General features: G+C 68.6%; 49 protein-coding genes, 4 tRNA genes and 1 pseudogene (1 of these 54 only partly in view). 30 read left to right on the top strand and 24 right to left on the bottom strand.

Annotation, left to right across the window (positions count from 1 at the left end; all coding sequences use genetic code 11):
- Positions 1-150: 150 nt before the first annotated feature.
- On the bottom strand, positions 151-861 hold the full coding sequence (locus M2317_RS11305; protein ID WP_406250163.1) for a DUF4191 family protein: 711 nt from the start codon (positions 859-861) through the stop codon (positions 151-153).
- Positions 862-1,020: 159 nt separating this feature from the next.
- On the opposite strand from M2317_RS11305, the gene M2317_RS11310 reads away from it, so the two are divergent.
- Entirely contained in the window at positions 1,021-2,379 is a 1,359-nt protein-coding gene (locus M2317_RS11310) for a hypothetical protein (protein ID WP_429460224.1), read from the top strand.
- Between the two features lie 3 nt (positions 2,380-2,382).
- Here M2317_RS11310 and sucB read toward each other — a convergent pair whose 3' ends face one another.
- The 3 genes from sucB to M2317_RS11325 all read right to left on the bottom strand — a co-directional run bounded on the left by sucB (position 2,383) and on the right by M2317_RS11325 (position 7,062).
- Positions 2,383-4,140, bottom strand: coding sequence for a 2-oxoglutarate dehydrogenase, E2 component, dihydrolipoamide succinyltransferase (gene sucB, locus M2317_RS11315; protein WP_429460226.1), 1,758 nt, complete (start codon positions 4,138-4,140; stop codon positions 2,383-2,385).
- A 64-nt stretch (positions 4,141-4,204) separates the two neighbouring features.
- Positions 4,205-5,578 carry a dihydrolipoyl dehydrogenase gene (lpdA, locus tag M2317_RS11320; protein ID WP_429460228.1) on the bottom strand — a complete coding sequence of 458 codons (1,374 nt, stop codon included), beginning with the start codon at positions 5,576-5,578 and terminating at the stop codon, positions 4,205-4,207.
- Positions 5,575-7,062, bottom strand: a complete 1,488-nt coding sequence (locus M2317_RS11325) for a leucyl aminopeptidase (RefSeq protein WP_429460229.1) — start codon at positions 7,060-7,062, stop codon at positions 5,575-5,577. The genes lpdA and M2317_RS11325 overlap by 4 nt, the downstream gene beginning before the upstream one ends.
- A gap of 107 nt (positions 7,063-7,169) precedes the next feature.
- On the opposite strand from M2317_RS11325, the gene M2317_RS11330 reads away from it, so the two are divergent.
- The 6 genes and pseudogenes from M2317_RS11330 to M2317_RS11355 all read left to right on the top strand — a co-directional run bounded on the left by M2317_RS11330 (position 7,170) and on the right by M2317_RS11355 (position 13,331).
- A complete protein-coding gene (locus M2317_RS11330) occupies positions 7,170-8,114 on the top strand; it encodes a proteasome assembly chaperone family protein (RefSeq protein ID WP_429460231.1) in 945 nt (314 codons plus the stop codon).
- A gap of 134 nt (positions 8,115-8,248) precedes the next feature.
- A pseudogene (locus M2317_RS11335) lies at positions 8,249-9,514 on the top strand (RNA polymerase sigma factor); the annotation flags it as partial.
- Positions 9,514-10,827 (top strand): MurT ligase domain-containing protein, encoded by a 1,314-nt coding sequence (locus tag M2317_RS11340; protein ID WP_429460233.1) that lies wholly within the window; start codon positions 9,514-9,516, stop codon positions 10,825-10,827. The pseudogene M2317_RS11335 and the gene M2317_RS11340, both read left to right, overlap by 1 nt.
- Positions 10,824-11,579, top strand: a complete 756-nt coding sequence (locus tag M2317_RS11345; protein ID WP_429460234.1) for a type 1 glutamine amidotransferase — start codon at positions 10,824-10,826, stop codon at positions 11,577-11,579. The genes M2317_RS11340 and M2317_RS11345 overlap by 4 nt, the downstream gene beginning before the upstream one ends.
- Before the next feature lie 13 nt (positions 11,580-11,592).
- On the top strand, positions 11,593-12,297 hold the full coding sequence (locus M2317_RS11350) for an alanine racemase (protein WP_429460236.1): 705 nt from the start codon (positions 11,593-11,595) through the stop codon (positions 12,295-12,297).
- Positions 12,294-13,331: an alanine racemase gene (locus M2317_RS11355; protein WP_429460238.1), complete on the top strand. Its 1,038-nt coding sequence runs from the start codon at positions 12,294-12,296 to the stop codon at positions 13,329-13,331. The genes M2317_RS11350 and M2317_RS11355 overlap by 4 nt, the downstream gene beginning before the upstream one ends.
- Positions 13,332-13,355: 24 nt before the next feature.
- Here M2317_RS11355 and M2317_RS11360 read toward each other — a convergent pair whose 3' ends face one another.
- The gene (locus M2317_RS11360; protein ID WP_264157765.1) at positions 13,356-13,571 is read right to left on the bottom strand and encodes a DUF7455 domain-containing protein; all 216 of its coding nucleotides are present in this window, start codon (positions 13,569-13,571) and stop codon (positions 13,356-13,358) included.
- 181 nt (positions 13,572-13,752) lie between these two features.
- Between M2317_RS11360 and M2317_RS11365 the strand changes: the two genes are divergently transcribed.
- Positions 13,753-15,843, top strand: a complete 2,091-nt coding sequence (locus M2317_RS11365) for a DNA gyrase/topoisomerase IV subunit B (protein ID WP_429460241.1) — start codon at positions 13,753-13,755, stop codon at positions 15,841-15,843.
- A 119-nt stretch (positions 15,844-15,962) separates the two neighbouring features.
- Here M2317_RS11365 and M2317_RS11370 read toward each other — a convergent pair whose 3' ends face one another.
- Positions 15,963-18,407: a DNA gyrase/topoisomerase IV subunit A gene (locus tag M2317_RS11370; RefSeq protein WP_429460242.1), complete on the bottom strand. Its 2,445-nt coding sequence runs from the start codon at positions 18,405-18,407 to the stop codon at positions 15,963-15,965.
- Positions 18,408-18,454: 47 nt separating this feature from the next.
- Here M2317_RS11370 and M2317_RS11375 point away from each other — a divergent pair, with 47 nt between their 5' ends.
- The gene (locus M2317_RS11375) at positions 18,455-19,576 is read left to right on the top strand and encodes an alkaline phosphatase family protein (RefSeq protein ID WP_429460244.1); all 1,122 of its coding nucleotides are present in this window, start codon (positions 18,455-18,457) and stop codon (positions 19,574-19,576) included.
- Between the two features lie 3 nt (positions 19,577-19,579).
- On the opposite strand, the gene sepH is transcribed toward M2317_RS11375, so the two are convergent.
- On the bottom strand, positions 19,580-20,611 hold the full coding sequence (gene sepH, locus M2317_RS11380; RefSeq protein WP_429460246.1) for a septation protein SepH: 1,032 nt from the start codon (positions 20,609-20,611) through the stop codon (positions 19,580-19,582).
- Positions 20,612-20,809: 198 nt separating this feature from the next.
- On the opposite strand from sepH, the gene M2317_RS11385 reads away from it, so the two are divergent.
- On the top strand, positions 20,810-21,103 hold the full coding sequence (locus M2317_RS11385) for a DUF4193 domain-containing protein (protein ID WP_429460727.1): 294 nt from the start codon (positions 20,810-20,812) through the stop codon (positions 21,101-21,103).
- Between the two features lie 68 nt (positions 21,104-21,171).
- Here the strand turns inward: M2317_RS11385 and M2317_RS11390 are convergent, their stop codons facing one another.
- Positions 21,172-21,636 carry a DUF3093 domain-containing protein gene (locus M2317_RS11390; protein WP_429460248.1) on the bottom strand — a complete coding sequence of 155 codons (465 nt, stop codon included), beginning with the start codon at positions 21,634-21,636 and terminating at the stop codon, positions 21,172-21,174.
- 24 nt (positions 21,637-21,660) lie between these two features.
- Here M2317_RS11390 and dut point away from each other — a divergent pair, with 24 nt between their 5' ends.
- The 5 genes from dut (at position 21,661) to dxs (ending at position 28,518) form a co-directional block, all read left to right on the top strand.
- Positions 21,661-22,098: a dUTP diphosphatase gene (dut, locus tag M2317_RS11395; RefSeq protein ID WP_429460729.1), complete on the top strand. Its 438-nt coding sequence runs from the start codon at positions 21,661-21,663 to the stop codon at positions 22,096-22,098.
- A complete protein-coding gene (locus tag M2317_RS11400; protein ID WP_429460250.1) occupies positions 22,095-22,682 on the top strand; it encodes a DUF3710 domain-containing protein in 588 nt (195 codons plus the stop codon). Before dut ends, M2317_RS11400 begins: the two co-directional genes overlap by 4 nt.
- Entirely contained in the window at positions 22,679-23,434 is a 756-nt protein-coding gene (locus M2317_RS11405) for a DUF3159 domain-containing protein (RefSeq protein ID WP_429460252.1), read from the top strand. The genes M2317_RS11400 and M2317_RS11405 overlap by 4 nt, the downstream gene beginning before the upstream one ends.
- A gap of 153 nt (positions 23,435-23,587) precedes the next feature.
- A complete protein-coding gene (locus M2317_RS11410) occupies positions 23,588-26,419 on the top strand; it encodes an aconitate hydratase (RefSeq protein WP_429460254.1) in 2,832 nt (943 codons plus the stop codon).
- Positions 26,420-26,577: 158 nt separating this feature from the next.
- Positions 26,578-28,518, top strand: a complete 1,941-nt coding sequence (dxs, locus tag M2317_RS11415) for a 1-deoxy-D-xylulose-5-phosphate synthase (RefSeq protein WP_429460256.1) — start codon at positions 26,578-26,580, stop codon at positions 28,516-28,518.
- A 13-nt stretch (positions 28,519-28,531) separates the two neighbouring features.
- Here the strand turns inward: dxs and M2317_RS11420 are convergent, their stop codons facing one another.
- The 5 genes from M2317_RS11420 to M2317_RS11440 all read right to left on the bottom strand — a co-directional run bounded on the left by M2317_RS11420 (position 28,532) and on the right by M2317_RS11440 (position 34,580).
- Entirely contained in the window at positions 28,532-29,215 is a 684-nt protein-coding gene (locus tag M2317_RS11420; protein ID WP_429460258.1) for an SPFH domain-containing protein, read from the bottom strand.
- Between the two features lie 157 nt (positions 29,216-29,372).
- A complete protein-coding gene (locus tag M2317_RS11425) occupies positions 29,373-31,520 on the bottom strand; it encodes a 3-hydroxyacyl-CoA dehydrogenase NAD-binding domain-containing protein (protein WP_429460731.1) in 2,148 nt (715 codons plus the stop codon).
- An 8-nt stretch (positions 31,521-31,528) separates the two neighbouring features.
- Positions 31,529-32,737: a thiolase family protein gene (locus M2317_RS11430; protein WP_429460260.1), complete on the bottom strand. Its 1,209-nt coding sequence runs from the start codon at positions 32,735-32,737 to the stop codon at positions 31,529-31,531.
- Positions 32,738-32,809: 72 nt separating this feature from the next.
- Positions 32,810-34,006 (bottom strand): HRDC domain-containing protein, encoded by a 1,197-nt coding sequence (locus M2317_RS11435; protein WP_429460262.1) that lies wholly within the window; start codon positions 34,004-34,006, stop codon positions 32,810-32,812.
- Positions 33,999-34,580 carry a DUF3000 domain-containing protein gene (locus tag M2317_RS11440; RefSeq protein WP_429460264.1) on the bottom strand — a complete coding sequence of 194 codons (582 nt, stop codon included), beginning with the start codon at positions 34,578-34,580 and terminating at the stop codon, positions 33,999-34,001. Before M2317_RS11440 ends, M2317_RS11435 begins: the two co-directional genes overlap by 8 nt.
- Before the next feature lie 25 nt (positions 34,581-34,605).
- Here M2317_RS11440 and M2317_RS11445 point away from each other — a divergent pair, with 25 nt between their 5' ends.
- Positions 34,606-35,775: an alpha/beta hydrolase family protein gene (locus tag M2317_RS11445; protein ID WP_429460266.1), complete on the top strand. Its 1,170-nt coding sequence runs from the start codon at positions 34,606-34,608 to the stop codon at positions 35,773-35,775.
- On the opposite strand, the gene M2317_RS11450 is transcribed toward M2317_RS11445, so the two are convergent.
- Together M2317_RS11450 and M2317_RS11455 are read right to left on the bottom strand one after the other, a co-directional pair.
- Complete coding sequence (locus M2317_RS11450; protein ID WP_429460268.1) at positions 35,759-36,190, bottom strand: SufE family protein; 432 nt, start codon at positions 36,188-36,190, stop codon at positions 35,759-35,761. The genes M2317_RS11445 and M2317_RS11450 overlap by 17 nt on opposite strands.
- A gap of 19 nt (positions 36,191-36,209) precedes the next feature.
- The gene (locus M2317_RS11455) at positions 36,210-37,103 is read right to left on the bottom strand and encodes a sulfurtransferase (RefSeq protein ID WP_429460270.1); all 894 of its coding nucleotides are present in this window, start codon (positions 37,101-37,103) and stop codon (positions 36,210-36,212) included.
- Positions 37,104-37,232: 129 nt separating this feature from the next.
- Here M2317_RS11455 and zapE point away from each other — a divergent pair, with 129 nt between their 5' ends.
- The 3 genes from zapE (at position 37,233) to M2317_RS11470 (ending at position 40,209) form a co-directional block, all read left to right on the top strand.
- Positions 37,233-38,270: a cell division protein ZapE gene (zapE, locus tag M2317_RS11460; RefSeq protein WP_429460272.1), complete on the top strand. Its 1,038-nt coding sequence runs from the start codon at positions 37,233-37,235 to the stop codon at positions 38,268-38,270.
- Between the two features lie 134 nt (positions 38,271-38,404).
- On the top strand, positions 38,405-39,643 hold the full coding sequence (locus tag M2317_RS11465) for an ammonium transporter (RefSeq protein WP_429460274.1): 1,239 nt from the start codon (positions 38,405-38,407) through the stop codon (positions 39,641-39,643).
- Positions 39,644-39,663: 20 nt separating this feature from the next.
- The gene (locus tag M2317_RS11470) at positions 39,664-40,209 is read left to right on the top strand and encodes a type II toxin-antitoxin system PemK/MazF family toxin (RefSeq protein ID WP_429460276.1); all 546 of its coding nucleotides are present in this window, start codon (positions 39,664-39,666) and stop codon (positions 40,207-40,209) included.
- A 9-nt stretch (positions 40,210-40,218) separates the two neighbouring features.
- On the opposite strand, the gene M2317_RS11475 is transcribed toward M2317_RS11470, so the two are convergent.
- Positions 40,219-41,376: a DUF1611 domain-containing protein gene (locus M2317_RS11475; protein WP_429460278.1), complete on the bottom strand. Its 1,158-nt coding sequence runs from the start codon at positions 41,374-41,376 to the stop codon at positions 40,219-40,221.
- Between the two features lie 240 nt (positions 41,377-41,616).
- Between M2317_RS11475 and M2317_RS11480 the strand changes: the two genes are divergently transcribed.
- Genes M2317_RS11480 through M2317_RS11495 form a run of 4 tightly spaced genes read left to right on the top strand, consistent with a single transcriptional unit; the run spans position 41,617 to position 42,957 of the window.
- On the top strand, positions 41,617-42,150 hold the full coding sequence (locus M2317_RS11480; RefSeq protein WP_429460280.1) for an SRPBCC family protein: 534 nt from the start codon (positions 41,617-41,619) through the stop codon (positions 42,148-42,150).
- Positions 42,143-42,349: a multidrug transporter gene (locus tag M2317_RS11485; protein ID WP_429460282.1), complete on the top strand. Its 207-nt coding sequence runs from the start codon at positions 42,143-42,145 to the stop codon at positions 42,347-42,349. The genes M2317_RS11480 and M2317_RS11485 overlap by 8 nt, the downstream gene beginning before the upstream one ends.
- Positions 42,342-42,650: a hypothetical protein gene (locus M2317_RS11490; RefSeq protein WP_429460284.1), complete on the top strand. Its 309-nt coding sequence runs from the start codon at positions 42,342-42,344 to the stop codon at positions 42,648-42,650. Before M2317_RS11485 ends, M2317_RS11490 begins: the two co-directional genes overlap by 8 nt.
- Positions 42,651-42,657: 7 nt before the next feature.
- Positions 42,658-42,957, top strand: coding sequence for a hypothetical protein (locus M2317_RS11495; protein ID WP_429460286.1), 300 nt, complete (start codon positions 42,658-42,660; stop codon positions 42,955-42,957).
- 289 nt (positions 42,958-43,246) lie between these two features.
- On the opposite strand, the gene M2317_RS11500 is transcribed toward M2317_RS11495, so the two are convergent.
- The 4 genes from M2317_RS11500 to M2317_RS11515 form a co-directional block, all read right to left on the bottom strand.
- Positions 43,247-43,732, bottom strand: coding sequence for a DUF1269 domain-containing protein (locus tag M2317_RS11500; protein WP_429460288.1), 486 nt, complete (start codon positions 43,730-43,732; stop codon positions 43,247-43,249).
- 76 nt (positions 43,733-43,808) lie between these two features.
- Positions 43,809-44,405 (bottom strand): DUF4870 domain-containing protein, encoded by a 597-nt coding sequence (locus M2317_RS11505; RefSeq protein WP_429460290.1) that lies wholly within the window; start codon positions 44,403-44,405, stop codon positions 43,809-43,811.
- A gap of 78 nt (positions 44,406-44,483) precedes the next feature.
- Positions 44,484-47,795 (bottom strand): DUF5107 domain-containing protein, encoded by a 3,312-nt coding sequence (locus tag M2317_RS11510; RefSeq protein WP_429460292.1) that lies wholly within the window; start codon positions 47,793-47,795, stop codon positions 44,484-44,486.
- A gap of 68 nt (positions 47,796-47,863) precedes the next feature.
- The gene (locus tag M2317_RS11515; protein WP_429460294.1) at positions 47,864-48,817 is read right to left on the bottom strand and encodes an AraC family transcriptional regulator; all 954 of its coding nucleotides are present in this window, start codon (positions 48,815-48,817) and stop codon (positions 47,864-47,866) included.
- Between the two features lie 64 nt (positions 48,818-48,881).
- Here M2317_RS11515 and M2317_RS11520 point away from each other — a divergent pair, with 64 nt between their 5' ends.
- Positions 48,882-51,707, top strand: coding sequence for a sugar-binding domain-containing protein (locus M2317_RS11520; protein WP_429460296.1), 2,826 nt, complete (start codon positions 48,882-48,884; stop codon positions 51,705-51,707).
- Between the two features lie 42 nt (positions 51,708-51,749).
- On the opposite strand, the gene M2317_RS11525 is transcribed toward M2317_RS11520, so the two are convergent.
- On the bottom strand, positions 51,750-51,887 hold the full coding sequence (locus tag M2317_RS11525) for a hypothetical protein (protein WP_429460298.1): 138 nt from the start codon (positions 51,885-51,887) through the stop codon (positions 51,750-51,752).
- A 210-nt stretch (positions 51,888-52,097) separates the two neighbouring features.
- Positions 52,098-52,170 (bottom strand) — tRNA-Val (locus tag M2317_RS11530).
- Positions 52,171-52,319: 149 nt separating this feature from the next.
- On the opposite strand from M2317_RS11530, the gene M2317_RS11535 reads away from it, so the two are divergent.
- The 6 genes from M2317_RS11535 to M2317_RS11560 all read left to right on the top strand — a co-directional run bounded on the left by M2317_RS11535 (position 52,320) and on the right by M2317_RS11560 (position 55,867).
- Positions 52,320-52,392 (top strand) — tRNA-Gly (locus M2317_RS11535).
- Positions 52,393-52,446: 54 nt separating this feature from the next.
- A tRNA-Cys gene (locus tag M2317_RS11540) sits at positions 52,447-52,517 on the top strand.
- Between the two features lie 27 nt (positions 52,518-52,544).
- Positions 52,545-52,616: transfer RNA gene (locus M2317_RS11545), tRNA-Val, on the top strand.
- Between the two features lie 292 nt (positions 52,617-52,908).
- Entirely contained in the window at positions 52,909-53,178 is a 270-nt protein-coding gene (locus M2317_RS11550) for a hypothetical protein (RefSeq protein ID WP_429460300.1), read from the top strand.
- Positions 53,179-53,291: 113 nt separating this feature from the next.
- Positions 53,292-55,304 carry a threonine--tRNA ligase gene (thrS, locus tag M2317_RS11555; protein ID WP_429460732.1) on the top strand — a complete coding sequence of 671 codons (2,013 nt, stop codon included), beginning with the start codon at positions 53,292-53,294 and terminating at the stop codon, positions 55,302-55,304.
- Complete coding sequence (locus M2317_RS11560) at positions 55,301-55,867, top strand: HIT family protein (protein WP_429460302.1); 567 nt, start codon at positions 55,301-55,303, stop codon at positions 55,865-55,867. The genes thrS and M2317_RS11560 overlap by 4 nt, the downstream gene beginning before the upstream one ends.
- 3 nt (positions 55,868-55,870) lie before the next feature.
- Here M2317_RS11560 and pdxY read toward each other — a convergent pair whose 3' ends face one another.
- Positions 55,871-56,722, bottom strand: a complete 852-nt coding sequence (gene pdxY, locus M2317_RS11565; protein WP_429460304.1) for a pyridoxal kinase PdxY — start codon at positions 56,720-56,722, stop codon at positions 55,871-55,873.
- Positions 56,723-56,741: 19 nt separating this feature from the next.
- Positions 56,742-57,285, bottom strand: partial view of an aminotransferase class I/II-fold pyridoxal phosphate-dependent enzyme gene (locus M2317_RS11570; protein WP_429460306.1) — the end only. The gene runs 773 nt beyond the window's last position; 544 of the gene's 1,317 nt are visible here — the last part of the coding sequence; its start codon lies off the right edge, out of view; the stop codon is at positions 56,742-56,744.

The raw sequence follows: 57,285 nt of genomic DNA on the forward strand, positions 1-57,285 counted from the left end.
CCCCGCCGGCCGACCCGTCGCGGGGGGGGGGGGGGGGGGGGGGGCCCGCCCCCCCCCCCCCCCCCCCCCCCCCCCCGCCCCCCGCCCCCCCCCCCCCCCCCCCCCCCCCCCCCCCCCCCCCCCCCCCCGCTTCTCGTTGATCGAGGCGGCTCAGCGCGGGCGCTGCGCGCGTGCCTTCATCGGGTCGACGCCCTTCGGGATCGGCAACGAGGTGACCGACTGAGACACCGAGTCGATGCGGCGGATCACCGCGGCCATCGTCGTCTTGTCGATCGCCTTGGGAAGCTTCTTGATGGTCTTGGAGAGATCGGCGATCGCGACCTCGTCCTCGCCGTGACCGACGTAGAGGACGGTCACGGGAACACCGTGCGCAACGCGCTGCGCCTTGGTGCGCTCCTCGTTCACCAGACGCGTCAGACGCCCTCGTGCGCCCTCGCCGACGACGACGATGCCGCCGCGGCCGACCGCGCGGTAGACGGCCTCCTGGGTCTTCGGGTTGATGCCGACGGGAGTGTCCGAGGCCTGCCAGTTGCGGCCGAGGCTCGTGCTGAGCACGTGACCGGATGCGCCGGGCATGCCGTCGATCTTCGCGTACATGGCCTTGGTGGACATCCGCGTCATGAGCATGAGGGCCCCGAGGACACCCACCATGAGACCCGTGATGGCCCAGAGCACCAGCGTCCACACCTGGAAGGGCGGGATCAGGTAGCCGACGACGAGGCCGAGCAGGATGCCGGCGACGAGGATCGCGATCTGCGCCCAGGGGAGCCACGAGTACACCTCGCGCGTGAACCGGAAGAGGGACTTGAGCTGGGAGAAGAACCCAGGACGCTTCTCGGGTTCGGGATCACGCTTTGCCATGCCTACAAGACTACCGAGTCGGCACAGGCGCGAGTGACGCGTTCGCGGCGGGCGCACTCCTCCTGCACAACGCGGATGCCGCGGCGCATTCTCCCCAGGCTCGCATGTTCCCTGGCCGGTCCTCGCACGCCGAGGCGCCGACGGGTGTGTGCTCGACGCATGAGGACGAATCAGGAGGACGGCACACTGGTGCCCGGCGTGCACCGCTCGATCAGATCGCTCGCACCCGGTGAAGGACCGTGGCCAGGCACGCTCGTCACAGACGGGGATGAAGTCGGCGTGTGGTGCGATCTCGATCGAGCGGATCTCGGCATCGACTGGCGCTTCGCGGGTGCTGCGCACGTCGCCGCGCCCACGGACATCGCGCGATTCGCGAGCGGCCATGGGGCGATCATGCCGTGGTGCACCGCACGAGTCTCCACGTTCCTCGCCCGGCGAACAGCGGCCGAAGCCCCGCTCGAGCCGGGCGAATTGGGCACGCTCGTGCTGAGCATGCTCCGTGGACTGCGCGAGATCGCCGACCGGGCGGATCCCGACCTCGCCGGTCAGTGGTGGCTGACCGAGGCGGGCCGTCCGCTGTGCGTGCCCGGCGGCAGCGCGACGGCGAGGAGCGCGGTGGTCGACATCATTTCCTCGGCGCAGTCCGCGTGCGCGGACCGCGCCCTGCGTCGCATGCTGCTGGGCATCCAGGAGTCCATTGCCGCCGGTATGCCGACGACGGCGCGCGTGCGCGGGTGGGAGCGCGAGCTGCTGGAGTTCGCCGCTCCTCGTGCGCTTCGCGTCGACGAGCATGCGCCGCAGTCGGCACGCGACGCGTCGATCGCGCAGATCAGAGCAGGAACTCAGGACACGCCTGCGCGTCGACGCGTGCGATCTCGGCAGTCGCCGCTGCCCTCGCTGATCGCCGAGCGACTCGCACGGACGGCCGCGCGGATTCCGCACCGCCTGCCCTCGCGACCGGCCGGTGCCCGCACCGACGGATCGAAGCGGCACGCGCCGCGCCGACGGATTCTGCTGATCGCGGGCGGCTCCGCCGCTGCCGTGCTCTGCGCGGGCGCTCTCTGGCCGGGGGAAGAGCCGACCTCGTCGCAGGCCGCCGAGTCGGCACTCGTGGGCGCCGCGACGCCGACCGTGACACCGCCCGCGACGCCGGCACCGGATGCATCCGTCGCGCCGTCGACGGCCGGACCGGAGGAGACCACAGGAGATGCGCCGTCCGGCGCGGACGATCCGGCGGCGACGACCACCGTCGTGCTGGCGGCGCTCGACGCGTGCGTCTCTGCGGCGGACGAGGAGTGCGCCGGGGCCATCGCCGCGGGCTCGAGCGCACGTGCATCGCAGGTGCTGCGATCGGAGGCCGCCGGTGATCCGGTGCTCGTGGACGACTACGGCGATCTCGCCGTGATCAGGCTGGGATCGGATCCCGCGCACGAGCAGATGCTCGTACTGGTGCGCCAGGACGAGAAATGGCTGGTCCGCGACGTCTATGACGTCGCGGACCAGCCAGGAGATGGGTGACGCTCAGGCGCCGAGGTTCGCCTCGAACCGGGCGGCCTCGAGGCGCGCCTTCATCGCACCGAGGAAGCGCGCGGCATCCGCACCGTCGATGATGCGGTGATCGTACGAGATCGCGAGGAACACGTACGAGCGGACCGCGATCGCGTCGACGCCGTCGACCGTGACCACGCCAGGGCGCTTGAACACCGTGCCGGTGCCGAGGATCGCCGACTGCGGGAGGAACACCAGCGGCGTGTCGAACAGCGCGCCGCGCGAACCCGTGTTCGTCACCGTGAAGGTGCCGCCGGCGAGCTCATCGGGCTTCAGCTTGTTGTCGCGCGTGCGCGCCGCGAGATCCGCGATCTCGTGCGCGAGCTGTGCGAGGTTCTTCGTCGCGGCGTCCCGGACGACCGGCGTGAGCAGTCCGCGCTCGGTGTCCACGGCGATCGAGATGTTCTCCGACGCCGGGTACACGATGCTGTCGCCGTCCACCGTCGCGTTGATGATCGGGAATGCCTGGAGCGCCTCGGCGGCGGCCAGCGTGAAGAACGGCAGGAAGGAGAGCTTGTCGCCCGTCTTCTGCTGGAACGACGCCTTGACGCTGTCGCGGTACTTGGACAGCGCGGTGACATCGACCTCGACGAACGTCGTCAGCTGCGCGGTCTGCTGCATCGACGCGACGGCCCGCTCGGCGACGACCTTGCGCAGACGCGACATCTTCTGCGTCGTGCCTCGCAGGGGCGACACCTCGAGCGGTGCGGCAGCGGGAGCCGGAGCAGCAGCGGGTGCCGCGGCCTTGGCCGATTCGGCGGCGCTGAGGACATCCTCCTTGCGGATGCGTCCGCCGACGCCGCTGCCCTTGACGGTGCTGAGATCGACGCCCTGCTGAGCGGCCAGACGGCGCACCAACGGAGTGACGTACAGGCTGTCCGACTCACCGGCGGGTGCGGCAGCGGGTGCCGGGGTTGCGGCGGGTGCCGGAGCAGCCGCAGCCGCGGGTGCCGGAGCGGCCGGTGCCGGAGCAGCGGGTGCCGGAGCAGCGGCAGCGGGAGCAGCCGGAGCCGGAGCGGCGGGTGCCGCAGCCGGAGCCGCGGGTGCGGGTGCAGCAGCTGGTGCGGGTGCAGCCGCCGCCGGCGCACCGGAGCCGATGCGGGCGAGCACGGCGCCGACGGCGACGGTCTCGTCCTCGGCTGCGAGGATCTCCTGCAGCACACCGGCGACGGGCGAGGGGATCTCGGTGTCGACCTTGTCGGTCGAGATCTCCAGCAGAGCCTCGTCGACCGCGACCTCGTCGCCGACCTGCTTGAGCCAGCGGGTGACGGTGCCCTCGGTGACGCTTTCGCCCAGTTCGGGGAGGACGACATCGGTTCCGTCGCCTCCGGCGGCGGGTGCCTCGGCCGCGGCGGGTGCCTCGGCGGCGGGTGCGGCAGGGGCCTCGGCGGCCGGTGCCGCACCCGCGGCGGGCGCGGGGGCGGCCTCGGCCGGTGCGGCCTCGGGCTCAGCAGGTGCGGCGGCCGGAGCATCCGATGCCGGTGCGGCACCGGAACCATCGCCGATGCGTGCGAGCAGCGCGCCGACCTCGACGGTCTCGTCCTCGGCGACCAGGATCTCCTCGATCACGCCGGAAACCGGCGAGGGGATCTCGGTGTCGACCTTGTCGGTCGAGATCTCGAGCAGGCCTTCGTCGGCCTGGACGGTGTCTCCTACCTGCTTGAGCCAGCGGGTGACCGTACCCTCGGTGACGCTCTCTCCGAGAGCGGGGAGGACCACGGATGTGCTCATGACGGAGTCTCCTTAAGGAAGTATGTGACGCATCAAGCTTAGTGACCTGGGCGCCGGTTCGTGCTCAGAGGGCGTGCAGTGGTTTTCCGGCGAGGGCGAGGAAGGCCTCGCCGAGCGCTTCGCTCTGCGTCGGATGGGCGTGGATGAGAGGGGCGATGTCTTCGGGGTGCGCCTCCCACGCGACGGCCAGCTGGCCCTCGGTGATGAGTTCGCCCACCCGGTCGCCGAGCAGGTGGACGCCGAGGACGGGCCCGTCCTTCCGGCGCACGACCTTGACGAGACCGCTGGTTCCGATGATCTCGCTCTTGCCGTTGCCGGCGAGGTTGTACTCGTAACTGAGGATGTTGTCGGCACCGTGTTCGGCCGCTGCGGCCGCTTCGGTCAGCCCGACCGATGCGACCTCGGGGTTCGAGTAGGTGATCTTGGGGATCTGCGTCTCCGGCACTGGGGCGGGGGAGAGCCCTGCGATGCGCTCGGCGACGGCGATGCCCTGCAGGAAGCCGCGGTGCGCCAGCTGCAGCCCTGGAACGATGTCACCGACGGCCCACAGACCCGGGACACCGGTGCGGAGCTGCTCATCGACGATGACGAAACCACGATCGAGCGTGACGCCGGCCTCTGCGAACCCGAGTCCGTCCGTGACCGGACCGCGTCCGACCGCGACGAGCAGGTAGTCGCCGCTGAAGGTCCGGCCGTCGTCCAATGTCACGGTGACGCCGTCGGCATCCTGCTCGGCCGACTGGAACCGGGTGCCGAGCGAGTACTGGATGCCGCGGCGCCGGAAGGCGCGCTCCAGCCCCTTGCTGAGCGCGATGTCCTCGTTGGGAACGAGATGCTCGAGGCCCTCGATGATCGTCACTTCGGCGCCGAACGAGCGCCACACGCTGGCGAACTCGACTCCGATGACGCCGCCACCGAGGATCAGCACCCGCTCGGGGACGACCTCGAGTGCGAGCGCCTGCTCGCTGGAGAGGATGCGCCCACCGAGCTCGAGACCCGGCAGGCTGCGGCTGTACGAACCGGTGGCCAGCACCACGTCGCCACCGGTGTAGACGTCGTCCCCGACGGCGACCGTGCGATCGGCGTTGAGACGGCCTTCCCCGGCGACCACGGTGATGCCGCGGGCCTTCACGAGGCCTTCGAGCCCCTTGAACTTCTTGGCGACGATGCCCTCACGGTACGCGCGAACGCCCGCGGCATCCACACCCTGCAGCGTCGCGGTGACGCCGACGGATGCCGCATCGCGCACGTGATCGGCCACCTCGGCCGCGTGCAGCAGCGCCTTGGTCGGGATGCACCCGCGGTGCAGGCACGTTCCACCGACCTTGTCCTTCTCGATCAGGGCGACGCTCTTGCCGAGCTCCGCTGCGCGCAGGGCCGCGGCGTATCCGCCGCTGCCACCGCCGAGGACGACGACGTCGAAGGTGTGCGCGTTCATGCGTCGCCCCCCTGCTTCTCGGTGGCGGCGGCCGCCTCGGCGTAGGCGACGAGCGAACGCACCGTCGCGGCGGTCGGCCCCTTGTCCACGAATCCGTACGGCGCGCTGTTGTGCTCGCTGGATCCGGCGATGTCCAGATGCACCCAGGGGATGCGGGCGGCGTCGTCGCCCTCGCCGATGCGGCCGATGAAGCGCTGCAGGAACAGCCCGGCGAACAGCGAACCGCCCGCGCGGTCGCCCATGTTCGCGTTGACCAGATCGGCGATCGGGGACTGCAGCGACTCCTCCATGTAGGTCGGCAGCGGCAGCGCCCAAGCGAGCTCGTCCACGCTGCCCGCGGCATCCAGGTAGTCGGCGACCGCGTCGTCCGATCCCATCACGCCGGTGTGGCGGTGTCCCAACGCGACGAGGATGGCGCCGGTCAGCGTTGCGACGTCGATGATCACGTCCGGATTCTCACGGCTCGCCGCGACGAGACCGTCCGCCAGGACGAGCCGCCCTTCGGCATCCGTGTTGAGGACCTCGACCGTGGTGCCGTCCAGGATCCGGATCACGTCGCCGGGGCGGGTCGCGCGGCCAGAGGGCATGTTGTCGGCGATGCACATCCATGCGGTGACGCGAACCGGGATGCCCAGGGCCGCGATCGCGCGGATCGCGGCGAGGACGGTTGCCGAACCCGCCATGTCGAACTTCATGCCGACCATGCTCGCGGCCGGCTTCAGCGAGAGCCCGCCGGTGTCGAAGGTGATGCCCTTGCCGACGAGGGCGATGTGGCGGCCGGCATCAGCGGGGGAGTAGTCCAGGCGCACCAGACGCGGCGGACGGTCGGAACCCTGCCCGACCCCGAGGATGCCGCCGAAGCCCTGCTCCTCGAGAGCCTTCTCGTCGAGCACCTCGACGGTGATGTCCGTGCCGGCGACGCTCTCCACGGCGCTGCGGGCTAGGTCATCAGGGCTCTGCCACTGCGCGGGCACCGCGACGAGATCCTTGACCAGTGCCAGAGCGTCGCCCAGCGCCTGAGCGCGGGCGATGTCCGCATCCGGCATCGCGTCGGCGTGCACGACGATCGCCTCGGCGCGGCGCTTGCCCGGGTCGGAGCGGTAGCCGTCGAAGCGGTACCCGCCGAAGACGGCTCCCTCCGCCGCGGCCGCCGCGAAGTCCGACAGGCCGTCGACGAGGCCGAGCGCCACGGTCGCGAAGCCCGTGAGCACACGGGCCGCGGTGCCGGCGGCATCCCGGACGGACGACGCCGTCGGGGCTGCGCCGGCGCTCACGACCGCGAGCGGCACGGAGGAGATCTCCGGCAGATGCACGCGGGCGAAGGCGTTCGCCGAGCCTGCGAAACCGACTCCGTCGAGCGCTTCGGCAAGGCCAGGATAGGCGGCGAGGGCGTCGGGAGTGGGTTCGGAGATGACGAGCACTGCGGCGTCTGCAGTGCTCCCGGGAAATGCGTCGGTGGTGTGCGAGAGCACGGGATGCGTCATGGTTCCATCCTAGGGATGCCGCACGCCCCTGGTCCGGGGTCGCGGCGGCCGTGTTCGCTCACAGCGACACCGGCCCGCCACTGCGACCCGGCTCGTAGCATTGACGTATGCCCCTCTCCGGTGACCTCTTCGAACGCGTGGCGAACGCTCCGGCCGTTCCGACCGGTCTGCCCCTCGTCATGCTCCTGACCGGTTTCACGGATGCCGGCAGCGCCGTGTCCGGACTCATCGACCACCTGCGTGAGACGACGGACCCGCAACCGCTCGTGGTGTTCGACAACGACGTGCTGCTGGACTATCGGGCCCGTCGGCCGATCATCGTCTTCGAACAGGACCACCTCACGCAGTTCCGTCCTTCGCGACTGGAGCTCTCGCTCGCGCACGATGCGCTCGGCCAGCCGTTCCTGCTCCTCGCGGGCTATGAGCCGGACTTCGCGTGGAACGCGTTCACCGCCGCGGTGCTCGAACTCGCCACCGAGTTCGAGGTCTCCAGCGTCAGCTGGGTGCACGCGATCGCGATGCCGGTGCCGCACACCCGCCCCATCGGAACGACGGTCAGCGGCAATCGCGCCGAGTTGATCGCCGCGCAGTCGATCTGGCGCCCGCGTACGCAGGTGCCGGCGACCGCCGGCCATCTGCTGGAGTTCCGCTTCGTGGAGCGCGGGGATCGCGTGGCCGGGTTCGTGCTGCTCGTCCCGCACTACTTGGCGGAGACCGAGAACCCGGATGCCGTGATCGCCGCAGCCGATCGGCTGATGAGTGCGACGGGGCTGGTTCTGACGATGGACGCGGTGCACGCCGACCGCGAGGCGTTCGTGAAGAAGGTCGACGATCAGGTGGTCGCCAGCGATGAGCTCAGCCAGATGCTCACGACGCTTGAGCACCGGTACGACGCCTACATGGCGGGCTACGACCCGACCGACACTGATCGGACGGACGCCGGAGGGTTCAGTGAACGCGATCTTCCCAGCGCCGACGAGCTCGCCGCAGAACTGGAGCGGTACCTCGCTTCACGCCCGCCGGGCGAGGACGATCGACACGGTCTGGGCTGAGAGCGCGCCACACCCTCGCACATGTGCGATACTGGTAGTCCGACCCGTTGTCAAGACACAGCCCCAGGCTGCGGACTTGACAAGGGTCTTACTAGTGTCCGAAAAGTTCCGAGCGGGTCGCGCCCGCTCGTGAGAGGCGAAACGTGACTGCTGCCACGACCAAGACATCCCGGACGAAGAAGGCCGCTTCCGACGCTGAGGCCGTCGAGCCCGAAGAAGCGACGACGGCTGCAAAGGCGCCGGCGAAGAAGGCGCCTGCGAAGAAGGCGGAGGCCAAGGCCCCCGTGAAGAGGCGCAAGAAGGCTGACGAGGACGCCGTCGAGGAAGACGACTCCGAGGTCGACGAGTCCGCTGCCGCATCCGACTCCGACGACGAGGAGGACGGCAAGAAGCCGGCCTTCACCGAGCCGCTGCCCACGGGCGCGATCGTCATCTCGTCGAACGACGACGAGGATGTGCCGGTCTACTCCACTCAGATCACCGGTGCGACGGCCGATCCGGTCAAGGACTACCTGAAGCAGATCGGAAAGGTCGCGCTGCTGAACGCGGCCGAAGAGGTCGAGCTCGCGATGCGCATCGAGGCCGGTCTGTTCGCCGAGGAGAAGCTGTCGACCATGACGGCTGCCGAGAAGACCAGCCAGCTCGGACTCGACCTGCAGTGGGTCGCCCGTGACGGCCAGCGGGCGAAGAGCCACCTGCTCGGTGCCAACCTGCGCCTCGTGGTCTCGCTCGCCAAGCGCTACACCGGTCGCGGCATGCAGTTCCTGGACCTCATCCAGGAGGGCAACCTCGGTCTCATCCGTGCGGTCGAGAAGTTCGACTACACCAAGGGCTTCAAGTTCTCGACGTACGCGACCTGGTGGATCCGTCAGGCGATCACGCGCGCCATGGCTGATCAGGCGCGCACCATCCGCATCCCCGTGCATATGGTCGAGGTCATCAACAAGCTCGCCCGCGTGCAGCGCCAGATGCTGCAGGACCTGGGACGCGAGCCCACCCCGGAGGAGCTCTCCAAGGAGCTCGACATGACCCCCGAGAAGGTCATCGAGGTGCAGAAGTACGGCCGCGAGCCCATCTCGCTGCACACTCCTCTCGGCGAGGACGGCGACAGCGAGTTCGGCGACCTGATCGAGGACACCGAGGCGGTCGTTCCGGCCGACGCGGTGGGCTTCACGATGCTGCAGCGTCAGCTCGAGCAGCTGCTCGATTCGCTTTCGGAGCGGGAAGCCGGTGTGATCCGGATGCGCTTCGGCCTCGGCGACGGTCAGCCGAAGACCCTCGATCAGATCGGCGACACGTTCGGTGTCACGCGTGAGCGGATCCGTCAGATCGAGTCCAAGACGATGGCGAAACTGCGGCACCCCAGCCGCTCGCAGTCGTTGCGGGACTACCTCGAATGATGGGGGCCGCTCCTCAGGCGCGCTCCGCAGGCATCCGGTACGTCTTCCCCGTACTGGCGGGAAAGCTCGCCCGCTTCGCGACGCGCCTGCGCGGCGGCGGGTCCGCGTTTCCCGGGTACCTCACGAACAGGCTCTCGCCCACGCTGCTGCCGACTCTCGCCGGCCAGTTCCCGCACGGTGTGATCTTCGTCCTCGGCTCCAACGGCAAGACGACGACCACGCATATGGTGAGCGAGGTGCTGCGCGCCCACGGGCTGACGGTGTTCACCAACCCCACCGGTGCGAACCTGCCGCAGGGCGTGACCAGCGCCCTGCTCGCGGATGCGACGCTGACCGGGCGCGTGCGCGCCGACGTGGCCGTGCTCGAGGTCGATGAGGGGTATGCCGCCGAGCTCGCCGATCGGCTGTCGCCGGCGGTCATCCTGTCGTTGAACGTGCAGGTCGATCAGCTGTTCCGGTTCTTCGAGACCGAGCGCGTGGCCGACATGATGCTCGACGCCTCGACGAGGGCCTCCGGCCATGTCGTGGTCAACCGCGATGACCCGTATCTCTCCAAGATCGACGTCGACGCCATGACGGCGCCGGTGTCGTTCTTCGGAATCTCGGAGGACATCGTCGCCGTATCCGCGCACGGACTCTCCAACGCGGCTGACACGCGCAGCGGGACGGTCGGAACGATCGCACGCGAGGCCTTCGCCGAGGTGCGCGAGGTATCCGGTCGCGAGATCGTGGTGGCGCTCGGAGGCCAAGACGTCCCGATCACTCTTCCCGCGCGCGGCCTGCACTACGCGGCCGACGCCGCCGCCGCACTGACGGTCGCGGCGCGCGTCCTGGGCGGCGCGTTCGACGCCGGCCGCGCAGCAGCGGGCTTCGCGAGCATGGCTCCGGCCTATGGTCGCGGCGAAGTCATCCCGCTGCGCGGGACCCCGGCAGGCGAGCAGGTCGAGTTCGTGATGTTCAAGAACGCCCCCAGCCTGCAGATGAATCTCGATGCGCTCGAAGGCGCGCCCGAGCGCGCGCTGATCGCGATCGACGACGGCACGCCGGATGTCTCCTGGCTGTACGACGTGGACTTCGCCCCGCTGCCGCGGGTCGACGTCGTGACGGGGGAGAAGGCGCACCAGCTCGCCCTCGCCCTGGCGTACGCGGGCGTGGAGATCGGAACGGTCGAGCCGGATATGGAGAAGGCCGTGGACATCATGCGTTCGTTCCCCGAGACTGCGTCCGGCCGTCAGGTCTGGTTCGTCAACTACGAACTGATGATGATCGGCCGCCGCATTCTCGGCCTCGGAGAGCAGGAGACGCGCCGATGACCCGGGTCACGATCGCCCAGCTCTATCCGGCCGAACTCGGCGTCACCGGAGACCGTGGCAACGTCCGTGCCGTCGAACGACGGTTCGCCGCTCGGGGGATCGAGACGGTCAGCGTGCAGGTCGGCCCCGGCGCAGCGCTTCCCGACGACCTCGACGTCCTCGTGATCGGCAACGGCCCGCTCTCCGCTCTGCGCGGAGTGCACGACGACCTGACCGCACGCGCCGATGCGCTCGAGGCCTTCGTCGCGGACGGCGGTGCACTGCTGTCCGTCGGAGGATCGGCCGAACTGCTCGGAGAGGGCGTCGAAGCTGCCGACGGCGAGAATCTGTCCGGTATCGGCATCCTGCCGTATCGCGTCGCCAGGGTCCGCGACCGCCGCGTCGGCTACATCATCGTAGAGACCCCCGAAAGCGACGTGGTCGGTTTCGAGGACCACGCGTCGGAGTGGACCCTGACGGATGCGGATGCCGCATACGGCTTCGTGCGCGAAGGCCACGGCAGTTTCGCCCGTGGTGAGCGGCGCGGCGAGTTCGTCCGCCGCGGCAACGCGTTCGCGAGCAACATCCAGGGACCCGTGCTGCCGTTGAACCCGGCGCTGACCGACGTGCTGATCGATGCGGTCGGCGAGCGGCGCGGCTTCGCGCCGGCGCCGGCCATCCGCAGCGACCTCGACGAGTACGCCGAGGCAGCTCGCACGAGGATCCTGATGCGCCCCACCCGTGACAAGGGTTTCAAGACCATCAAGGTGTGAGGGAGGCGCCCCGGTGACATCCGTTGCGAGCAGCGCGCTGCCGCGCGCCGTCCTGTCCCGCGGTGCCCTTGCAGCCGGCGTCCGCGCTGCGGTCGCCGCTGGCGGATCGATCGTCGATCTGCGCCGGGATGCCTGGGGGCACGGCCTGTCGGAGGTGGCCGCGGCGGCCGCGGCCGGCGGTGCATCAAGGGCCCTCGTCGACGACGAGGACGCCGCGCGGCAGCTGCGCGGAATCGGCATCTCTCCGGTGACGACGGGCGCCGCTGACATCGACCCGTTCCTGCTGTACGGTCTCCCGGATGACCGCGGGACGCTGCACACGGATCCCGTCATGCGGTTGAGCGGACGGGTCATGTCCACGAAGCCGTTGCGCGCAGGTGAGGCGGTGTCATACGGCTACACGTTCCGAGCGGCCGACGACACGACGGTCGCGCTGGTGACGGGCGGCTACGCTCAGGGCGTCGTCCGCGCACTGGGCAACAGGGCGGAGGTCGAGGTCGAGGGCTTCCGTCGGCCGATCGTCGGGCGTGTCGCGATGGACGTCTGCGTCGTCGATCTCGGCGATGTCCGTGTGCGGCCGGGTGCGGAGGTCGTCTTCTTCGGCGGCCGCGGAGTCGTCTCCGGCGAGCTCGCGAACTGGCGGACCGCGACCGGGCTCGGCACTCCGGAACTCGTCACGGTCGCAGGGCTGCACGCACTGCGGGTATGGAAGGCATGATGCGACCGGTTCTGGAGATCTCCCGAGGCGCGTTCCTGGCCAACGTCGCGGCCGTGCAGTCGCGGATCGCTCCTTCCGCGCTCATGCTGGTGATGAAGGACGACGCGTACGCCCACGGTCTGGACTGGTCGGCTCGGGCCGCGGCGGATGCCGGGGTGCAGTGGTTCGGGGCATACGACGTGCCCACCGCGCTGCGGCTGCGGGACGCCCTCGGATCGAGCGGGCGCATCTTCGCCTGGGCGACGTCCGAGGACGCCGAGATCGCGGATGCGCTGGCCGCGGACATCGACCTCGGTGTCGGCACCGTCGAGTACCTCGAGCGGATCCGCGCCGTCGCCGGGCGCATGTCGCGCACCGCGCGCGTGCATCTGAAGATCGACACCGGCCTGCACCGCAACGGCGTGCGCCCTGAGGACTGGCCGGATGCCGTGGCTCGCACTCGCGCGGGCGAGCGCGAGCACACGCTGCATCTGGTGGGCGTCTGGAGCCACATCGCCGAGGCCAGCGACGCCGAGGACGACGAGGCGCACGCGATTTTCCGCGCGGCGGTCGCCGAGGTCGAAGCGTCAGGCGCCGCACCCGAGGTGCTGCACCTGACGGCATCGGCGGCGTCCTGGTGGCGTCCGGAGCTGCGCGAGCCGCTCTCGCGCATCGGAGCGTTCTGCTACGGGATCCGCTCCGCCGATGGGCCGGCGCTCGACGGCATCCGTCCGATCGGGACCCTGACGGCTTCCGTCGTGGATGTCGGGCCGGATGGGGTGCGCGTCGGACTCGGTGCCCTCGACGGCTATCCGTCGACGCTGGTCGGAGTCCGGGTCGGTACGGCGGCCGGCCCTGTGGCAGTGCGGGAGATCGGCCTGGATTCGATCGTGGTCGACGGGTGGCCGGGTGCGGCGATCGGCGACCGCGTCCGCGTCTTCGGGCCGGGGGATCAGGGCGAGCCGAGCGCAACCGATCTCGCCGAGCGCATCGACACGGTCGGGGAAGAGATCCTCACACGGCTGTCGCCGCTGGTGCGCCGAGTCGTGGTGTGAACCGGGCTCGGCGCCGGGGAACCGTCAGGCCTCGATGAGGCGGGCGGTCTCGTCGTGCCAGCTGGTCGCGATGCTGCGCAGCTTCTCTTCGTACTTGCGACCGTGGTGGGCGCAGAACAGCAGTTCCGAGCCGTTGACCTCAGCGGCGATGTAGGCCTGCGCACCGCACGAATCACAGCGATCCATGGCGGTCAGGCGGTACTCCACCGTGGAGGTCTCACGTTCAGTCGTTGCATTCATCTCGGTGCCTCCTCGGTAGTCGGGTTCGCTGGGGAGCGTGCTCAATACAACCACGCTCCGGCTGTGCGCATGCCCGGATCACGGCGTGTTTCGCTCAGCGCGTACGCGGAAGGTGCTCACCCGGCGTCGGTGGGGAGTGTCGGCAGCCGCTGAAGCGGCAGCGCACCTAGACTTGAAGACTGTGACCTCCGAGTATTCCGCCCATCATCTTCAGGTTCTGGAAGGACTCGAAGCGGTCCGCAAGCGCCCGGGCATGTACATCGGCTCGAACGGTTCGCCGGGGCTCATGCACTGCCTGTGGGAGATCATCGACAACTCGGTCGATGAGGCCGTCGGCGGCAACGGATCCAAGATCGACGTGATCCTCCACGATGACGGCAGCGTGGAGGTTCGCGATCGCGGCCGCGGCGTGCCCGTCGACGTCGAACCGCGGACCGGACTCAGCGGCGTCGAGGTGGTCTACACCAAGCTGCACGCCGGCGGGAAGTTCGGCGGCGGCTCGTACGCGGCATCCGGTGGTCTGCACGGCGTCGGCGCGTCTGTCGTGAACGCGCTCTCGGAGCGTCTGGACGTCGAGGTGGATCGCGGCGGCAAGACGTACGCCATGAGCTTCCATCGCGGGGAGCCGGGCGTCTTCAAGGATTCGGGCGCTCCGCGTCCGGATGCCGTCTTCACCCCGTTCGAGGACAAGAGCGAGCTCCGCGTCGTCGGCAAGGTCGCGAAGGGCGTCACGGGCACCCGTGTGCGGTACTGGGCCGACCGTCAGATCTTCACGAAGGATGCCGCGTTCCAGCTCGCCGAGCTCGAGACCCGCGCTCGGCAGACCGCGTTCCTGGTGCCGGGCCTTGAGATCCTCGTCCGAGACCAGCGCGCCGCCTCCGGCGACGACGGCGTCAATGAGACCTCGTACCACTACGAGGGCGGCATCTCCGAGTTCGTCGAGTACCTCGCCACCGATGCCCCGGTCACCGACACGTGGCGCATCCAGGGCGATGGCTCGTTCACCGAGACGGTGCCCGTTCTGCAGGCCAACGGGACGATGGCGTCCCAGGAGGTCCAGCGCGACTGCCGCGTCGATATCGCTCTGCGGTGGGGAACGGGCTACGAGACGACCATGCGCTCGTTCGTGAACATCATCGCGACGCCCAAGGGCGGTACGCACCAGCAGGGCTTCGAGCAGGAGCTCCTGAAAGTGCTGCGCTCCCAGGTCGAGCAGAACGCCCGCCGGCTCAAGGTCGGCAACGACAAGCTCGAGAAGGACGACGTGCTTGCCGGTCTCACCGCCGTGCTCACCGTCGAGGTTCCGGAGCCGCAGTTCGAAGGTCAGACGAAAGAGGTGCTCGGCACGCCCGCCGTGCGCCAGATCGTCGCGCAGGTGGTGCGCCGAGAGCTCGGTGCGCGCTTCTCGTCCACCAAGCGCGACGACAAGAACCAGGCGACGCAGCTGCTCGACAAGATCGTCGCCGAGATGAAGGCACGCGTCTCGGCCCGTGCGCACAAGGAGACGCAGCGCCGCAAGAGCGCGCTGGAGTCCTCGACGCTGCCCGCGAAGCTCGTCGACTGCCGGACCAAGGACGTCGATCGCAGCGAGCTGTTCATCGTCGAGGGCGACTCGGCGCTCGGCACGGCGAAGAACGCGCGCAACAGCGAGTTCCAGGCGCTTCTGCCGATCCGAGGCAAGATCCTGAACGTGCAGAAGGCATCCATCGGCGACATGCTCTCGAACGCCGAGTGCGCCTCGATCATCCAGGTGATCGGCGCGGGCTCCGGCCGCAGCTTCGACATCGAGGCGGCGCGCTACGGCAAGGTGATCCTCATGAGCGACGCCGACGTCGACGGCGCGCACATCCGCACGCTGCTGCTGACGCTGTTCTTCCGCTACATGCGGCCGCTGATCGAGGCCGGTCGCGTGTTCGCCGCCGTGCCTCCGCTGCACCGCGTGATCGTGATGAACCCGGGGTCGAAGCCCAACGAGACGCTGTACACGTACAGCGAGCAGGAGCTGCACACCCTGCTCGCGAAACTGCGGAAGCAGAACAAGCGATGGCACGAGCCGATCCAGCGCTACAAGGGCCTGGGCGAGATGGATGCCGAGCAGCTGGCGTCCACGACCATGGATCGGTCCGGTCGCCTGCTGCGTCGCGTCCGCATGGAGGATGCCGAGGCCGCAGGCCGTGTGTTCGAGCTGCTCATGGGCAACGAGGTCGCACCGCGTCGCGAGTTCATCATCGAGTCGTCGGACCGTCTCTCCCGCGAGGCCATCGACGCCTGAGCCCCGCGTCCCCTGGCGCAGCGCCGAGGGATATCCGGGTGGTTGCGGGTGCTGTGGCTGCGGACCCGCCCGACCCGGACATGCGGCCCGCACGATGGCGAGCGACGGTGGGTCGAGCGTCAGACGACCGGGCGGCCGATCGATCCGATCACGCCGTCGACGGGCTGGCCGGACGCATCCCGCTTCGCGCCGGGAACAGGAAGTGCGCGAACCGCGCCGTCGGCTCCCACGGCGTACGCGGGCTCGTCGCCCACCCACGCCACGGTCAAGCGGTCCTCGCCCTTCAGGAAGGCGTGAGCGCGCACACCGCCCGTCGCCCGGCCCTTGGCGGGGTACTCCGAGAAGAACGACACCTTGGCGCGCCCGGGGTCCGTGCCGGGGATCATGCCCTCGGCACCCGAGACCGTGGCGACGACGGCTTCCTCGTCCGTGGTGACCACGCCGAAGTACAGCACCGTGGCACCGGCACTGAGCTTGATTCCCGCCATGCCGCCGGCCGGTGCCCCCTGCGGACGGACGGCGGCGGCCGTGAAGTGCAGCAGCTGCGCGTCGGTCGTGACGAAGACGAGTTCTGCCTCGTCCGACGCCGATGCCGCGCCGACGACCGAATCCCCGGCCTTCAGGCCGATGACCTCGAGTTCGGGACGCACAGGGAGCGTCGACGGTACGATCCGCTTTACCGTGCCTTGTGCGGTGCCGATCGCGAAGGGGGTGTCCGTGCCCAGCGGGACGAGAGCGACTACCCGCTCGGTGCGCGCCGTGATGTTGAGATAGTCGCGCAGGGGCGTTCCCGCGCCGAGCTGGACCGAACTCGCCGGCACAGACGGCAGATCGACGGGCGAGAAGCGCAGCAGGCGCCCGGTCGAGGTCAGAGCACCGACTTCGCCGCGCACGGTCCCCTCGACGGTCGACGCGATCGCGTCGTGCTTGCTGCGGCGGGGCGGACGGCTGATCTCCTGGCCGTCGACGACGTCGACGCGCACGGCGCGTCCGGTCGTGGACAGGGCGACGAGCGTCGGCGCATCGGCGATCTGCAGATCGGTCTCGCCCGCCTTGGCGCGGCGCGGGGCGGCCGGCTTGGCGTTCATCAGCAGGGTGCGGCGCGGGGTGCCGTAGGCGTCGGCCGCGGCATCCAGTTCCTTCGCGACCTGTGCCCGCAGCAGCGCGTCGCTGCCGAGCAGCTCCTGCAGTGCGGCGATCTCGGCGCGCAGGGCGTCTCGCTCCGACTCGAGCTCGATGCGCGAGAAGCGGGTGAGGCGGCGCAGACGCAGTTCCAGGATGTATTCGGCCTGCGGCTCGGACAGGTCGAACACGGTGCGCAGCCGGCTGCGCGCCTGTTCGCTGTCGTCCGAGGAGCGGATCACCTGGATGACCTCGTCGATGTCGAGGATCGCGATGAGCAGGCCCTCGACGAGGTGCAGGCGCTCCTCGCGCCGGGCGAGCCGGTACCGGCTGCGCCGGGTGATGACCTCGATGCGGTGGCCGACGTAGACGCTCAGCAGCTCTTTGAGGCCGAGCGTGCGCGGCTGACCCTCGACGAGCGCGACGTTGTTGATGCTGAAGGAATCCTCCAGCGGGGTGAGCCGGTACAGCTGCTCGAGGATCGCGTTCGGGTCGAACCCGGTCTTGACCGTGATCGCGACCCTGAGGCCGTGATGGCGATCCGTGAGATCGGTGACGTCGCTGATGCCCTGTAGCTTCTTCGACTGCACGGCATCGCGGATCTTCTCGATCAGGCGCTCCGGGCCCACCATGTACGGCAGTTCGGTGACGACGATGCCGGTGCGCCGAGGCCCGAGGGATTCGATCGATACCTTGCCGCGGACCTTCAGCGCGCCGCGCCCGTTCGTGTAGGCATCCCTGATGCCGTCCAGACCCATCACGATGCCGCCGGACGGGAAGTCGGGACCGGGGACGAACTCCATGAGCTCTTCGGTCGTCGCATCGGGGTTCTCGAGCAGGTACGTGGCGGCGGCCACGACCTCGATGAGGTTGTGCGGTGCCATGTTCGTCGCCATGCCGACCGCGATTCCGCTCGCCCCGTTGACCAGGAGGTTCGGGAAGGCCGCAGGCAGAACGGCGGGCTGCTGGAACTGGCCGTCGTAGTTCGGGATGAAGTCGACGACATCCTCGTCGAGGTCGTCCGTCAGCGCCAGCGCCGAACCGGCGAGCCGCGCCTCGGTGTACCGGGCCGCTGCGGGGCCGTCGTCCAGCGAGCCGAAGTTGCCGTGTCCGTCGACGAGGGGCAGGCGAAGCGCCCACTCCTGCGCGAGGCGGACGAGCGCGTCATAGATCGCTGTGTCGCCGTGCGGGTGGAGCTTTCCCATCACCTCGCCGACCACGCGGGCGCTCTTCACGTGCCCCCGGTCGGGGCGCAGGCCCATCTCGGCCATCTGGAAGAGGATGCGGCGCTGCACGGGCTTGAGGCCGTCGCGCGCGTCGGGGAGCGCGCGCGAGTAGATCACGGAGTACGCGTACTCCAGGAACGACCCCTGCATCTCGCTTTCGAGGTCGATGTCCTGGATGCGTTCCTCGACGGGTTCAGCGGACGAGGTTTTGGGCATGACGGACCTTCGGGCGTTGCACGGGGCTGTGAAAGACTGGCTCGGATATGCCTCTCATGCTACCGTCCGAGTCCGCCGCAGCCCGGAGCATCGTCGGGGTGGCGGACGACCTGTTCGCCGCCGTCCGTGGCATGGGCGACACCCGCATCCGCTCCGGGGTGCTCATCGTCGTGGACGGGCTCGGCGCGATCGATCTTCGCGCCCATGCCGGGCACGCCCGTTTCCTGACAGGGCGCATGACGAAGCGCGACACGGCGACGTCGGTCTTCCCGTCGACGACCGCCGCGGCGCTCACGAGCATCCTGACGGGAACGTGGCCGGGGGAGCACGGACTGGTCGGCTATCGCGTGCTCGATCGCTCACGCGACCGCCTGGTCAATCAGCTCTCCGAGTGGGAGGCGGCCGGTATCGATCCGCGGGTGTGGCAGGCGAGCTCAACGGTTTTCGAACGGGCGAAGGACGCGGGCCACCCGGCGTACGCGCTCGGCATCGCAGCGTATGCGCACAGCGGATTCACGCATGCGACTCTGCGCGGTGCGGAGTTCGTCGCCGTGGCCTCGGCGGCCGAGCGCGTCGAGGCGGCCTACGCCCTCGCCGCGGAGCACGAGGGTGCCATCGTGTACTGCTACCTCGCTGACGTCGACAAGGCGGGGCACAAGCACGGGGTCGACTCGTCGGAGTGGATCGCCGCTCTCGAAGACGTGGATGCCGCGCTGTCGCGTCCGGTGCCGGACGGCGTCGGGGCGATCGTCACGGCCGATCACGGCATGATCGATGTCCCGGCGCATCGCCAGAGCGTGTTCGACGAGACGAGTCCGGGAATGAGCGATGTCCGGCATTTCGGCGGTGAGCCGCGCATGGTGCACCTGTACCTGGAGGATGGTGTCGACCATGACCGCGCCGCCGAGCGGTGGCGGTCCGGCACCGACGGCGTCGCGGACGTCGCGACACGGGCGGAGGCGATCGCCGCAGGGCTGTTCGGTCCGCGCGTGACGGATGCCGCGGCATCGCGCATCGGCGACGTCGTCCTGGCCGCGCGCGGCAACCGGGCACTGTACGACGGAACGGCGGCTGATCAGCGCGGTCGGGGCATGATCGGTCAGCACGGCTCGTTGACGCCGGAGGAGCGGCAGGTCCCGCTGATCCGTCTGGGTGCGCTGGCGCGCTGAACGCTACTCGTCCGTGCGCGCGCCGAAGACGATCTCGTCCCAGGACGGCATCGCATTGCGCCGGCGCTTGCGCGACGAGGAATCCGTGCCGTTGCTGTCGTTCCCCGGCTCCGACGAGTCACCGTCGTCGTCGGCGCTCTCCGGCGTCTCGAACAGAGCGATCGGACTCGGCGGCGCGAGATCCTCGTGCTCATCGATCACGAGCGGTGCGCTTTCGCGCTGACCACGGCGTCGGCGCAGTGCCTCGAGCAGATCCGCCGTCTCCGGGCTGGTGCTGGACTCTTCGGGGGCGCGCTTGATGGCGGCGTTCTGCGCGGCGGACCGGTCGGTCGCCGCCGGCTCGACGAGCTCCGCATCCGACTCCGCGACCAGGCGCGGGCCGAATGCTCCGGAGTCGAATCGCGTCTCGTCCTTGTACGGCGACGGCTGCCGTTCGCTCTCCACCGCGCGCAGGCGCGGGATGAGCCCGTCGGGCAACGACCCCTGGCGGGACAGCTGCGTGGCGTCCGCATTCAGCGGCGCCAGCGTGCTGCGGCGGGGGTCGAAGCTCCAGCGCGCGTCGTGATCCACCTCGTTGGCGGTGAACTCGAGCTTGATGATCCAGCCGGATTCTTCTTTCCAGCTCACCCAGCGCTCGGATTCGGCGGCGACGTCGGAGAGCTTCGCGCGGATGGCCGTTCCGAACGTCGGCTGGGCATCCGGCTCGACCTCGCTGCCGATCAGCACCGGCACCGCGAGCGCCTGACCGACGACGTGCTCGCGTTCGGCGAGCACCGGGCCTTCGAAGCGCTCGACGTCCGAGCGCGCGATGCCGAGCAGCTCGGCGACCTCTGCAGCCGACATGCCCGAACGGATGTGAGCCTGGATCTCGCGCGGACTCGCGGCGAGTTTGGGGGCGGCCGGTGCCGTCTGAGCGTTGGCGCGTCGGATCTCGGCGCGGAGAAGGTCGTCGATGGGCAGCGCGAAGCGCTGACCGTTCTCGGTGGCGAGCACGAGGACACCGGCCTCGGTGCCCACGATCGTGACGTTTTCCATGCGAATGCCCCTCTGATGGGTGTCAGATCATGGTGTCACGCGGTCGCTCCGGATGCCGGGAATAGCCTGGGCGTGCCGTGAGTTTGATCGGGTGCGACGACCGGCATTTGCGTAATCCGCTCCGGTCATGCAAACTATGCCCGCCGATTACCCGACGGCGCCCCGCCCACTAGCACCATGAAAGTGGAGATCTACCGCATGGCAACCGACTACGACGCCCCTCGAAAGAGCGAAGACGACTCCGAGTCGATCGAAGCCCTCAAGGAGCGTGTGCCGGACAAGCTCTCCGGCTCGACCGGGGACGAAGACTCCGACAACCCGTCGAGCTTCGACCTCCCAGGGGCCGATCTGTCCGACCTCGAGCTCGACGTCGTCGTGCTGCCCGCGCAGCAGGACGAGTTCACGTGCATGAGCTGCTTCCTCGTGAAGCACCGCTCGCAGCTCGACCATGAGGGTCCGGAAGGACCCATCTGCAAGGAATGCGCGGCCTGACCGCAGCAACTCGAACGCGCCCCCGACCGCTCAGGTCCGGGGCGCGTCGTCGTCGGAGCCTGTTCCCCTCAGATCCCGGCGCGGCGGATGGCCGCGGCCAGCCGGTCGGGCGTACGCGTCGAGATCGTCCACGCGGTCACCGGGTCATCGGGGTCGGTGTTGGGGACGACGACGATTCCGTCGATCCCCCCTCGGATGAGATGCCAGCCGGACGCCGACAGTGCGGGCCCTCTGGCCGCACGCGCCTCCTCGCCGGTGAGGGCGACAGGGTCGCCGAGCCAGCCGGCGTCGATGTGGGCGCGACCGGCGCGCAGCACGCCGTCCTGGACCGACACGACGGGGGAGGCGGCGACGAGCAGCCCGATCACGGACACGGCGACGGCGACGCCGATCGCGAGCCCCAGGGCGGAGCTCACCGGCACGAGCGTGAGCGCGACCATGGGTGCGAGGACCGCTGCCGACACCAGCAGCCAGAGGCTCGGTGCAAGGCGCTCCCGATAGCGCGGGCGGGTGGCGGGGATCGTGTTCTGCATTAGCCTCTTGGGGTGAGCGATTCCATCGACCTTCCCATTATCGCCTCCGTGGTCCCGCACTACGCGCATCCGGGGGATGCCGGCGCCGACCTCGTCGCGGCCGAGGCCGTGCATCTCGAACCGGGGGAGCGCGCTCTCGTCTCCACCGGTGTGCGCATCGCACTGCCGGAGGGCTACGCCGCTTTCGTCGTCCCGCGCAGCGGGCTCGCCGCCAAGCACGGCATCTCCATCGTCAACGCGCCGGGAACCGTCGACGCCGGCTACCGCGGAGAGATCAAAGTGAGCCTGATAAACACCGACACCCGCAGCGCGTACGATGTGGCGATCGGCGATCGCATCGCCCAGCTGATCATCATGCCCGTCACCCGGGCCGTGTTCCTCCCCGTCGAGGAGCTCCCCGAGAGCGTCAGGGGCGAAGGCGGATTCGGTTCGACGGGATACCAGGCAGGAAAGAACTCATGACCGACAACAACGCCACGCCATCGAAGTCGGCACCAGCGGATCGCGCCGTCGACGGCCCGTTCGACGAGTCCGAGGTGAACCCGGTCCGCCCCTACATCGACCTCGGCGGGATCAAGATCCTTCCTCGTGACGGTCTGAACCTCCGCCTCGAGGTCGAGGAGCAGACCAAGCGCATCGTCGCGGTCGGCCTCGACTACGCGGACTCGTCGCTTCAGGTCCAGCCCTTCGCCGCGCCGCGCTCGGGCGGTCTCTGGGATGAGACGCGCGTGCAGCTCAAGGACCAGGTCCGCTCGCAGGGCGGTCGCGTGGAAGAGCGCGAAGGGCCGCTCGGCAAGGAACTGCTCGCCGAAGTGCCGGCGACGGCAGCGGAAGGCTCGGGCCTCCGTCTCGCACGCTTCGTCGGCGTCGACGGCCCTCGGTGGTTCCTGCGCGGAGTGATCGGCGGGGCGGCGGCGTCGGATCTGGAGGCGGCAGCCAAGGTCGAGGACCTCTTCCGCTCGCTCGTGGTCGTCCGCGGTGGATCGCCCATGCCTCCGCGCGATCTGATCCCCTTGAAGATGCCCGCATCCCCCGGTTCGGCGTGAGCGACGACCGCTCGCACTCCGAAGAGGAGCGCCCCGACCACGATGCCGAGCCGCGGGTCTCCGATGTGCTCGGAGCCGCCCTGGGTGGTGCTGCCCGCAGGGCCGGGCTCGATCCGGATGACCGTTCCGGCACGCATCGGGTCGTCTGGTCCGCGATCGGCGGCTGGCGCGGCATCCTGGAGTCGGTCCTGCCGAGCCTCGCCTTCGTCATCATCTTCACCATCCGGCCCGAGCCGCTGATCCTCTCGCTCGGCGTCTCGGTCGGCCTCGCCGCGGTGTTCACGGTCATCCGTCTGATCCAGAAGTCGCCGCCCTCGGCGGCGATAGGCGGGCTCGTGGCTGCGGGTGCTGCGGCAGCGCTGGCGCTGTTCACCGGCCGCGGGGAGGACAACTTCGTCCCCGGCTTCGTCACGAACACGCTGTACGGCGGCGCCCTGCTGATCTCCGCACTCGTCGGCTGGTCGCTGATCGGACTCGCCGCCGGATTCCTCATGGGCGAGGGAACAGCCTGGCGACAGGATCGCCGCAAGAAGCGCGCGTTCTTCTGGCTGGCCATCGCCTGGGCCGGGCTCTTCTTCGCGCGTCTCGCCGTGCAGCTTCCGCTGTACTTCGCCGGCGACGTGACGGCACTGGGCACGCTGAAGCTCATCATGGGGCTCCCGCTGTTCGCTCCGATGATCGCGGTGACGTGGCTCGTCGTCCGTGCGCTCTACCCGCGCGAGTCGTCGCAGGCGGATGCTGCGGACTCGTGATAGATTTATCTTGACATCAAGATAAATTGCAGGCTTTCGCGCGAAGCCCGAGCGGAGCAGACTGGTTAGGTCCGCCTTGCTGGCAGTGCGGGCTCGCTGGCGAGCAAGATGGAGTCGCCTGTTGCCTCCATCCGAGAAGAAGGAGACGGATTCGTGTCCACGGTGAACAGCTTCGGTGCCCAGAGCACCCTGACGGTCGGCAGCACCGACTACGAGATCTTCCGTGTGGACACCGTCCCCGGTTACGAGAAGCTCCCGTTCAGCCTCAAGGTTCTCCTGGAGAACCTGCTTCGCACCGAGGATGGCGCGAACGTCACCAAGGCGCAGATCGAGGCGCTCGGATCATGGGATGCCGCGGCCGAGCCGAACACCGAGATCCAGTTCACGCCGGCGCGCGTGGTCATGCAGGACTTCACCGGTGTTCCGTGCATCGTCGACCTCGCCACCATGCGCGAGGCCGTCACGGCGCTCGGCGGCGACGCCAACCGGATCAACCCGCTCTCGCCCGCGGAGATGGTCATCGACCACTCCGTCATCGCAGACCTGTTCGGGAGTGAGAACGCTCTCGAGCGCAACGTCGAGATCGAATACGAGCGCAACGGCGAGCGCTACCAGTTCCTGCGCTGGGGCCAGACCGCGTTCCAGGACTTCAAGGTCGTCCCGCCGGGGACCGGCATCGTCCACCAGGTCAACATCGAGCACCTGGCGAAGGTCATCTACGACCGCGACGTCAACGGTGTCCTGCGCGCCTACCCCGACACCTGCGTCGGCACCGACTCGCACACCACCATGGTCAACGGCCTCGGCGTGCTCGGCTGGGGCGTCGGAGGCATCGAGGCCGAGGCCGCGATGCTCGGCCAGCCGGTCTCGATGCTCATCCCGCGCGTCGTCGGCTTCAAGCTCACGGGCGAGATCCCCGCGGGCGTCACCGCCACCGACGTCGTCCTCACGATCACCGACATGCTGCGCAAGCACGGCGTGGTCGGCAAGTTCGTGGAGTTCTACGGCGCCGGCGTCGCATCCGTTCCACTCGCGAACCGCGCCACCATCGGCAACATGTCTCCCGAGTTCGGATCGACCGCCGCGATCTTCCCGATCGACGACGTCACGACCGATTACCTGCGCCTCACCGGCCGTGACGAGCAGACCATCGCTCTCGTCGAGGCGTACGCGAAGGAGCAGCACCTCTGGCACGACCCGTCGAGCGAGCCGGTGTTCAGCGAGTACCTGGAGCTCGACCTCGGCACGGTCGTCCCATCGATCGCCGGCCCGAAGCGTCCGCAGGACCGCATTCTGCTCTCCGAGGCCAAGGGCCAGTTCGAGCAGGACATCCTCAACTACGCCACCGCGTCGACGACCGAGGAGCTCGTCGACCTGGAGTCGAAGCACTCGTTCCCGGCATCCGACCCGGGGTCCGTCCCCGGCGAAGAGGACACCCACACCCGTCCGGTGCACATCTCCAGCGGCGTGTCCGGTGCGTCCAAGCCGGTTCCGGTCACCACGCCGAGCGGCGAGAAGTATATCCTCGACAACGGTGCGGTCACGCTCGCGGCGATCACGTCCTGCACCAACACGTCCAACCCGTCGGTCATGATCGCGGCCGGTCTCGTGGCGCGCAAGGCGCTCGAGAAGGGCCTGAAGCAGAAGCCGTGGGTCAAGACCACGCTCGGCCCCGGCTCCAAGGTCGTCACCGACTACTACGAGAAGTCCGGTCTCGACAAGGACCTCGAGGGCCTCGGCTTCTACACGGTCGGCTACGGCTGCACGATCTGCATCGGAAACTCCGGTCCGCTGATCGAAGAGGTCTCGGCCGCGATCAACGACAACGATCTCGCGGTCACCGCGGTGCTCTCGGGAAACCGCAACTTCGAGGGACGCATCAGCCCCGACGTGAAGATGAACTATCTCGCATCGCCCCCGCTGGTCATCGCGTACGCGCTGGCCGGATCCATGCATTTCGACTTCGAGAGCGACCCGCTCGGCACGGGCTCGGACGGTCAGGACGTCTTCCTCAAGGACATCTGGCCGACGCCGGACGAGGTGCAGGAGATCGTGGACTCGTCGATCTCGCGTGAGCAGTTCATCAAGCAGTACGCCACCGTCTTCGACGGCGACGAGCGCTGGACGAGCCTCCCGACGCCGACCGGTCCCGTGTTCGAGTGGGACGAGAACTCGACGTACGTCCGCAAGGCACCGTACTTCGAGGGCATGACGATGGAGCTGACTCCGGTCTCCGACATCTCGGGTGCACGCGTGCTGGCGACGCTCGGCGACTCCGTCACGACCGACCACATCAGCCCGGCAGGCAACATCAAGGCCGGCACGCCCGCCGCGCAGTACCTCACCGAGCACGGCGTCGCTCAGAAGGACTTCAACTCGTACGGCTCGCGCCGCGGCAACCACGAGGTGATGATCCGCGGCACGTTCGCGAACATCCGCCTGAAGAACCAGCTGGTCAGGGCGGTCAACGACGGCGCCGAGGTCGAGGGCGGGTACACCCGCGACTTCACACAGGCCGACGCTCCGCAGTCGTTCATCTACGACGCCAGCCGGAACTACCAGGACGCCGGCACCCCGTTGGTGATCTTCGGCGGCAAGGAGTACGGCTCCGGTTCGTCGCGCGACTGGGCGGCCAAGGGCACGAGCCTGCTGGGCGTCAAGGCGGTCATCACCGAGAGCTTCGAGCGCATCCACCGCTCGAACCTCATCGGCATGGGAGTCGTGCCGCTGCAGTTCCCAGCCGGCGAGAGCTGGGAGTCGCTGGGTCTCGACGGCACCGAGGTCGTCTCGATCTCGGGTCTCGAAGAGCTCAACAACGGCGCCACGCCGAAGACGGTCCACGTCACGGCCGCGCCGAGCGAGCAGTCGCCCGAGGGCAAGCAGACGATCGAGTTCGACGCTGTGGTCCGCATCGACACTCCCGGTGAGGCGGACTACTACCGCAACGGCGGCATCCTGCAGTACGTGCTGCGTTCGCTGGTCTGACACGGACGCTGATCGAAGGGCTCGGATGCTTCGGCATCCGGGCCCTTCGCACTGCGGCGAGCGGGGTACCCGGAATCCGCCCGACGGTTTCCCGGAAGCGCCCACGGGGGATTCCCGGACCCCGGCGGTAGGATCGATGAAGACTTCAGGAGGTGCGGATGCCCATTCTTCCCGGCATGACGGGACCGCGGGATCTCGACGGTCTCAGCTCGAAGGAGCTGGATCAGCTCGCCGACGAGATCCGCGGGTTCCTGATCGAGAACGTCTCCCGCACTGGCGGACATCTGGGGCCGAATCTCGGCGTCGTGGAGCTCACGATCGCCCTGCACCGGGTGTTCCGCTCACCCGCGGATCCGATCATCTTCGACACCGGTCATCAGTCCTACGTGCACAAGCTCATCACCGGGCGGCAGGACTTCTCGCAGCTGCGTCTCCGCGGGGGACTGGCCGGATATCCGCAGCGCTCCGAGAGCACTCACGACGTCGTGGAGTCGTCGCACGCATCCAGTTCGCTGAGCTGGGCGGATGGCGTGTCCCGTGCCCTGACGGCCACCGGCCGCTCCGACCGCCACGTCGTGGCCGTGGTCGGCGATGGCGCCCTCACTGGCGGGATGACCTGGGAAGCGCTCAACAACATCACGGATGACAACGATCGCAACCTGGTCATCGTCGTCAACGACAACGGGCGCTCCTACGCGCCGACGATCGGCGGGATGTCCCGATACCTGAACCGGGTGCGCACCGCGGCGGCGTACAAGGATCTGCACCGCAAGTCCGACCGGCTGTTCCGCTCCTTCGGCGCGTTCGGGCGGGCGGTGTTCCGCGGCGTCCGCGGCGGAACGCACGGGTTCCTGTCCCGGTTCACGAACAACGCCGCGCTGTACTCCAATCTGGACATCAAGTACCTCGGGCCGGTGGACGGTCACGACCTGAACGCGCTGATCGAGACGCTCGAGCTCGCGAAGTCGTACGGTGCGCCGGTGATCGTGCACGCGATCACCGAGAAGGGGCGCGGCTATCAGCCGGCCCGCGATGATGTGGCGGATCAGTTCCACGCGGTGAACAAGATCGATCCGGCGACGGGGGAGCCGTTGTCGAGCACGGGTACCGGCTGGACGGACGTCTTCTCCGAATCGCTCGTGCAGGTGGGGGAGCGCGACCCGAAGGTGATCGCGATGACGGCTGCGATGCTGCGCCCGACCGGGCTCGCTCCGTTCGCGGAACGGTTCCCCGAGCGCGTGTACGACGTCGGAATCGCCGAGCAGCACGCCGTGACGGCCGCGGCCGGACTCGCCTACGGAGGTCTGCATCCCGTCGTCGCACTGTACGCGACGTTCATCAACCGCGCGTTCGATCAGGTCCTCATGGATGTCGGCCTGCACAAGGCCGGAGTGACGTTCGTGCTGGATCGCGCCGGCGTGACAGGGCCAGACGGGCCGAGCCACCACGGCATGTGGGATCTGGCGATGCTGCAGATCGTGCCGCACATCCGCATCGCCGCTCCCAGGGACGGCGCGCGGCTGCGCGAGGCGCTGGATGAGGCCGTGCTCGTCGACGACGCGCCGACCGTGATCCGGTTCCCCAAGGGGGAGGTCGCCCCCGACCTCCCGGCGCTCGAGCGCCTGCCCGACGGCGTGGACGTCCTGGCCCGCGGCGAGTCGGAGGACGTCCTGCTCGTCGGGATCGGCCCGTTCGCCGCGTTGGCTGTGGATGTCGCGACGCGACTGCGTGCGCAGGGCATCGGCGCGACCGTGATCGATCCCCGCTGGGCGATTCCGGTCCAGCCTTCGGTCATCGACCTGGCGCGACGCCATCGCCTGGTCATCACCCTCGAGGACGGCATCCGCGTCGGAGGAATCGGTACTCGCGTGCGCCAGGTGCTGCGCGAAGCAGGCATCGACACCGCTGTCGACGAGCTCGGCCTCCCGGACGAGTTCATCGACCATGCCTCACGCGACCAGATCCTCGCCGATGCGGGCCTGACCGCTCCCAAAATCGCGCAGGACGTCGTCTCGCAGGTGCTCGGCATCCGCATCCCGGTGGCGCGCCACGCGGGGGAGACCGGCGCGATCGACCTTCCCCTGCACGAGAAGCGCTGACCCCGACGCGCGCTCAGTTCAGCGCGTGCAGTGCGGCGACGGCGGCCTCGGCATCCCGATCCCCGGCCCGGAGCGCCTGCGAGAGCAGGTAGCCGTCGGTCAGTGCGTCGCCCGTGATCATCACGCGCACGACCTCGACGCCGCAGTCGCGCAGTGCGGTCTGCGCACAGGCCGAGAGCACCTGTGCGCCGAGGTCCGCGTTGGCCGGCAGTACGTCCCCTGGCAGGCCCCGGATCACGTCGCGCATCGCGGAGCCGACGATGTTGGCGGTGCGCTCGGTGACGTTGACGACGTCGAGCTCGAAGACACGCAACTCGCGTCCGGTGGCCACCGGACGCCACTCGAACGAGGCGTGCACGAGATGCTGGTGCCCGGCCGCCCCGGTGAGCTGACGTGCCGGCAGATCCGTGGCGCGACAGCGGACGTCGATGAGCTTGTACCAGTAGAACATCGGGAAGGCGCCGTGCGTGCCGGGCGGCAGGACGACGACCTCGCCCTGTGCGCCGGGGATGCCTTTCGGCTTGCGCACGATCGGCTTGCCGTTCCGCGTGCGGATCGCCGCCCACCCTTCGTCGATCGTCACGAGGAAGAGCTTCAGAAGCGCTGGAACCACCAGCAGCACGGTCAGGACGGCCGTACCCGTCTTCAGAAGGCTGCTCATGCCGGGAACGCTGAAGAACGAGAGGAACGTGTCCATGGGTCCACTTTCACGGATCAGCGGGGGCCCGGATGCCGATCCGGGCCTGTGGACCGAGAAGTTCACCCAGCCTTCGCCCGCTGTTCCCGGATCCGCCGTCCTTGGACGACGAAGGCGGGAGGATCACGAGGACCCTCCCGCCTTCGGGATTCAGCGATCAGCGGTGCGCGATGCCCCGGATCGGCGGAGTGTGGAACGTGCCGCCGAAGACCCGCTCCGATGCGCCCTCACGGTCGAGGTACGGCGATGCGCCACCGTCGATGAACGGCCAGCCGGCGCCGAGGATGAGGCACAGATCGATGTCCTCGACCTCCGGGACGACGTTCTCGTCGAGCATGATTCGGATCTCCTGCGCGAGGCCGTCCTGCACGCGGGCGAGGATCGTCGCGGAGTCAGCCGGGGTGGAGCCGACCGCGCTCTTGATCGTCTTCTCGGCTGTCTTCGTCCAACCCGTCACACGACCGCCCTTGTCCTTCTCCACGACCTGATCGAGCTCGGCGAGGGCATGGAAGTTCTCATTGGCGTAGAAACGGTCGGGGAAGGCGTGCACCATGGTGTCCTGCACGTGGGCCGCGACCTTCCAGCCGACCAGATCGATGAGTTGGAACGGCCCCATGGGGAGTCCGAGCGGCGCGAACGCCTTCTCGACGTCCTGCACAGGGGTGCCCTCGTAGACGGCTCTGGCGGCCTCGCCCATGACCTTGGCGAGGAGTCGGTTGACGACGAAGCCGGGTGCGTCGGCGGTGAGCACCGCATTCTTGCCGAGGCTCTTCGCCACCACGAACGCCGTCGACAGCGTCTGCTCGTTCGTCACCGGTGTCTTGACGACCTCGATCAGAGGCATGACCGCGACCGGGTTGAAGAAGTGGAATCCGACCAGACGCTCCGGGTGCTCGAGCGTCGCGCCGATCTCCTCGACCGAGAGCGAGGACGTGTTCGTCGCGAGGATCGCGTCCTCGGCGACGATCTTCTCGATCTCGGCGAACACCTGCTGCTTGACGCCGACTTCTTCGAAGACGGCCTCGATCACGAAATCCGCATCCGCGTACTCGGACTTGTCCACGGTGCCGTGGATGAGTCCGCGCAGTCTGTTCGCGGCATCCGCGTCGAGCCGACCCTTCGCCTCGAGCTTGCCGATCTCCTCGTGGATGTAGGCCACGCCCTTGTCGACCCTGGCCTGGTCGATGTCCGTGATGAGCACGGGCACCTGCAGTTTGCGGACGAACAGCAGGGCGAACTGGCTCGCCATGAGGCCTGCACCGATGATGCCGACCTTGGTGACCTTCTTCGCGAGGGCCTTGTCCGGCGCGCCGACCGGACGCTTGGCCCGCTTCTGGACCAGATCGAAGGCATACATGGATGCCGCGAACTGATCGCCCGTGACGAGCTCGGCCAGTGCTTCGTCCTCACGGGCGAAGCCTTCGGCCTTGGTGCCGCCGCGCGCCTTGTCGAGCAGTTCGAGCGCCGCATAGGGCGACCGCGGCACAGTGCCGATCTTCGACTCCAGCATTCCGCGCGCCATCTTGATCGCGATCGGCCACTTCGTGAGCCGTTCCAGCTTGCCCGGCTCGTTCTTCCGCTCGACCTTGGTCGCACCGGTGAGGACCGCGTCCGCCCACGCGAGCGAGCTCTCCAGGTAGGTCGCCGCGGGGAAGATCGCGTCGAAGATGCCGTAGTCGAAGGCCTGCTGCGGCTTCAGCATCCGGTTCTGCTTGAGCGGGTTCGAGACGACCACCTCGAGGGCGTTCTCGATGCCGATGAGGTTCGGCAGCAGATATGCGCCGCCCCAGCCGGGGATGATGCCGAGGAAGACCTCGGGCAGCGCCACCGCGGCGGCAGAGGCATCCACCGTGCGATAGGTGCTGTTGAGCGCGATCTCAAGGCCACCGCCGAGTGCGAGACCGTTGACGAAGGCGAAGGACGGCACGCCGAGGTCCCCGAGCGAGCCGAGCACCTTGTGACCGAGCTGCGCGATCAAGCGTGCATTGTCCTTCGATCCGACCATGCTGATGTCGGACAGATCCGCGCCGGCCGCCATGATGTACTGCTTGCCGGTGATGCCGACGGCCTGGATCTCGCCGCCCGCAGCCCGGGCCTTCAGTCCGGCGAGCGTCTCGCCGAGTTCTGTGAGCGTCGCCGGCCCGAGCGTGTTCGGACGGGTGTGATCCCGACCGTTGTCGAGCGTGATGAGCGCCAGCGTCCTGCCAGAGGGAAGCCGGATGTCGCGTACCGGCGAGTGGGTGATCACCTCGCCCTCGGTGAGCGCCATGATCGGGGAGAAATCGACGTCGTCGTAGTTCGTCATGCCGGCGCTCACTTCCGCTTCTTCTTACCGTCGTAGTGCGGGTTCTCCCAGATGACAGAGCCGCCCTGACCGAGGCCGACGCACATCGCCGTGAGGCCGTAGCGGACGTCCGGCCGCTCGGCGAACTGCGCGGCGAGCTGGATCATCAGGCGCACACCGGAGGCCGCGAGCGGGTGTCCGACCGCGATCGCACCACCCCACTGGTTGACGCGAGGATCGTCGTCGGCGATACCGAAGTGGTCGAGGAGGGAGATCACCTGAATCGCGAAGGCCTCGTTCAGTTCGAACAGGCCGATGTCCGAGATGCTGAGCCCGGCCTTCTTCAGCGCCTTCTCGGTCGACGGAATGGGGCCGATGCCCATGATCTCCGGCTGCACGCCCGCGAACGCGAACGAGACGAGCTTCATCTTCGGGCGGAGCCCCAGCTCCTTGACCGCACCGCCGCCGGCGAGCAGCGACATCGTCGCGCCGTCGGTCAGAGGAGAGGAGGTGCCTGCCGTGACCCGCCCGTGCGGGCGGAACGGGGTCTTCAGGCTCGCGAGGTCCTCCATCGTGGTCTGGGGGCGACGCCCCTCGTCCTCGCTGGCCAGGCCCCAGGCGCCGTCGGCGCCCTTGATCGCCACGGGCACGAGATCGGGCTGGATCTTCCCGGCATCGTAGGCAGCCTGCACCTTGTGCTGGCTCAGCATCCCGAAACGGTCCGAGCGCTCCTTCGTGAGGTGCGGGAACCGGTCGAAGATGCGCTCCGCCGTGACACCCATGTTGAGAGCGCCGGGGTCGACCATCTTCTCGGCGACGAAACGGGGGTTGGGATCGGCGTTGCCGCCGATCGGGTGATGACCCATGTGCTCGACGCCACCGGCGAGGGCGAAGTCGTACATGCCGATGCCGATCGACGCGGCCATCGTGGTCACGCTCGTCATGGCACCGGCGCACATGCGCTCGACGGCGAGGCCGGGGACGGTCTGCGGCAGCCCTGCGAGGATCGCGACGGAACGACCGAGAGTCAGCCCCTGGTCGCCGGTCTGGGATGTCGCGGCGATCGCCACGTCATCGATGCGGTCCGCCGGGACGGAGCCGTTGCGCTCCATCAGTCCGATCGTCGCCTTGACGGCGAGGTCGTCTGCGCGGGTGTTCCAGTACATGCCTTTTTCGCCGGCGCGCCCGAACGGGGTGCGTACGCCATCGACGAAGTAGACGTCCGAGATCTCGGCCACTCTGCCTCCTGGGTTGGGTATGACCTCAGCCTAGGAGTGGGGGTGGACGGGAGGGAATCGGTTGGACCGACTCTACGAAGCGGCCTCCGCGGCCGCTTCGAGGGATTGCGCGGCTTCTACAAAGGCATCCGCGATCCTCTGTGCGGTCTCCGCAATCTGCCAGGGGCGGGCGCCGAGCTCGGCCAGCGCGGCACCCACGGCCTCGGCGGTCGCCGGCTGCGGCGGTTCCCAGGCGACACGGCGCAGGTGATCCGGTGTCAGGAGGTTCTCCGTCGGCATGTGCAGCTCGGCCGCGCGGGCTTCGACGAGGGGACGGGCCGCCTTCAACCGGGCATCGGCCTCCGGGTTGCGGTCGCTCCACGCACGCGGGGGAGGCAGCGTGTCGCTCGGGACGCGCTCCTTCGGAAGGTCCGTGGTCGTACGCCCTTCATCGATCGCGCTCCACCAGCGATCCAGCTGGGTGCGGCTGGCGCGGCCCGTGAAATCGGAGAGCGAGGCGAGCGCGTGCTTGCTGGCGGGCGCGGCCAGGACGGCCGCGACGAGCGAGCGGTCCGGGACGAGCCGACCGGGGGACACGTCCTGCTCCTGGGCGTACTGCTCGCGCGCCTCCCAGAGCGCCCGTGCGACGGCGAGGTTGCGGGCGCCCCGGACGCGGTGCAGCCCGCTCAAACGGCGCCAGGGCTCTGTGCGCGGCGGTTTCGGCACGCGCGTGAGCGTCGCCGCGAACTCCTCGGCGGCGATCTCGATCTTGTCCTGCTCCACGACCTCGGCGGCGAGCACGTCGCGGACATCGACCAGATGCAGCACATCGAGCGCCGCATACTCGAGCCAGGCATCGGGCAGCGGTCTGGTCGACCAGTCCGCCGCCGAATGCTCCTTCTTCAGGGTGATGCCCAGCGTATCCTCGACGACCGCGGCGAGACCGACGTGCTCGTGCCCCAGAAGCCGGGAAACGAGTTCCGTGTCGAACAACGAGGCCGGCTCGAGCCCCAGCTCGCGCAGCGAGGGCAGGTCCTGGCTGGCCGCGTGGAGTACCCACTCCTCGGCGCCGATGGCGTCCTGCAGGGCCTGGAAATCGCCGATCGCGGGCGGATCGAACAGGAACACCCCGGCATCCCGTCGGTACACCTGCACGAGATATGCACGCTGCGAATAGCGGAAACCCGACGCCCGTTCCACATCGACGGCCGCAGGACCTGTGCCCGCGGCCAGAAGCGCGCACGCGCGCTCGAAACCATCCCGATCATCGATCACGGAATACTCAGTCACGGGCCGCCTTTCGAGCACCGAACACGGCGATGTCCTCTGAACCGGGCGGAAGCCCGGCGAGCATCCCCACCAGCTCTGCCCATGCTTCCACATGCGGACGCAGTGCGCCCTCCGGCGTCCACGAGGCGCGCAGCTCAATCTGTGCTCCGTCGCCCTCAGCCGCCAGACCGCCGAAGCCCTTCGACAGCGTCTTGGTCGCGGTTCCGGATGCCGAGTGATACACGGCATCCCGTGACTCGAGCGCATCCACGAGCCAGGACCAGGTGACGTCTGCCAGCAGAGGGTCCGTGCCGATCTCGGGCTCAAGGGGAGCCTGGGCGAATGCGACGATCCGCCATTGGCCGGACCAGGCATCGGGGGCATCCGGATCGTACAGCAGGATGAACCGCGCGGTTCCGTAGATCGAGTCGCCGTGATCATCCGGGCGGACGTCTGCCGCGAAGGCGATGGAGAACGGCGCGAGACCCTGCGGAGAGGGGATCTCGCGCACGGTGATGTCCGAGCGGAATCGCGTCTCACGCAGTTCGGCTGCGGCGTGCTCGAAGCGCGCTCCGGCATCGGAATGGGCGTCCACGCTGACAGGCTAGAGTCAGGAGGCGATGAAGAGTATCAGGCACGCCGTCACGGCCCTCGTCCTCACCCTGCTCGCTCTGGTCACGGCGGGCGGCCTTCTCGTGCTCGCCGTCGCGCGACGCGTCGTGACACCGGAGAAGCGCGGGATGGACACCGAGATCCTCGCCGTCGACACGGGGGCCCAGACGATCGAGCTCACCCGCACGCTCGACACCGAACTGCCGGGACGATACGGGTTGTTCACGACGGGCACCCACGGCTACGTGAAGCTCGGTGCAGTGCTCAGCGCCGATGGCGCGAGCGTGCGCCGCAAACTCCTGACGCAGATCGACCCCGGCGCGCGCATCGATCGCGCGGCGGGTTTCAGCGGCTGGTACTACAGCTCGCCCCGCGAACTGCATCTGCGTTGGGAGAACGTGCTGATCGGGTCGCCCAGCGGCCCGTGCCCCGCGTGGCTGTTCCCGGCGGCGCCGGATGCCCCGGCATCCGATCTCTGGGTCATCCAGATCCACGGGCGCGGCGGCAACAGGGCGGAGTGCCTGCGTGCTGTCCCGATCTTCCACTCGCTGGGAATGGCGAACCTCGTCGTGTCGTATCGCAACGACGGCGAGGCGCCACGTACGAAGGGCGGGGCGTATGCACTGGGCGCGTCCGAGTGGCGCGACGTCGACAGCGCGATCGCCTACGCGCTGCGCCATGGGGCGCGCCGCGTCCTGCTGATGGGATGGTCCATGGGCGGTGCGATCGCGCTCCAGACCGTGGTGTCCTCCGGCCATCGCTCGGCGGTCGTCGGGCTGGTGCTGGAGTCGCCCGTGATCGACTGGCGCTCGGTTCTCCGGTTCCAGGCGCGCGAGCAGGGCGTCCGCGATCCGCTTCCCGAGCTGGCGATGACCGTGCTCTCCTCGCCCGTGACGGCCCGATGGGGCGGTGCCGACGAGGCCATCTCGTTCGACCGTCTCGACATGCTCGCCAGGGCCGAGGAGCTCGACATCCCGATCCTCATCCTGCACAGCGACGACGACGGCTTCGTTCCCGCCGATGCGTCGCATGCCCTGGCCGAAGCGCGGCCGGACATCGTGACGATGCCGCACTTCACCGGCGCGCGGCACACGAAGCTGTGGAACTACGACCAGACCGGCTGGACCGGTGCGATCACCGAATGGGTCGGCGCGCAGGGCTTCAGCGCTTCTGCCTGACCTGATTCTTCGCACGCAGGAGCATTCCGGTCATGCCGGAGATCCGCAGCGGCGAGACGACGCGGGTGAGCCCGATCGACTGGGGGTAGTCGTCGGGAATCGCCAGCACCTCGTCAGGCGAGAGTCCGCTGATGCCCTGCGCCAGGATGCTGGCGAAGCCGCGCGTCGTCGGAGCCTCCGGGGGAGCGGTCGCGTGCATCGTCACGACATCGTCGGCGACTTCGACATAGATGTAGACCGGGGACTGGCACTCAGCGACGCGCTCGGCCATCTCGGGGTGCGCTGCGACGTCGGCCGAGACGGCGGGGAGCTCGTTCGAGAACTCCAGCAGCAGCTGCAGCCGCTCGGATTCGTCGAGCGCCAGGAAATCGTCGCGGAACTCGGCGAGAGTGGCGGGAACGTGCGTTGTGCTCATCCCCGCCATTCTCCCATGGTCAGAGCGAGCCCGGTTCGGCGCCGGTCGCGATCGGCACGCGGACGGCGCTGCCCCACTCGGTCCACGAGCCGTCGTAGTTGCGCACGTTGTCGAAGCCGAGCAGGTGCTTGAGGACGAACCACGTGTGACTGGAGCGTTCGCCGATCCGGCAGTATGCGACGACCTCGTCGCCATCCTGGAGACCGGCATCGCCCCGGTAGATAGCGTCGAGTTCTGCGCGGGTCCGGAAGCCGCCGTCCTCGGCGACCGCCCTGGCCCACGGCACGCTCTGCGCGGTCGGGATGTGACCTGCGCGCAGCGCACCCTCCTCCGGATACGCGGGCGCGCTGGTGCGCTCTCCGCTGTACTCCTCGGGAGAGCGCACATCGATGAGCGGTTTGCCGATGTGGGCGAGCACGTCGTCCTTGTAGGCGCGCAGGATCGTGTCATCGCGCTCCACCACGGGATAGTCGGTCGGCGTCGGGGCGCTCGGCTCGGTGGTCAGCTCACGTCCCTCGGCGATCCATCGGTCGCGTCCGCCGTCGAGCAGGCGCACGTCCTCGTGGCCGAACAGCGAGAAGACCCACAGGGCGTAGGCCGCCCACCAGTTGTTCTTGTCGCCGTAGATGACGACCGTGTCAGAGCGGGAGATGCCCTTGCGGCTGAGGAGCTTCGCGAAGCCCGCCCCGTCGACGTAGTCGCGGACCACTGGGTCGTTGAGTTCGGTGTGCCAGTCGACCTTGACGGCGCCGGGGATGTGGCCGGTCTCGTACAGGAGGACGTCCTCGTCGGATTCGACGACGACGAGGCCGGGGTCGCCGAGGTGCGCGGCGAGCCAGTCGGTCGTGACGAGCCGGCCCGGTTCCGCGTATTCGGCGAATTTCTCTGACGTGGTGTCGAACTCGATGGTCACGGCGCGCTCCTCGATGGTGTGCGAGCGAAGGCTCAGCTGGCGACGGCGTAGTGTTGTGCCGTCCCCCTCGACGATAGATCCATTCGGTGCGCCCGGCGCCCGATCCGTAAGACTGCGACACAGGACCCCATGACCGAATCGACGCCTCGCGCCGGCACCGTGCGCCTCTCCGACCGGCAGCCCGTCGTCACGGGTCCCGAGATGCTCGCGGGCCTCGTGCCGCCGCCGCAGTTCGACGACGCGACGTTCGAGAGCTATCGGGCGGACCCGGAGCATCCGTCGCAGGAGCAGGCCAAGGACCTCCTGCAGCGCTTCGCCGGTCGCGCTGCACCGGCCAAGCGCGGTGGCTTCTTCCGTCGGGCGCCGAAGGAACCGGACCTCAAGCCGGGCTTCTATCTGGACGGCGGGTTCGGCGTCGGCAAGACGCATCTGCTGGCGTCGATCTATCACGCCATGCCCGCGCGAAGGAAGTACTTCGGCTCGTTCATCGAGTACACGGCGCTGGTCGGTGCGCTCGGCTACAAGAACACCGTCGATCTGCTCCGCGGGGCGGATCTGCTCTGCATCGACGAGTTCGAGCTGGATGATCCGGGCGACACTATGGTGATGACCCGGCTGCTGGGGGAACTGGTCACCTCCGGCACGCGCCTCGCGGCGACCTCGAACACGCCGCCGAACGCTCTGGGCGAGGGACGGTTCGCCGCGCAGGACTTCCTGCGCGAGATCCACCAGATGTCGGACAGCTTCCAGACGCTGCGCATCGATGGAGTCGACTTCCGTCAGCGGGCGATCGACGGCCATGCGATCGTCCTGGATGAGGAATCCTACGACGCACGGGTGGATGCCGCGGTGGCGGCTGGCACGGCATCCGATGACGGATTCGACGAGCTGATCAGGCACCTGGCACGCGTGCACCCGTCCCGGTACATCCGGCTGATCGACGGCGTCGACCTGGTCGGCCTGCGCGATGTGCGCGAGCTGACGGACCAGTCAGAGGCACTGCGGTTCGTCGCCTTCATCGATCGCGTCTACGACGCCCAGATTCCGATCGCGGCCACAGGACGGGCGCTGGATGCGGTCTTCTCCGAGGAGATGCTGGCGGGCGGATACCGCAAGAAGTACCTGCGTGCGATCTCCCGGCTCAACGCGCTCACGCATTCTGCGTGAGCGCGCAGGTCCGTGTAACGCGATGTTCACAGACCGAGCCCGGGTGTAACCGGGGCGAAACAAACCACACGCATTTCCGAAATCGGGCCTCGCCACACTGAAGCTCTCAATTACTTCGGATGTGAGGTTTTCCTATGGATGCTCCCGGCAACATCTCGTGGGGTATTACCGCGACGGCGCTCGTCCTGCTGATGACGCCAGGCGTCGCCTTCTTCTACGGCGGGCTCGTGAAGGCCAAGAGCGTCGTCAGCATGATGATGATGAGCTTCGGCTCGATCGGTCTCGTCGCCGTGCTGTGGATTCTCTACGGCTTCTCGATGAGCGCCGTCGATTCCCCGACCGCGTTCGCGGGCAACCCGTTCGCCGACTTCGGCCTGGGCGGTCTGGCTGCCGGTGAGGGCTCGAACGTCGCGCTGATCGGCGTCGCGTACGGGGCCACCTTCGCGATCATCACCGTGGCGCTGATCTCCGGCGCCATCGCCGACCGAGCGAAGTTCGGCAGCTGGCTGATCTTCGCCGGCGTCTTCGCCACGGTCGGCTACTTCCCGATCGCCGCGTGGGTCTGGGGCGGCGGCTGGGTGATGAACCTCGGCACCACGCTGTTCGGCGAGGACAGCGGCATCGCCGTCATCGACTACGCCGGCGGCACGGCGGTGCACATCAACGCGGGTGCGGCCGCTCTGGCGCTCGCGCTGGTGCTCGGCAAGCGCATCGGCTTCCAGAAGGGCATCCTCAAGCCGCACAACGTTCCGCTCACGCTGCTCGGCGCGGCGCTGCTGTGGTTCGGCTGGTTCGGCTTCAACGCGGGAGCCGAGTGGCTCGCCGAGGACATGGGCGGAGTCGGCCTGATCGGTCTGAACACGCTGGGCGCGACCGCTGCCGCGATCCTCGGCTGGATCCTCATCGAGCGCATCAAGGACGGCAAGGCGACCTCCGTCGGCGCAGCCTCGGGTGCTGTCGCCGGCCTGGTCGCGATCACCCCGGCCTGCGCGAACCTCACTCCCGGCTGGTCGCTGCTGCTCGGCGCTCTCGCCGGCATCCTCTGCGCACTCGCGGTCGAGCTGAAGTTCCGTCTCGGGTTCGACGATTCGCTCGACGTCGTCGGCATCCACCTCGTCGGCGGCCTCTTCGGCACCCTGTACCTCGGCTTCTTCGCCACCGGCACCGGGCTGTTCGTCGGAGGCGACGCCCGTCAGCTGGCGGTCCAGACGATCGCCGCCCTCGGTGTCCTGATCTACTCGTTCATCGTCGCCTTCATCATCGGATTCGCGATCGAGAAGACGGTCGGATTCCGGATCACCAACGAGGATGAGATCGCGGGCGTCGACTCGGTCGTCCACGGCGAGGAGGGCTACGCGCTCGTCGACGCCTGATCCGCCGATAGGGTGACGGGGTGAGTTCGACCAGGAGCCTCTTCGCCCAGATCGCCGGAATGCTCGTCAACGCTTTGACCGGACGTACGTCCCGGACTCCTGAAGGGGAACCGGGACGTACGTCCGTCTCCGAGCCCTCTCCCGGTCAGGAGAACGGACGGCAGACCGTCCGCATCGATCCGCACCGCATCGATCGGCTGAGGCTCGAGTACTCGCCCGCGCTGGACGGGGCCCCGGATGCCGGGGAGATCATCTGGACCTGGGTGCCTTACGAGGAGAACGACGGGCGCGGCAAGGATCGACCTGTGCTGGTGATCTCGCGCCGATCGGAGGACCGGGTCTACGCCGTCCGCATGACGAGCAAGCCGCACGACGGGCACCGGGACTATCTCTCGATCGGGTCGGGAGCTTGGGACCGCGAGGGCCGCGAATCCTGGGTCGACATCGAGGAGCTGTACAGCGTGCACGACGCGGGCATGCGGCGCGAGGCGGCGATCCTGGATCGCGCGCGCTACACGAGCGTGGCGCAGGCTCTGGCGCACCGCTACGGGTGGCGCTCGAACTGATCCGCGGTATCAGCGCTGGGCCGGCACACGGCGATCGGCGAGGTGCGGGAACGCCTGAACCACCATGTCGACGAGCTCGTCCAGCGGCCGGGTCAATGGATCCGTCGCGGGGATGCCGAGATCCAGTTCGATCTCGTCGATCGCGGTTCCCAGCTGTTCGTCCGTCAGGTTCTCGTGATTCACGGTGATGCCGATCACCCTCGTCTCGGCGAACGCCTGGATCAGTGCGACCTCGCTGGCGACGGTCGGCATGGCGACCATCGGGAAGTCGCCGAGCATACGACGACCCGGTGCGTGCTGCACGATCACCCCGGCCGGGCGGCTGCCACGGAGGATGTGGGCCGAGGTGAGGTAGGCGGGGTGGCTGAGCGCGCCCTGCCCCTCGACGATGATCACATCCGGATCCTCGCCCTCGAACGCGAGCACGACCTGGTTCTCGACCTCGCCGGAGCAGAACTGGGGCACGAGCGCATCCAACGCGACGCCGTAACGACCCCCCTGGATGATCGTCGTCTGTCCGGTGCCGACCATGACCGCGCGGATGCCGCGGGCGGTCAGGGCCTGGACCAGCAGCGTCGACGTCGTGCGCTTGCCGATGGCGCCGTCCGTACCGAGGACGGCGATGCGCGGGCAGGTGACGTCGAAGATGCGCCCTGAGAACAGGTGCAGGTCCTTCTTGTCTCGCGGTCGGCGCACGTCTGTGATGGTGACGCCGGCGACGAGAGCGGCGGCGGCGAACTCCGCGTCATCGCCCAGGAACTCGTGCAGACCGTTGATGATGTGCATCCCACGGGCGATGCCGTCCAGAAGCACGATGCGCTGTTCCGGGGAGAGCAGGCCGTCGGCGGGGGCGACGCCGCAGATCAGGTAGTCCGGAACGCGGTCGGCGTGCGCGACGGCTTGCGCGAGGCTGCCGAGGATCGGAACACCGTTCGGGATGCCGTCGAGCACGGCCCCGGCATCATGACCGGCGTGCCGGCTGTCGATGATGCTGAGGATGTCGTACTTCTCGGAGTGACGGACGAGCCCGTTGGCGGTCTTGCCGTCCTGCTCGCCGAACTGCCCTTCGCAGTAGACGACGGCGGTCGCGCCGATGGGAAGTGCGATCGGATCGGCCCAGCCGTGCGAAGAAGGGTCGATGGAAGAGGGATGGGACAGGGCGGACATGGGTCTCCTCGCGCTCACACAGAGGAGGCGACGGAGAACGAAATGACCGGTTGCGGCCCGTTGGTCGACAAGAAGTCTTCCCTGATGCCGACGAGATGCCGGCTCGTCGACAGTAGCACCGCCGACTGGGAGCCCCCCGGGGCCTTGAGGAACGGGGTACTGGGCTGCTCGGGAAAGAGCAACCCCCTGTGCAGCACGAGTCGACGCATCTACTTTCTGCGGAGACGAAGGGAGTGACGGATGAGCGGTGCGAGTGCACGCAGGGCTTCGCGGGCCAAGGACCGTGCCCGCAACGTCCGTGAACTGCGATGCACCGTGGACGATGTGTTCGCGGTCCTCGCCGACGGCTGGATCTACCCGTCCTGGGTCGTCGGCGCGTCGCGCATGCGCGACGTCGAGGCAGGCTGGCCAGGACCGGACGCGCGTCTTCACCATTCGTTCGGAGTCTGGCCCCTCCTCATCGACGACACGACTGTGTGCCTCGTCTGGGATCCGCCACGGCGCGCCGTGCTCCGCGCGCGCGGATGGCCCATCGGCGAAGCCGAGGTGCTCATCGAAGCACGTCCCCGCGGCGCCGGGTGCGTGGTGCGGATTCAGGAGAAGGCGGTGCGCGGGCCGGCGACGCTGATGCCGGCCGCACTGTCGACGGCGCTGCTGCGATGGCGCAACGCCGAGACGCTGCACCGTCTCGCCTATCTGGCGGAGGGGGGGCGCAGGCGGCGGACGAGGAAGCGACCACCGAGACGAGCACCAGGGAGGTTCCGGGATGGATGACGACATGACGCGGGAGGAGAAGCGCCGCGACCAGCTCACGAGCGCGCCCGACGCGACCGAGGCCGACGCGGATGCGCGGGTGGTGGTCTCCTCGGTCGACGGAGCCACCCGGGTGGATATCGCGCCGGGTGCCGACGTGCGGCCGGGCCCCGGTCCAGGAATGCCGGCGGCGGACAACGAGGAGCAGGTCGTTGACTGAAGAGGCCACCACGGCCCCCGCCACCGCTGACGGGGCCACCGGCTCCGTCGGCCTTCGGCGGGCGATCACCGGCCCGATGCTGTTCGCCTTCATCCTCGGCGATGTGCTCGGTGCCGGAATTTACGCCCTCATGGGTGTCCTGTCGCAGGATGTGGGAGGGATGCTGTGGGCGCCGCTCATCGTCGCGTTGCTCCTCGCGCTCCTGACAGCCGGGTCGTACGCGGAGCTCGTGACGAAGTACCCGCGAGCCGGCGGAGCGGCGGTGTTCGCGGAACGGGCGTTCCACAACCGCACCGTGTAGTTCCTCGATGCTGCTCACACTGATCGGCGATCTGGCGACGCTGGCGGAGACGGTCGTGCTGCTGCTGCTGTTCGTCTTCCTCAGCGCGAACGTCTCGGTGCTGGTGCTGCGCAGGGACGCCGTGGAGCATGCGCACTTCCGGGTCTGGACGTTCGTCCCCGTTCTCGGTATCGGCTCCTGCGTTCTCCTGCTCACTCAGCAGCGCCCCCTCGTCTGGGCGCTCGGAGGGATCATGCTCGCGGTGGGTGCGATCCTCTTCCTGGCCGCTCGCTGGGGCGCTGCACGACGCCCCAGCACCGCCCGCTGACTCAGCGACGCAGCGGGCACCGCGACGGGTGCTCCCTGGATGCCGACGCCGGAGGAGGGCATCGTCAGGAGGCGACGTCGATCGACGTCGAGCCCCGTGCCGAGGATCGTCACCCGCGGATCGCTCAGGGCGGCGTCGTGGGCCGTGCGTCGACCGTCTTCGGCCCAGTCGGCGCGCAGCAGGAGGAAGGGCGAGTCATCGTGCAGCGGGTTCTTCGTGCGGCCAGAGCGAAACGGCGCCCCCCCGAGCGAAGGGGGAGGCGCCGATTCTGCGTGTGTGCTGGGTATGCTCAGTCTTCGAACGCGCGGCGGATCTCGTCCTCCTCGCCGGAGACGAGGTTGCTGGCGATGAGCGTGCCGCCGAGGCCGTTGAATCGCTCGGCGAGGCGGTCACGATCCGAGTCGTGGTTGACGACGAACAGCGCGGATGTGCCGGGGACGACCTCTTTGCCGATCGTGTCGAGCTGTTCCTTGGTGATGCCGACGGCATCCATCTTCTTGGCGAGGACGCCGATCGCGGCACCTGCGGCTGCTCCGATGAGCGGAAGGAAGAACAGCGCGCCGATCACGACCCCGAGCAGAGCGCCCCAGCCGGCACTGCGCGCCTCGTCGCGATTCTCGTACTTGACCTTGGGGCGGTCGGCTCCCGGTTCCCATTCGATGACGGCGTAGTCCTCGATCCTGATGAGGCCCTCGCGCGCGGCGTCTCGCAGGATGGCGGTCGCGTTTTCGCCCCCTTCGAGCGTCTCGAACTTCCAGGCGGTGAATGTGGTCACGGTCGTCCCTTCGTCGGGTGTGTGCGTTCCTGATTCATTATGGCGGCGTGAGCCGTCGTGGTGGCGATGCGCGCGGTCAAGCGCGGAAGAACGGGATCGCGAGCGGCGGCCGGTGGACGACGCGGTCGGAGCGGACGGTTCCGATGATCATCTCGACGAGGCAGTAGATTCCGATGCCGATCAGCAGCACACCGGGGATGGCGATCAGTCCGGACGGCTCGCCGTATCGCGACGTGGAGACGCCGATGATGATGAGCAGGGTGAGCAGGCAGACGAAGTACAGGAAGTAGCTGAGCGCCCAGTTGGCCGCCCATCGTGCATTCTCCCGAACGACGGGGAACGGCGAACGGCGTGCGCTCGACAGCTGTGCGATCGCGACGATCGGAGCCACCAGGAGGCCTGCCCACGGAATGTAGAACAGGAAAAGCAGTGCCCAGTACCTGCGACCGCTCGGAAGGGGAGCGGGGTATCCGTAGCCGGGCGCCGGATATCCAACGTTCTGCGCGGGGTAGCCGTATCCCGGTGCCGGTTGCGCATAGCCGGGAGCGGGGCGTGCGTATCCCGGTGCCGGTTGCGCATAGCCGGGCGCCGGCGGGGCGGGAGCCGATGGCGGATACGGCGGAGTGGTCGCGCGTGGATCGGGGGCTGCGCCCGGTGTGTGCGGATCGGTCATGTGGCTCCCTGTTCGGCGCTCTGTGCGCGTTCGGACGCGACCATCCTCGCATGCACGCGCGCAGCTCGGTCCGACCGCTCATCGCACCGCGATGGGTCCGTGGTCGTAGGACCCCGTGCGCAGCGCCGCGAGCTGCGTGCGGATGGCCGCCACCTCGCGATCGCGTTCGACCGAGGGAGGATCGATGAACAGGAGCATCGTCGGCAGGCTCGTTGCGAAGTAGTCGATCACGGCCTCGCTCGACGCGTACGCCTCGGTCCATGTCGCGAGGGCGCGCTCCAGTTCCGTGGATTCGTCTCCGCGGCCGAGTCTGCGCATCGCCACCGCAGCGAAGATCGTCTGCGCACTGAACGGAGTCTCGGACATTCGCGCGAAGTCGGAGACGGATGCCGCGGCGAACCGCCAGTGCCGAACCGCTCGTTCCTGGTCACCGGCGGTGGCCCACGCATCACCGAGCCGGAGGTGGAGCTCGGACGTATTGGCGAGGGGATGCCGCCCCTCGCCGAGGTTCTGCGGTGGCGAGAGCGCTTCCTCCAGGATTCGGATGGCGCCCGGTGCATCGCCTGCGGCCTCAGCGGCGGCGGAGCGTGCGAAGGCTGCTCGATCCCACGCCGCGAGGACCAGTCCTTCGCCGCCCTCCCACGGTTGGAATGTCCGTCGGCTCAGGATGCCGGTCGCCTCGTCCGCCCGCCCGCATTCGGCGAGCAGACGCGCGTAGACGACCGTCAGATCATCCCGCTGGGCGACGATGTCGGGTCTGGCCTCCAGACGGGCCAGCCGCGCTTCGGGCGTGCCGCCGGTGCGCGCATCGAGCTGGTCGGACTCGAACCACAGCTTCGGCTCGTCCGGACTCGCCGCCAGCGCACGCGAGTAGTGCTGCTGTGCGGCGGCGTGATCACGGAGGATGTTGTAGGACGCGATGCCGAGGTTGCGTTCGAGGATCGATTCGAGCGATGCGCTCGGTGCGGCCGCGAGCGCGTCGTACCAGGCGTCGATGGCGTCATCGTAGCGGCGGCGATCGTAGTACCAGTGTCCGAGCAGCGCCGCGGCGGTGGCGTCGGTGGGGTCGGCCGCCCGTGCGGTGATCAGGGCGTCCACGTCGTCGAGCCGGGAGGGGAGCGCGTTCGTGCTGTCCCGCGTCGCCGCGACGGAGGCGGCGCGTCGTGCGCCGGCCTCATCACCGGCCGCTCGGAGAAGGGCGGCACGGTGGTACGAAACCAGCGGCCCGACGTTCACCTGGCCGATCGGGCGGGCGGCCAGGGTCGTGTCCGCCGCGTCGAGCAGGCGCAGCGCGTCGGCGGAGAAGCCGGCCGCGGCGTACTCGAGCGCGACATCGAGGATGATCGTGGCATCCGTCGAGGGAGCGTCTCCGTTCAGGTCACGCGCCCATGCGTCGAGCGGGTCCCGCGCGAGGGTCCCGTCCAGAACGTGTGCGGCCTCGGCATCCTGTCCGGTTCGTCTGAGGGCGAGGACGAGCAGATCACGGGCCTGGAGATGGTCCGGATCGGTGGACACGGTCGAACGCAGGATGTCGACGGCGCGGGCGTCGTCGTTGGCCGCGAGCGATCGCCTCGCGAGGACGCAGCGCGCCGCCGTCGCGTATGCGGCATCCCATGACGCCCGTGACAGCGCATCCCGCGCTTCGCGCTCGCGGCCGAGGCGCAGCAGCGCCAGCCCGAGCGCGTAGTGGGCGTCTCCGGATGCCGGGGTCGGCGCCCACGCCGTGCGGCGATCGACGCTGCGCTCCAGCAGCTCCGCGGCCCTGTCGTACTGCGCGTTGCGGTACGCGAGCCGCCCGAGCGCGGCCGTCGCACGGGATTCACCGGGGTCGATGTCGAGGACGCGCCGCCAATACGGTTCGGAGGACCGCGTCGCGTGACGGTACTGATCGAGGTACGTCGCGATCTGGACGAGCTCATCGACGGTGCTGACCTGATGGGCGGATGGCGGGGCGACGGCTGCCGCAGGCTCGGCGGATGCGAGATCGCCATCCGGCTCGATCGTGAGGAGCCGGCGTGCCCGCCCGTCGACGACTGTCAACCGCAGGGAGGCGGGATCGGCAGGCGACGCGTCGGGGATCTCGATGAACGCGGGTGAATCGGGCGTGAGGGTGAGCATCTCGTGATGGACTTCCGTGCCGTCGGCGCCCGCCACCGTGACGACCGCGTCCTTCAGGGTCTCCGCGGCGTGCAGGCCGATCACGATCGTGTCGTCGCCTACCGACAGGCTCGCGGCGAGCTCGGCGCTTGCCTGCGTGGCGGGTCCGATACCGCGGATCGGATACCAGTACTGCGTGAAGGTCTTGGTCTCGCCGGGGGAGAGGTAGGCGAAGTCGGGCTGGTTGTCGGTGTAGACACCCGCCATGAGCTCGACGTAGGGGCCGTCGGTGTCGGTCAGGTTGCGATCCCATGCCCATCCGAACGGGGAGTTGCCCCACGTCCACTGCTTCTTCCCGGGCGAGACGGTTCGGTCCGCCCAGTGCACGAAGCCTGCTCTGCGACCGTGGTCGTACCCGCCGAAGAACTCGTCGCGAGTGGACGTGACCATGTACGAGGTCGGCACGGGGATGTTGCGATACCAGTCCAACCGCGCGGCATCCGGGTTCTGCGGGCTGACCCGCGCCGGATAGTCGATGTCGTAGTAGCTCGAGTCGGCGTCGGGGAATGCCACGACGGCCCGTCTGGCGTGATCGGCCACGTGATGGACGTCGCGAGGGAAGAACGACTGGTAGTCGTCGTCCACCGCCGCGGCAACGTTCGCCCACCAGAGGAACGTCTGCTCGGTCTCCGAGCGGTTGAACAGCCGGACGCGGGCCTCGATCCGGGAACTGTCCGGTCGCAGGCGGATGCCGTGCATTCCCTTCATCCGCGCGAAGGGGTCGTGGTCGGAGCACCAGACCGTCACGGACCCGTCGGGCTCCTCCTCGATCGAGACATCCGTGGGCAGGAACGTCGCCGGCCGGTGATGCTGCGGCCAGTTGAATTCCACGCCGCCCGAGATCCACGGGCCGGCGAGGCCGACGAGCGCCGGCTTGATCACGTTGTTGCGGTAGAAGATGTCGCGTTCGCCGATCTTGTCGTAGGCGATGTGGATGCGCCCGCCCAGTTCGGGAAGGATCATCAGGCGCACCCAGCGGTTCTCCAGATGCACGGCCCGCCAGCTGTGCGGCCGCTTCTCGGGAGCGATCCGTTCGTGGAACGGAAGCGGGAACACCTTCCCAGAGGAACCCTGGTAGACGCGCGTCTCGAGGAACGCGGGGAAGCGATCGGGGGCATCGGGCAGATAGGAGTCGATCACGACGGGCTGCTCCCATGCCGCGACCGGTCGGCCAGCGATGGCCGACGGCGTCGGAGGGAGGACGATGCGGGATTCGTGGGCGGGCGTGCTCATCTCATCGACGGTACGGAACCTGCGGAGCGCTCGGAATGCCTGCGACGGGACAAAACATGGACGATTCGTCACGCCGACGGATCGGGATGCCGTGCCACGGGCGCGCCTCGGTCGCCGTCCTTGTAGGCGCGCGGCGAGACGCCGTGCGTTCGGGTGAACTGCCGGCTGAAGTAGAGCGGATCGTCGTAGCCGACCTCACGGGCGACTTCGCCGACCGTGCCGGTTCCGAGGTCGAACAGCTCGCGTGCCCTCGCCATGCGGATCTGACGCTGGTAGGTGCCGACCGAGACGCCGAAACGGCGGCGGAACTGCGCGGCGAAGTGCGACACGCTCACATTCGCAGCCGCCGCGAAGTCCTCTGTCGATGCCTTGTCCTGCACACGGGTCCGTATCGCGGCGGCGGCATCGTCGAGGACCTGGTCCATGCCCTTCGCCACCGGCTTGTCGGTCACGATCGTCGTGAGCAGGTGCCAGGCCGTCCCGGCCGCGCGCAACTGGCTGATCTCGGTCATGTCGACCTCGAGGGTTGTCACGATCTGGGCGATCAGCGCCGTGATCTGGAAGAAGCTCGATGGCGTCCGCACGGGCTCCGCCCCCGCCACGCCATGTCGTGACAGGAACTCCGACAGAGCGACGCCGGCGACGTGGACCCACCACACCGTCCACGGGTCGTCCGCCGATGCGCCGTACGCGTGGATCTGTCCTGGCGGGACGAGCAGGATCTGTCCTGGCACGATCGGCGCGGGACCCGAGCCCGTGTCGTACCACCCCGTGCCGTTCTGGCACGCGATCACGATGAGTTCCGAGATCGCGGCGTTGCGCACTCGGAAGTGCCGGTCCGCGTGCGGGAAGTAGCCGCAGTCCGTCACGGCGACCCCGGGGGAGGCGGGGCCGTCCAGTACTGCGCGTGCTTCGCCGCGCGGCACGACGAGGAACCGTTCGCCGCGGAAGCGCTGCGGGGCGTCGACGACGTCGGGGGCGAGCGCCTGCACCGACGTCAGCGGCGACTGTGGTGTGGCCATTCGTCCATGTTATGCACGACGGCGTTCATTCCCCGGTCGATCGCCCCCGGGCAGGATCGGTCGCATGAACTCCTCGAGCACACCCCTGGCGATGGACCTGAGCGGAACATGGATCGCCCGAGCGGATCTCGACCGGGTCGGCGAGCGCGACGGCTGGTATCGACCAGGAGCGCCGTGGCCGGCGGCGACCGAGATCCGCCTGCCCGGCTCGGCGCAGCTGCAGGGCATCGGCGACCGCCCGAACGTGGAGACGGCATGGGTCGGCGGAGTCCTCGATCACGAGTTCTACACGGACGGCCGCTACGCCCGCTATCGCGATGCGGCGGACTTCAGCATCCCGCTCTGGCTCCAGCCGGACCTCGTCTTCGTGGGGTGGGTCTGGTACCAGCGGTCGATCACCGTCGATGACGAGCAGGCCGGACGCGACCTCGAACTCGAACTCGAGCGCGTCCACTGGGAGTCGACGGTATGGGTCGACGGGGTGCGCATCGGGTCTGATCGGAGCCTGTCCGTGCCGCACAGATTCGTCATCCCCGCGCCGACCACGGGCACCCACACGCTCACGATCCGGGTCGACAACTCGATGATCGTGGACGTCGGCACGAATGCGCACAGCGTCTCGGACCACACCCAGGGAGGCTGGAACGGCATCATCGGCGGCATCCGGCTGACGCCGATCGCGTCGCTGCGCCTCGGACCGCTGGAGGTGCATCCGGACGTCGAGCGGCGCTGCATCCGGGTGTTCACGACCGTGACGGCGGACTCCTTGGACGGGGCGACCGGCGAACTGACGCTGCAGGCACGCCCCTTGGATGATCCGAGCGTCCCGGCTCCGCCACCGCTGACCACGGTCGTCTCCATCGATGCGGAGAGGTTCACCCGCGGACGGGGCACGACGGCGGCACGCATCGACGTCGAGTACGCGCTCGGCGAGCACGCCCGGCTCTGGGACGAGTTCGACCCGTTCCGCTACGAACTCACGGCCGAACTCGTCTCCACCGCAGGCGCCTGGTCGAAGGACAGCCGGCGAACCGAGTTCGGGCTGCGTGTCGTCGAGGCGTCCGGTACGCGCATCACCGTCAACGGCCGGGCGGTGTTCCTCCGCGGCACGCTGGAATGCTGCGTGTTCCCGCTGACCGGGTATCCGCCCATGGACGTCGCGCACTGGGAGCGCGTGTTCGCCGCCTGTGTCGGATTCGGTCTGAATCATGTGCGCTTCCACTCCTGGTGCCCACCTGAAGCGGCGTTCGTCGCCGCGGACCGTGCCGGCGTGTATCTGCAGGTCGAGGCGCCGATCTGGGCGAATCAGGGTGCGGCGATCGGGCAGGGGCGCGACGTCGATGCGTACGTCTACGAGGAGTCCTGGCGACTCGTGCAGGAGTACGGGAATCATCCGTCTTTCCTGCTCATGGCGCACGGGAACGAGCCGTTCCAGGGCCCGGATGCCCCCTTCCTCGCACAATGGGTGACGCACTGGAAACAGCGGGACCAGCGGCGCCTGTACACGACCTCCGGTGGCTGGCCCCAGCTCGATGTCAGTGACTACGACTGCATTCCCGAACCGCGCATCCAGGCCTGGGGCGACGGCATCGGGTCGCGCATCAACGCTCGTCCGCCCGAGACCATGACGGACTACTCGGACTGGGTCCAGCGCACGCCCCGCCCGATCGTCACGCATGAGGCGGGCCAGTGGTGCGCGTACCCGCGAATGGCCGAGATCGAGAAGTACACCGGCCTGATGAAGGCCAGGAACTTCGAGATCGCCCGAGACTTCCTCGCCGACTCCGGGATGCTCGGCCAGGCGGAGGACTTCCTCCACGCCAGCGGTCGACTCCAGGTCCTGTGCTACAAGGAGGAGGTCGAGTCGGCACTGCGCACGGCGAATTTCGGAGGGATCCAGCTGCTCGGCCTGAGCGACTTCCCCGGGCAGGGCACGGCCCCCGTCGGCGTGCTGGATGCCTTCTGGGAGGAGAAGGGATACGTCACCGGAGCGGAGTTCTCGCGCTTCTTCTCGCAGACGGTTCCGCTCGCCCTCCTTCCGAAGCGCGCCTGGCGATCCGATGAGGAACTGGATGCCGGGATCAAGGTCGCGCATTTCGGCTCCCGCGCGGTCGATGCCGAGATCTCGTGGCGGCTCGTGGGGGAGGACGACCGCCTGCTCGCGAGCGGCATCGTACATCGCGGCGTCGTCGACATCGGCAACGAGCGCTCGTACGGCGTGATCCGAGTGGCGCTCGGCGGCGTGGAGCGACCCGAGAAGGTGCGGCTGGTCGTTTCGGTCGATTCGGCGGAGCGGACCGCGGAGAACGACTGGGAGTTGTGGGTGTATCCATCGGTCGAACCCACCGAGACGGACGCTCTGATCACGCGTGATCTCGACGAGGCGACGTCGGCGCTCGAAGAAGGACGCGCTGTCGTGCTCGTGCCGCGACCCGGCGACATCGACTCACCGGTCGTGTTCGGCTTCTCACCGGTGTTCTGGAACACGTCCTGGACCGGCGGGCAACCGCCGCACACGCTCGGCATACTGTGCGATCCGCAGCATCCGGCCTTCGGCTCGTTCCCCACGGACATGCACACGAACTGGCAGTGGTGGGAACTCCTGCACGACGCGACGCCGTTCCACCTGACCGGGCCCGCATCGGCGGGGGAGCCGATCCTCCAGGTGATCGACAGCTGGTTCGACGCGCGCCGTCTGGGGCTCGTGCTCGAGGCCCGTGTCGGCGATGGGCGGCTCCTGCTCTGCGCGCTCGACATCCTCGAAGACCTCGACACGCGGATCGTGGCGCGTCAACTCCGCAGCAGCCTTATCCGCTATGTCGAGAGCGATGACTTCGAACCCGCTCTCGAGCTTCGTGCCGAAGATCTCCCCGGCCTGCTTGCGGGCTGACCCGGATGCGCGTTCGGCTTACGCGATGCGCTGCCGTCGGCCTCAGAATCGGGGCGCGGGAGCGGCGGCCCGTTGATCGCGGATGAAGGCGATGGCGAGGAGGCCGACGATGATCACGGCGATGTTGCCGAGACCGGCGACTGCGGTGAGGGTTCCTCCGACCGACGCGAGGCCGAGCATGGAGATGCTTGGGTCCGTGGTGCGTGGAGAAGGATCGGCCAGATGATGTTCCGGTCACCCGCAGCGCGAGATACATGCAGATGCTGAAGGCGAAGGTGTAGGCGAGCTGCATGATCGTGGTGACGAGGTCCTGGCCGAGCAGCAGCCCGGCGTGGAGCCAGGCGTTGGTCGTGCGTCACTCGGCAGAGCGTGGTGAGGGGAGAAAAACGGTGGGCGATGCCGGACTCGAACCGACGACCTCTTCCGTGTGAAGGAAGCGCGCTACCAACTGCGCCAATCGCCCATGACCCATGGGGTCGAGAACCGATACTACCCGACGCTGCGGCGGCATCCTGACCATTTCGGCGGACACACCCGAGATCCTGGTTCGGTTTGGCGTCCCGCAAATCCTCGGCTATTGTTTTACAAGTGCCCGGTCAGCCGGAACACAACGCGGATGTAGCGCAGTTGGTAGCGCACAACCTTGCCAAGGTTGGGGTCGCGAGTTCGAGTCTCGTCATCCGCTCGAGTGCTGGAACTCCTTCGGGAGTTTCGGCATGTGGGTTCGAATCCACCTCCTGGTGGCGTGGCCGAGAGGCTAGGCACCGGCCTGCAAAGCCGTTTACACGGGTTCGAATCCCGTCGCCACCTCTCTGCACAACTGAATAGCCCGAACGGGCGCGATTGGCGCAGCGGTAGCGCGCTTCCCTGACACGGAAGAGGTCACTGGTTCGATCCCAGTATCGCGCACACAGAGAAGCCCCGGTCATGCCGGGGTTTTCGTGTATCCGGGCCGATCAGGTCCCTCGCGTGCAGCGTGCGTGCGACTGCACCGTGATTCGTCCCCCTTTTGGCCTACAGACAGCGACGCACATCTCCGCAAGGCTGGATGAGTACATCCACGAAGGGGGAGCGACATGGTCGGCGAAGGATTGATGATCGGATACGTCCTGCTGGGATGCGGGGTCGTCGGAGCGGTGCTGGCGACGATTCAGGCCGTCCGAAGCACGAGACGAGGCATGCAGGACCACGCCGGGTCGCGATGAGGGTCGAAGACGAAGCGGCGGAGGCGATGCCCGCGGATGCGGTCAGGACCGAGCGTTCGGCATTGATCGGCGGGGGAGTGCTCTCACTGCTGCTCGCAGTCGTCGGATCGGTGACGTCGCTTTCGGTCGTCGGGACGGGCAGCGCCGACGGTGCACGGTATCTCACCGTCAACATCGGCCTCGGCGTGCTGGGGGCGGTCCTGCTGCTGACAGCCTGGCGACGTCGTCGCCGTGAGATGGACAGCGTCACCGACGCATTGGCCTGAGAGCACGCACCCGGGCACGGATTCCAGCGTCGGTGAGCAGCGTCCTCCGGCGCCATCGTTACGGTCGCGCACGGCGAGGGTCAATACGGCGAGTAATCTTGACTCCGACCCAGATGGAGTGTTCTGTGCCTGAAAACGCCCAGCCGCAAGACGGCTTCGCCCTGTTCACCGACCGATCCGTCGTCGCGATGCGCGTCAACGGCACGCTCAAGGACCTCGCCGCCACGGTGACGGATGCCGACGAGGTCGAACCGGTCACGATCGACAGCCCTGACGGGCTGAACATCCTGCGCCACTCCACCGCGCACGTGCTCGCACAGGCCGTGCAGCGCCTGCGCCCCGAGGCGAACCTCGGCATCGGCCCGTTCGTCACGGACGGCTTCTACTATGACTTCGGCACCGAGACGCCGTTCACGCCGGAGGATCTGAAGGCGATCTCCAAGGAGATGCAGCGCATCGTTCGCGAGGGCCAGCGCTTCACCCGCCGGGTCGTCTCGGCCGACGAGGCGCGCGCCGAGCTGTCGAACGAGCCGTTCAAACTCGAACTGATCGATCTCGCCGGCGGCCCCGGTTCCGGAGCGGATGCCGCAGAAGGGGCGTCCGTGGAGGTCGGAGCCGGCGAGCTCACGATCTACGACAACGTCACCCGCGACGGCGAGACCGCCTGGAAGGATCTCTGCCGCGGCCCGCACGTGCCGAGCACCCGCATGGTCGGCAACGGCTGGGACCTGACCCGCGTGGCCGCCGCATACTGGCGCGGAAGCGAGAAGAACCCGCAGCTGCAGCGCATCTACGGCACCGCGTGGCCGTCGAAGGACGAACTCCGGGCCTACCAGGAGCGTCTGGCCGAGGCCGAGCGCCGCGATCACCGCAAGCTCGGCGCCGAGATGGACCTGTTCTCGTTCCCCGACGAGATCGGTTCGGGGCTCGCGGTGTTCCACCCCAAGGGCGGCATCATCCGCTACGAGATCGAAGAGAACCTGCGTCGCCACCTGCTGCGCAACGGCTATGACGTGGTCAACAGCCCGCACATCACGAAGAAGGACCTGTTCCAGACGTCGGGGCACCTGCAGACCTATGCCGACGGCATGTTCCCTCCCATGCATCTCGACGAGCTGCGCGATGAGGACGGCAACGTCACCCGTCAGGGCCAGGACTACTACCTGAAGCCCATGAACTGCCCGTTCCACAACCTGATCTACCGCTCGCGTGGTCGCTCTTACCGCGAGCTGCCGCTGCGGCTGGCCGAGTTCGGCACCGTGTACCGCTACGAGAAGAGCGGCACCCTCTCCGGCCTCACCCGCGTGCGCGGACTGACCCAGGACGACGCGCACATCTACGTCGCCCAGGATCAGGTGAAGGAGGAGCTCACCACCAACCTCAACCTCGTCCTCGAGCTGCTGCGCGACTACGGTCTGAACGACTTCTACCTCGAGCTGTCCACGAACGAAGAGGGCAACCCGAAGTTCCTCGGCGAGCCCGAACAGTGGACCGAGGCGATCGAGACGCTGCGCGAGGTCGCTGAGGCATCCGGTCTCGAGCTGGTCTCGGACCCGGGAGGCGCGGCGTTCTATGGTCCGAAGATCTCCGTGCAGGCCCGCGATGCGATCGGCCGCACCTGGCAGATGTCGACCATCCAGCTGGACTTCAACCAGCCGGAGCGGTTCGAACTCGAATACACCGGCCCCGACGGGCAGAAGCACCGTCCGGTGATGATCCACCGTGCGCTGCTCGGTTCCGTCGAGCGGTTCTTCGCGATCCTCCTTGAGCACTACGCCGGCGATTTCCCGCTCTGGCTCGCGCCCGCCCAGGTCGTCGCCGTCCCCGTGGCCGAGCAGTACGCGGGGTACCTCGAGGACGTGGTGGCGCAGTTGCGCTCCGTCGGCGTCCGAGCCGAGGTCGATCATTCCGACGACCGCATGCAGAAGAAGATCCGCAACCACACCACCGCGAAGGTTCCGCTCATCCTCATCGCGGGAGAGCAGGACAGCGCCGCGGGCACCGTGTCGTTCCGCTTCCGCGACGGCACGCAGGAGAACGGCGTGCCGGTGGCGGATGCCGTCGCGCGCATCCGCACGGCGATCGAGGCGCACTCTCTCGTGCTGAAGGCGGGGGATCTGGCGTGACCGGCCAGGACCCGGCATCCGGTGCGGCGGTGTTCCCCGAGGACGCCGCGCATCTGGCCGGTGTCCCGGATGAGTTCCAGCGGCTGTGGACCCCGCACCGGATGGCGTACATCCAAGCGGGACCGGAACCGCTGCGCGAGGAGTGCCCGTTCTGCGAGGCGCCGAAGCATGCCGACGAGGAGCGCCTCATCGTCGCGCGGGGACGCACCTCGTACGTGCTGCTGAACCTGTTCCCGTACAACTCGGGACACCTGCTCGTCTGCCCGTATCGGCACATCGCGACGTACGATCAGGCGACGCCGGAGGAGGTCGCCGAGATCGGTGCTTTGACGCAGACCGGGATGCGCGTGCTGCGCGACGTCTCGAACTGCGACGGCTTCAATCTCGGGATGAATCAGGGCGCCGTCGCCGGTGCCGGCATCGACGCGCACCTGCACCAGCACATCGTCCCGCGGTGGAACTCCGACGCGAACTTCTTCCCGATCATCGCGAAGACGAAGGCGCTGCCGCAGCTGCTCGGCGAGGTGCGGCACGCCGTCGCGGCCGCGTGGCCCGAAGACTGACGGTCAGCGTACCTGACGCGCCGTGAACTGCATGCGCGGGTTCGCGTAATACTCCTGCGACTCGATGAGCTGCAGTTCGCGCTCGCCCGAGTCCAGCGTCGCCTGCAGCAGGTCGAAGACGCTCGACACCGTCCGCTCGAGGGCGAGCTTCGCATCGCGCGTGGAGACGTAGTGCGCGGTGAACAGTGCTGCAGTCACGTCGCCGGAGCCGTTCGCCTTCATCGGCAGGTGCGGCGTGGCGACCAGCCACGCTCCCTTGTCATCCACAGCGAGCATCTCGATCGTCCCCTCTTCGCGATCGGGGCGCTCCACGCTCGTCACGAGCACGATCGATGGCCCCATCGCACGCGCCGCGTCGACCGAGGCCAGAGTGGAATCCAGGGTCGACGGCTCGGTGCCGGTGAGGAAGCCGAGCTCGAACTGATTGGGCGTGATGATGTCCGCCACGGGGACGACCTTCTCGCGCAGCAGCACGGGGATGGCCGGTGCGACGAAGCATCCGCTCTTGGCATTGCCCATCACCGGGTCGCACGCGTACAGGGCCGCCGGATTGGCGGTCTTCACGCGGGCGACGGCGTCGATGATGACGTCGCCGATGCCCTCGCCGCCCTGGTAGCCGCTCAGCACGGCATCCACCTGAGCGAACGCGCCGCGCTCCTCGATGCCGGTGATGACGTCGCGGACATCCGCCGGATCGATGAGCGGTCCGCGCCACGCCCCGTAGCCGGTGTGGTTGGAGAAGTTGACGGTGTAGACCGGCAGCACATCGACGCCGATGCGCTGCAGGGGGAACACGGCTGCGGAGTTGCCGACGTGGCCGTAGGCGACGGCGGACTGGATCGACAGGATCTTCATGGGTGCGCTTCTTTCGGGATCAGCGGGTGGCGGAGACGAGGTCAGCGAGCAGGGCGTCGCCCTCCTCATCGGTGAGGTCGTGGACCGTGAGTCGCAGGTGATGCGAAGGCGCGGCGCGGTCGGACAGTCGGAATGCGTCTCCGGTGCGGACGAGCCAGCCCCGGCGCATCATCCGCTCGGATACGACGGATGCCGGTTCCGGCAACTCGACCCAGAGATTCATGCCATCGCCCTGCGTGGCGTGCAGGCCGTGTGCGCGCAGGCGATCGGCGAAAGCCCCGTTGCGCGTCGCGTAGTGGCGGCCGGCCGCGGCGATCTGCTCCTGAACCCCGGCATCCGTGACGAGGCCGAGCACCAGCCGTTGCAGCAGGTGGCTGACCCAGGTCGTTCCGGGGCTGAGGCGCTCGGCGAGACGAGCCGAGGTCTCGGGATCGGTGGCGGCGACCGCCAGGCACATGTCGGGCCCCAGGAACTTCGAGACGCTGCGGATCAGCGCGAAGCGCCGGTGATCCGCGGTGATGAGCGACTCGTACGGGTGCGGCGAGAGCATCGAGAAGTGGTCG

Source organism: Microbacterium sp. ZKA21, from assembly GCF_050434165.1.
In the GTDB taxonomy this organism is placed as follows: domain Bacteria; phylum Actinomycetota; class Actinomycetes; order Actinomycetales; family Microbacteriaceae; genus Microbacterium.

What these genes read in the sequence shown, in the direction of transcription:
- sepH (WP_429460246.1), bottom strand. Translation starts at nt 20,611, where the DNA reads ATGGAAAACGTCACGATCGTGGGCACCGAGGCCGGTGTCCTCGTGCTC.
- M2317_RS11420 (WP_429460258.1), bottom strand. Translation starts at nt 29,215, where the DNA reads ATGGACACGTTCCTCTCGTTCTTCAGCGTTCCCGGCATGAGCAGCCTT.
- M2317_RS11475 (WP_429460278.1), bottom strand. Translation starts at nt 41,376, where the DNA reads ATGTCCGCCCTGTCCCATCCCTCTTCCATCGACCCTTCTTCGCACGGC.
- M2317_RS11520 (WP_429460296.1), top strand. Translation starts at nt 48,882, where the DNA reads ATGAACTCCTCGAGCACACCCCTGGCGATGGACCTGAGCGGAACATGG.
- M2317_RS11330 (WP_429460231.1), top strand. Translation starts at nt 7,170, where the DNA reads ATGCCCCTCTCCGGTGACCTCTTCGAACGCGTGGCGAACGCTCCGGCC.
- M2317_RS11510 (WP_429460292.1), bottom strand. Translation starts at nt 47,795, where the DNA reads ATGAGCACGCCCGCCCACGAATCCCGCATCGTCCTCCCTCCGACGCCG.
- M2317_RS11425 (WP_429460731.1), bottom strand. Translation starts at nt 31,520, where the DNA reads ATGACGAACTACGACGACGTCGATTTCTCCCCGATCATGGCGCTCACC.
- pdxY (WP_429460304.1), bottom strand. Translation starts at nt 56,722, where the DNA reads ATGAAGATCCTGTCGATCCAGTCCGCCGTCGCCTACGGCCACGTCGGC.
- sucB (WP_429460226.1), bottom strand. Translation starts at nt 4,140, where the DNA reads ATGAGCACATCCGTGGTCCTCCCCGCTCTCGGAGAGAGCGTCACCGAG.
- M2317_RS11465 (WP_429460274.1), top strand. Translation starts at nt 38,405, where the DNA reads ATGGATGCTCCCGGCAACATCTCGTGGGGTATTACCGCGACGGCGCTC.
- M2317_RS11480 (WP_429460280.1), top strand. Translation starts at nt 41,617, where the DNA reads ATGAGCGGTGCGAGTGCACGCAGGGCTTCGCGGGCCAAGGACCGTGCC.
- M2317_RS11525 (WP_429460298.1), bottom strand. Translation starts at nt 51,887, where the DNA reads ATGCTCGGCCTCGCGTCGGTCGGAGGAACCCTCACCGCAGTCGCCGGT.
- M2317_RS11445 (WP_429460266.1), top strand. Translation starts at nt 34,606, where the DNA reads ATGAAGAGTATCAGGCACGCCGTCACGGCCCTCGTCCTCACCCTGCTC.
- M2317_RS11345 (WP_429460234.1), top strand. Translation starts at nt 10,824, where the DNA reads ATGACCCGGGTCACGATCGCCCAGCTCTATCCGGCCGAACTCGGCGTC.
- M2317_RS11485 (WP_429460282.1), top strand. Translation starts at nt 42,143, where the DNA reads ATGGATGACGACATGACGCGGGAGGAGAAGCGCCGCGACCAGCTCACG.
- lpdA (WP_429460228.1), bottom strand. Translation starts at nt 5,578, where the DNA reads ATGAACGCGCACACCTTCGACGTCGTCGTCCTCGGCGGTGGCAGCGGC.
- M2317_RS11385 (WP_429460727.1), top strand. Translation starts at nt 20,810, where the DNA reads ATGGCAACCGACTACGACGCCCCTCGAAAGAGCGAAGACGACTCCGAG.
- M2317_RS11505 (WP_429460290.1), bottom strand. Translation starts at nt 44,405, where the DNA reads ATGACCGATCCGCACACACCGGGCGCAGCCCCCGATCCACGCGCGACC.
- zapE (WP_429460272.1), top strand. Translation starts at nt 37,233, where the DNA reads ATGACCGAATCGACGCCTCGCGCCGGCACCGTGCGCCTCTCCGACCGG.
- M2317_RS11310 (WP_429460224.1), top strand. Translation starts at nt 1,021, where the DNA reads ATGAGGACGAATCAGGAGGACGGCACACTGGTGCCCGGCGTGCACCGC.
- M2317_RS11390 (WP_429460248.1), bottom strand. Translation starts at nt 21,636, where the DNA reads ATGCAGAACACGATCCCCGCCACCCGCCCGCGCTATCGGGAGCGCCTT.
- M2317_RS11360 (WP_264157765.1), bottom strand. Translation starts at nt 13,571, where the DNA reads ATGAATGCAACGACTGAACGTGAGACCTCCACGGTGGAGTACCGCCTG.
- M2317_RS11370 (WP_429460242.1), bottom strand. Translation starts at nt 18,407, where the DNA reads ATGCCCAAAACCTCGTCCGCTGAACCCGTCGAGGAACGCATCCAGGAC.
- M2317_RS11375 (WP_429460244.1), top strand. Translation starts at nt 18,455, where the DNA reads ATGCCTCTCATGCTACCGTCCGAGTCCGCCGCAGCCCGGAGCATCGTC.
- M2317_RS11355 (WP_429460238.1), top strand. Translation starts at nt 12,294, where the DNA reads ATGATGCGACCGGTTCTGGAGATCTCCCGAGGCGCGTTCCTGGCCAAC.
- M2317_RS11515 (WP_429460294.1), bottom strand. Translation starts at nt 48,817, where the DNA reads ATGGCCACACCACAGTCGCCGCTGACGTCGGTGCAGGCGCTCGCCCCC.
- M2317_RS11495 (WP_429460286.1), top strand. Translation starts at nt 42,658, where the DNA reads ATGCTGCTCACACTGATCGGCGATCTGGCGACGCTGGCGGAGACGGTC.
- M2317_RS11305 (WP_406250163.1), bottom strand. Translation starts at nt 861, where the DNA reads ATGGCAAAGCGTGATCCCGAACCCGAGAAGCGTCCTGGGTTCTTCTCC.
- thrS (WP_429460732.1), top strand. Translation starts at nt 53,292, where the DNA reads ATGGAGTGTTCTGTGCCTGAAAACGCCCAGCCGCAAGACGGCTTCGCC.
- dxs (WP_429460256.1), top strand. Translation starts at nt 26,578, where the DNA reads ATGCCCATTCTTCCCGGCATGACGGGACCGCGGGATCTCGACGGTCTC.
- M2317_RS11450 (WP_429460268.1), bottom strand. Translation starts at nt 36,190, where the DNA reads ATGAGCACAACGCACGTTCCCGCCACTCTCGCCGAGTTCCGCGACGAT.
- M2317_RS11340 (WP_429460233.1), top strand. Translation starts at nt 9,514, where the DNA reads ATGGGGGCCGCTCCTCAGGCGCGCTCCGCAGGCATCCGGTACGTCTTC.
- M2317_RS11550 (WP_429460300.1), top strand. Translation starts at nt 52,909, where the DNA reads ATGAGGGTCGAAGACGAAGCGGCGGAGGCGATGCCCGCGGATGCGGTC.
- M2317_RS11325 (WP_429460229.1), bottom strand. Translation starts at nt 7,062, where the DNA reads ATGACGCATCCCGTGCTCTCGCACACCACCGACGCATTTCCCGGGAGC.
- M2317_RS11400 (WP_429460250.1), top strand. Translation starts at nt 22,095, where the DNA reads ATGACCGACAACAACGCCACGCCATCGAAGTCGGCACCAGCGGATCGC.